At 65.3% G+C, this 55602-nt stretch carries 51 protein-coding genes and 1 tRNA gene (1 of these 52 only partly in view); 27 read left to right on the top strand and 25 right to left on the bottom strand.

The genetic code is table 11. The annotated features are described in order from the left end of the window. The 4 genes from HMPREF2924_RS03280 to gdhA form a co-directional block, all read left to right on the top strand. On the top strand, positions 1-962 hold the 3' portion of the coding sequence (locus tag HMPREF2924_RS03280) for an efflux RND transporter periplasmic adaptor subunit (protein WP_003134984.1). It extends 316 nt beyond the left edge of the window; 962 of the gene's 1278 nt are visible here — the last part of the coding sequence; its start codon lies beyond the left edge, outside the window; its stop codon occupies positions 960-962. Between the two features lie 596 nt (positions 963-1558). Further along, positions 1559-2047, top strand: a complete 489-nt coding sequence (gene praA, locus HMPREF2924_RS03275; protein ID WP_003094820.1) for an alkane oxidation protein activator PraA — start codon at positions 1559-1561, stop codon at positions 2045-2047. Positions 2048-2305: 258 nt separating this feature from the next. Next, the gene (locus tag HMPREF2924_RS03270; protein WP_004364348.1) at positions 2306-3697 is read left to right on the top strand and encodes an outer membrane protein transport protein; all 1392 of its coding nucleotides are present in this window, start codon (positions 2306-2308) and stop codon (positions 3695-3697) included. Positions 3698-3992: 295 nt separating this feature from the next. Then, positions 3993-5330, top strand: a complete 1338-nt coding sequence (gene gdhA, locus HMPREF2924_RS03265) for an NADP-specific glutamate dehydrogenase (RefSeq protein WP_003094817.1) — start codon at positions 3993-3995, stop codon at positions 5328-5330. 60 nt (positions 5331-5390) lie between these two features. Here gdhA and ccpA read toward each other — a convergent pair whose 3' ends face one another. The 7 genes from ccpA to HMPREF2924_RS03230 all read right to left on the bottom strand — a co-directional run bounded on the left by ccpA (position 5391) and on the right by HMPREF2924_RS03230 (position 11665). Further along, a complete protein-coding gene (ccpA, locus tag HMPREF2924_RS03260; protein ID WP_004364346.1) occupies positions 5391-6431 on the bottom strand; it encodes a cytochrome-c peroxidase CcpA in 1041 nt (346 codons plus the stop codon). Positions 6432-6554: 123 nt separating this feature from the next. Continuing rightward, positions 6555-6932: a hypothetical protein gene (locus HMPREF2924_RS03255; RefSeq protein WP_004364343.1), complete on the bottom strand. Its 378-nt coding sequence runs from the start codon at positions 6930-6932 to the stop codon at positions 6555-6557. A 101-nt stretch (positions 6933-7033) separates the two neighbouring features. After that, a complete protein-coding gene (gene rtcA, locus HMPREF2924_RS03250) occupies positions 7034-8059 on the bottom strand; it encodes an RNA 3'-terminal phosphate cyclase (protein WP_003111141.1) in 1026 nt (341 codons plus the stop codon). Next, a complete protein-coding gene (locus HMPREF2924_RS03245; protein WP_004364340.1) occupies positions 8056-8868 on the bottom strand; it encodes a nucleotidyltransferase domain-containing protein in 813 nt (270 codons plus the stop codon). The genes rtcA and HMPREF2924_RS03245 overlap by 4 nt, the downstream gene beginning before the upstream one ends. Before the next feature lie 36 nt (positions 8869-8904). Further along, positions 8905-10119 (bottom strand): RtcB family protein, encoded by a 1215-nt coding sequence (locus HMPREF2924_RS03240; RefSeq protein ID WP_003134974.1) that lies wholly within the window; start codon positions 10117-10119, stop codon positions 8905-8907. A 55-nt stretch (positions 10120-10174) separates the two neighbouring features. Next, entirely contained in the window at positions 10175-11320 is a 1146-nt protein-coding gene (locus tag HMPREF2924_RS03235; protein WP_003134972.1) for a slipin family protein, read from the bottom strand. A gap of 271 nt (positions 11321-11591) precedes the next feature. Next, positions 11592-11665 (bottom strand) — tRNA-Arg (locus HMPREF2924_RS03230). 314 nt (positions 11666-11979) lie between these two features. Between HMPREF2924_RS03230 and rtcR the strand changes: the two genes are divergently transcribed. Both rtcR and HMPREF2924_RS03220 read left to right on the top strand, forming a co-directional pair. Then, on the top strand, positions 11980-13575 hold the full coding sequence (gene rtcR, locus HMPREF2924_RS03225; RefSeq protein ID WP_003094789.1) for an RNA repair transcriptional activator RtcR: 1596 nt from the start codon (positions 11980-11982) through the stop codon (positions 13573-13575). Positions 13576-13630: 55 nt separating this feature from the next. After that, on the top strand, positions 13631-14185 hold the full coding sequence (locus HMPREF2924_RS03220) for an NADAR family protein (protein ID WP_003134970.1): 555 nt from the start codon (positions 13631-13633) through the stop codon (positions 14183-14185). Here the strand turns inward: HMPREF2924_RS03220 and HMPREF2924_RS03215 are convergent. Both HMPREF2924_RS03215 and HMPREF2924_RS03210 read right to left on the bottom strand, forming a co-directional pair. After that, complete coding sequence (locus HMPREF2924_RS03215) at positions 14179-16035, bottom strand: Lnb N-terminal periplasmic domain-containing protein (protein WP_003094784.1); 1857 nt, start codon at positions 16033-16035, stop codon at positions 14179-14181. The genes HMPREF2924_RS03220 and HMPREF2924_RS03215 overlap by 7 nt on opposite strands. A gap of 58 nt (positions 16036-16093) precedes the next feature. Further along, entirely contained in the window at positions 16094-16582 is a 489-nt protein-coding gene (locus HMPREF2924_RS03210; RefSeq protein WP_003094783.1) for a DUF3015 domain-containing protein, read from the bottom strand. Between the two features lie 234 nt (positions 16583-16816). On the opposite strand from HMPREF2924_RS03210, the gene HMPREF2924_RS03205 reads away from it, so the two are divergent. The 6 genes from HMPREF2924_RS03205 to HMPREF2924_RS03180 all read left to right on the top strand — a co-directional run bounded on the left by HMPREF2924_RS03205 (position 16817) and on the right by HMPREF2924_RS03180 (position 22112). After that, a complete protein-coding gene (locus HMPREF2924_RS03205; protein WP_003134965.1) occupies positions 16817-17143 on the top strand; it encodes a TraR/DksA family transcriptional regulator in 327 nt (108 codons plus the stop codon). Between the two features lie 98 nt (positions 17144-17241). Further along, a complete protein-coding gene (locus HMPREF2924_RS03200; protein ID WP_003094777.1) occupies positions 17242-19695 on the top strand; it encodes a Lon protease family protein in 2454 nt (817 codons plus the stop codon). Positions 19696-19845: 150 nt separating this feature from the next. After that, entirely contained in the window at positions 19846-20187 is a 342-nt protein-coding gene (locus HMPREF2924_RS03195) for a PA4575 family protein (RefSeq protein WP_003094775.1), read from the top strand. Between the two features lie 173 nt (positions 20188-20360). Then, on the top strand, positions 20361-20849 hold the full coding sequence (locus HMPREF2924_RS03190) for a TIGR00645 family protein (RefSeq protein WP_003111135.1): 489 nt from the start codon (positions 20361-20363) through the stop codon (positions 20847-20849). A 255-nt stretch (positions 20850-21104) separates the two neighbouring features. Next, positions 21105-21410, top strand: a complete 306-nt coding sequence (locus tag HMPREF2924_RS03185) for a DUF6482 family protein (RefSeq protein WP_003094771.1) — start codon at positions 21105-21107, stop codon at positions 21408-21410. 84 nt (positions 21411-21494) lie between these two features. Next, positions 21495-22112: a BamJ family beta-barrel-assembly machinery protein gene (locus tag HMPREF2924_RS03180; RefSeq protein ID WP_003134948.1), complete on the top strand. Its 618-nt coding sequence runs from the start codon at positions 21495-21497 to the stop codon at positions 22110-22112. Between the two features lie 69 nt (positions 22113-22181). Here the strand turns inward: HMPREF2924_RS03180 and HMPREF2924_RS03175 are convergent, their stop codons facing one another. The 3 genes from HMPREF2924_RS03175 to HMPREF2924_RS03165 form a co-directional block, all read right to left on the bottom strand. Further along, entirely contained in the window at positions 22182-24209 is a 2028-nt protein-coding gene (locus HMPREF2924_RS03175) for a c-type cytochrome (RefSeq protein WP_003134946.1), read from the bottom strand. 342 nt (positions 24210-24551) lie between these two features. Further along, positions 24552-24776 carry a PA4570 family protein gene (locus HMPREF2924_RS03170; protein WP_003094765.1) on the bottom strand — a complete coding sequence of 75 codons (225 nt, stop codon included), beginning with the start codon at positions 24774-24776 and terminating at the stop codon, positions 24552-24554. Positions 24777-24913: 137 nt separating this feature from the next. Further along, positions 24914-25882, bottom strand: coding sequence for a polyprenyl synthetase family protein (locus HMPREF2924_RS03165; protein ID WP_003094763.1), 969 nt, complete (start codon positions 25880-25882; stop codon positions 24914-24916). A gap of 240 nt (positions 25883-26122) precedes the next feature. Here HMPREF2924_RS03165 and rplU point away from each other — a divergent pair, with 240 nt between their 5' ends. The 5 genes from rplU (at position 26123) to HMPREF2924_RS03140 (ending at position 29741) form a co-directional block, all read left to right on the top strand. Beyond that, positions 26123-26434, top strand: a complete 312-nt coding sequence (rplU, locus tag HMPREF2924_RS03160) for a 50S ribosomal protein L21 (RefSeq protein ID WP_003094761.1) — start codon at positions 26123-26125, stop codon at positions 26432-26434. 23 nt (positions 26435-26457) lie between these two features. Next, positions 26458-26715: a 50S ribosomal protein L27 gene (gene rpmA / locus HMPREF2924_RS03155; protein ID WP_003094760.1), complete on the top strand. Its 258-nt coding sequence runs from the start codon at positions 26458-26460 to the stop codon at positions 26713-26715. A 140-nt stretch (positions 26716-26855) separates the two neighbouring features. Beyond that, positions 26856-28076 (top strand): Obg family GTPase CgtA, encoded by a 1221-nt coding sequence (gene cgtA, locus HMPREF2924_RS03150; RefSeq protein WP_003094758.1) that lies wholly within the window; start codon positions 26856-26858, stop codon positions 28074-28076. Positions 28077-28146: 70 nt separating this feature from the next. Next, positions 28147-29265, top strand: coding sequence for a glutamate 5-kinase (gene proB / locus HMPREF2924_RS03145; protein ID WP_003094756.1), 1119 nt, complete (start codon positions 28147-28149; stop codon positions 29263-29265). Between the two features lie 11 nt (positions 29266-29276). Continuing rightward, positions 29277-29741, top strand: a complete 465-nt coding sequence (locus tag HMPREF2924_RS03140; RefSeq protein ID WP_003094746.1) for a CreA family protein — start codon at positions 29277-29279, stop codon at positions 29739-29741. 66 nt (positions 29742-29807) lie between these two features. Here the strand turns inward: HMPREF2924_RS03140 and rpsT are convergent, their stop codons facing one another. Then, a complete protein-coding gene (gene rpsT, locus HMPREF2924_RS03135) occupies positions 29808-30083 on the bottom strand; it encodes a 30S ribosomal protein S20 (RefSeq protein WP_003094744.1) in 276 nt (91 codons plus the stop codon). Positions 30084-30366: 283 nt separating this feature from the next. Between rpsT and murJ the strand changes: the two genes are divergently transcribed. The 6 genes from murJ to ispH all read left to right on the top strand — a co-directional run bounded on the left by murJ (position 30367) and on the right by ispH (position 37760). After that, positions 30367-31905: a murein biosynthesis integral membrane protein MurJ gene (gene murJ / locus HMPREF2924_RS03130; protein ID WP_003102622.1), complete on the top strand. Its 1539-nt coding sequence runs from the start codon at positions 30367-30369 to the stop codon at positions 31903-31905. A 96-nt stretch (positions 31906-32001) separates the two neighbouring features. After that, positions 32002-32940 (top strand): bifunctional riboflavin kinase/FAD synthetase, encoded by a 939-nt coding sequence (gene ribF, locus HMPREF2924_RS03125; RefSeq protein ID WP_003110419.1) that lies wholly within the window; start codon positions 32002-32004, stop codon positions 32938-32940. Positions 32941-32963: 23 nt separating this feature from the next. Beyond that, positions 32964-35795, top strand: a complete 2832-nt coding sequence (gene ileS, locus HMPREF2924_RS03120; protein ID WP_003094730.1) for an isoleucine--tRNA ligase — start codon at positions 32964-32966, stop codon at positions 35793-35795. After that, positions 35788-36297, top strand: coding sequence for a signal peptidase II (gene lspA / locus HMPREF2924_RS03115; RefSeq protein WP_003094728.1), 510 nt, complete (start codon positions 35788-35790; stop codon positions 36295-36297). The genes ileS and lspA overlap by 8 nt, the downstream gene beginning before the upstream one ends. Continuing rightward, complete coding sequence (fkpB, locus tag HMPREF2924_RS03110) at positions 36290-36730, top strand: FKBP-type peptidyl-prolyl cis-trans isomerase (RefSeq protein ID WP_003102613.1); 441 nt, start codon at positions 36290-36292, stop codon at positions 36728-36730. Before lspA ends, fkpB begins: the two co-directional genes overlap by 8 nt. Positions 36731-36815: 85 nt before the next feature. Continuing rightward, positions 36816-37760 carry a 4-hydroxy-3-methylbut-2-enyl diphosphate reductase gene (gene ispH, locus HMPREF2924_RS03105; RefSeq protein ID WP_003134939.1) on the top strand — a complete coding sequence of 315 codons (945 nt, stop codon included), beginning with the start codon at positions 36816-36818 and terminating at the stop codon, positions 37758-37760. 46 nt (positions 37761-37806) lie between these two features. On the opposite strand, the gene pilE is transcribed toward ispH, so the two are convergent. From pilE to HMPREF2924_RS03065, 8 genes are all read right to left on the bottom strand, one after another. Continuing rightward, on the bottom strand, positions 37807-38232 hold the full coding sequence (gene pilE, locus HMPREF2924_RS03100) for a type 4a pilus minor pilin PilE (RefSeq protein ID WP_003094721.1): 426 nt from the start codon (positions 38230-38232) through the stop codon (positions 37807-37809). Next, positions 38229-38576, bottom strand: coding sequence for a type 4a fimbrial biogenesis protein PilY2 (pilY2, locus tag HMPREF2924_RS03095; RefSeq protein ID WP_003094713.1), 348 nt, complete (start codon positions 38574-38576; stop codon positions 38229-38231). The genes pilE and pilY2 overlap by 4 nt, the downstream gene beginning before the upstream one ends. Before the next feature lies 1 nt (position 38577). Beyond that, the gene (pilY1, locus tag HMPREF2924_RS03090; protein WP_003134937.1) at positions 38578-42063 is read right to left on the bottom strand and encodes a type 4a pilus biogenesis protein PilY1; all 3486 of its coding nucleotides are present in this window, start codon (positions 42061-42063) and stop codon (positions 38578-38580) included. 11 nt (positions 42064-42074) lie between these two features. Beyond that, positions 42075-42662, bottom strand: coding sequence for a type 4a pilus minor pilin PilX (gene pilX / locus HMPREF2924_RS03085; protein ID WP_003094700.1), 588 nt, complete (start codon positions 42660-42662; stop codon positions 42075-42077). Then, a complete protein-coding gene (gene pilW, locus HMPREF2924_RS03080) occupies positions 42659-43483 on the bottom strand; it encodes a type 4a pilus minor pilin PilW (protein ID WP_003119422.1) in 825 nt (274 codons plus the stop codon). Before pilW ends, pilX begins: the two co-directional genes overlap by 4 nt. After that, positions 43480-44037 carry a type 4a pilus minor pilin PilV gene (gene pilV, locus HMPREF2924_RS03075; protein WP_003110422.1) on the bottom strand — a complete coding sequence of 186 codons (558 nt, stop codon included), beginning with the start codon at positions 44035-44037 and terminating at the stop codon, positions 43480-43482. The genes pilW and pilV overlap by 4 nt, the downstream gene beginning before the upstream one ends. After that, on the bottom strand, positions 44028-44534 hold the full coding sequence (locus tag HMPREF2924_RS03070; RefSeq protein ID WP_003134935.1) for a GspH/FimT family pseudopilin: 507 nt from the start codon (positions 44532-44534) through the stop codon (positions 44028-44030). The genes pilV and HMPREF2924_RS03070 overlap by 10 nt, the downstream gene beginning before the upstream one ends. 105 nt (positions 44535-44639) lie before the next feature. Then, positions 44640-45149: a GspH/FimT family pseudopilin gene (locus tag HMPREF2924_RS03065; RefSeq protein WP_003134932.1), complete on the bottom strand. Its 510-nt coding sequence runs from the start codon at positions 45147-45149 to the stop codon at positions 44640-44642. Positions 45150-45283: 134 nt separating this feature from the next. Here HMPREF2924_RS03065 and thiO point away from each other — a divergent pair, with 134 nt between their 5' ends. Further along, entirely contained in the window at positions 45284-46378 is a 1095-nt protein-coding gene (thiO, locus tag HMPREF2924_RS03060) for a glycine oxidase ThiO (RefSeq protein ID WP_003134931.1), read from the top strand. A gap of 45 nt (positions 46379-46423) precedes the next feature. Here the strand turns inward: thiO and pilR are convergent, their stop codons facing one another. From pilR to HMPREF2924_RS03040, 4 genes are all read right to left on the bottom strand, one after another. Next, positions 46424-47761, bottom strand: a complete 1338-nt coding sequence (gene pilR, locus HMPREF2924_RS03055) for a two-component system response regulator PilR (protein ID WP_003110427.1) — start codon at positions 47759-47761, stop codon at positions 46424-46426. 14 nt (positions 47762-47775) lie between these two features. Next, the gene (gene pilS / locus HMPREF2924_RS03050; RefSeq protein ID WP_003110428.1) at positions 47776-49368 is read right to left on the bottom strand and encodes a two-component system sensor histidine kinase PilS; all 1593 of its coding nucleotides are present in this window, start codon (positions 49366-49368) and stop codon (positions 47776-47778) included. Then, a complete protein-coding gene (locus HMPREF2924_RS03045) occupies positions 49358-49603 on the bottom strand; it encodes a PP0621 family protein (protein ID WP_014603563.1) in 246 nt (81 codons plus the stop codon). Before HMPREF2924_RS03045 ends, pilS begins: the two co-directional genes overlap by 11 nt. 156 nt (positions 49604-49759) lie before the next feature. Beyond that, a complete protein-coding gene (locus HMPREF2924_RS03040; RefSeq protein ID WP_003102590.1) occupies positions 49760-50785 on the bottom strand; it encodes an outer membrane protein assembly factor BamD in 1026 nt (341 codons plus the stop codon). Positions 50786-50930: 145 nt separating this feature from the next. On the opposite strand from HMPREF2924_RS03040, the gene rluD reads away from it, so the two are divergent. From rluD to clpB, 3 genes are all read left to right on the top strand, one after another. Further along, positions 50931-51893: a 23S rRNA pseudouridine(1911/1915/1917) synthase RluD gene (gene rluD / locus HMPREF2924_RS03035; RefSeq protein ID WP_003094686.1), complete on the top strand. Its 963-nt coding sequence runs from the start codon at positions 50931-50933 to the stop codon at positions 51891-51893. Further along, the gene (pgeF, locus tag HMPREF2924_RS03030) at positions 51890-52618 is read left to right on the top strand and encodes a peptidoglycan editing factor PgeF (RefSeq protein ID WP_003134928.1); all 729 of its coding nucleotides are present in this window, start codon (positions 51890-51892) and stop codon (positions 52616-52618) included. The genes rluD and pgeF overlap by 4 nt, the downstream gene beginning before the upstream one ends. A gap of 155 nt (positions 52619-52773) precedes the next feature. Further along, positions 52774-55338: an ATP-dependent chaperone ClpB gene (gene clpB, locus HMPREF2924_RS03025; RefSeq protein WP_003094682.1), complete on the top strand. Its 2565-nt coding sequence runs from the start codon at positions 52774-52776 to the stop codon at positions 55336-55338. The last annotated feature ends 264 nt before the right edge of the window (positions 55339-55602 follow it).

Here is a 55602-nt window from a genome sequence, read left to right as displayed (position 1 = left end):
AGGTGCGCGAGGCACAGTCGGCGTTGCTCAAGGCCCGTCGCACCCTGCAGGACCTGCGCGACTGGGAGCGTGGCGAGGACATGGCGCGGGTCCGTCGTGCCCTGCGCAGCGCGCAGCTGGCGCAGAGCAGCACCGAGCGCAAGTTGCGCGAGACCCGCGAGCTGTTCCAGCGCGGGATCGTCCCGCGCAACGAACTCGACGATCTCGAACAACAGGCCAGCCAGCAGCGCATGGACCTGGAGGCGGCCCGGCGGGAAGTGGAGTCGACCCGCGCCAAGGGGCAGGGCGAGAATCGCCAGATCGCCGAAATGGACCTGGCCAACGCCAGCGTGAAATACGAGACGCTGCAGGCCCAGCTGGCTGGCCGTACGGTGCGCGCGCCCTTTGCCGGTATTGTCGTCGCGGCGCCCGGCCTGGCTGGCGAGCAGGGCAGCCGCGAACCGGTGCAGGCCGGTAGCAAGCTGGGGCAGGGCCAGGCGTTGTTCGGCCTGGCCAGCGTCGAGCGGCTGAAGGTATCTGCGAAGGTTTCCGAACTGGATATCAACCAGTTGCGCGAAGGGCAGGCGGTGGAAATCAGTGGCGACGGCTTCGAGGGCACCACGCTGGCGGGCGTCATCGCCGCCCTCGGTGGTCAGGCTCTGCCCGGCATGGCACAGGGAGGCAGCCCGCAGTTCGAGGTGACGGTATCGGTAGCGCCGCTCGATCCCCGCCAGTTGCAGAAGATTCGTCTGGGAATGAGCGCCAAGCTGACGGTCACCACCTATCGCAACGAACAGGCCATCGTCGTGCCGCCGGAGGCGATACGCCACGAGGGTGACCGGCTGTTCGTGGACTTTCGCCAGGCTCCCGACGCCAGCGTGATGGCGCAACAGGTCAAGATCGGACGCTCCACGCCGGAGGGCGTGGAGGTGTTCGAGTTGCAGCCGGGTCTCGTTCGCGTGCCGTCCTCGTCCGACCGATAGTTGGCAACCTAACTTTGGGTTGGCTGGGTCGCTTCGCGAGCTGCAAATTCTGGTAGGTATGCCCCGTCATGGTGCGTTTCTTCCCGACGCGGATGTTGACAGAGGTATCAGGATTCCTTCGCGACGACGCTTCGTTCGCCCTCCACGGTATTCACCGATCTTTCTTCGGAGGGGCAACCCCCTTCTTTCGCTAGGCTTTTCCAGAGCCGCGCTGACCGTACTCTGGCCCCCGTCGTTGACTGGTCCACTGCCCCCTCGCGGTGTTTGCCAGCCCTGTCAGGCCTGCGTTCGCGGAGGTCGGCCAGGCGGGCATTCCGAGGTGCGGCGAGTTGGCAAACCTATCGGATCTTTCTGATATCCGGTCTGTCCCGGCTCGTCGTCGGGACCGTCAGCGTCGGCACCGGATAGGACTCATGAGGTAAAGCTTCTCCCGAATCCCGGTACGCACGGTCAAGGCGGGTGGTGTGGTTCGCCTGGCAGGTGGAACGGACGGGAAGGCACAAGGTGGTCGTGGGGGCGGGTCGGCGACGATCCTGCCGCATGATCAAGGCTCGGCAACCGCGAGCGTTGCCAACTCACTGGAAGGATACAAAACAATGAAATCCATCAAGTCCCTGCCGTCCTTTGCTGCTCTTGCTCTCTGCCTGAGCGTTTCGTCCATGGCCAGCGCGGCCACCATCACCCCGGTCAACTCGGCCTTCACCGCACCTGGCACCATCAGCGTGAGCTCGCCGGCGTCGCTCAATCTGCCAGTGACCTGCAACATCACCTTCAAGGGCACGACAGCCGCCGATGGTTCCTATGCCTCGATCGACAGCGTCACCGTCAGCGGCAGCAACACCCTGTGCAGCGTGCCGCAGATGACCGGCCTGCCGTGGAAGCTGACCGTCTCCAGCACCACCGCCGGCAAGGTCGATGGCGTCGGCTTCAAGATTCTCTCCTCTACCTGTGGCCCGAGCACCGTCAACGGTTCCTGGAGCAACGCCACCAATACCCTCAGCGCCAGCAATCAGTCGCTGGCTGGGAACTGCAAGATCAACAGCCTGAGTGTGCAGCCGACCCCGGCCTTCGTAGTCAACCCGTAATCCGGGCTGCCGCTGGCGCCTTCGGCGCCAGCGGTTTCGCGCTCCCGCTGCCAGGCGTCCTTCGCGGGCCGGCAGGTCCGAGGGAGTTTCCGCCGGAAGCGGCGCAGAACCTCGTTCGCACATGGAAAACGGCCTGGGGGAGGGTGTCCGCCAGGACGCTCAAGCAGGCCGACCATCGTGCCCCGTGCACTAGCAGCCACCAGGGGTGAAACCTTGAACAACAAAAACGATATTTCCTGCCTGTTTGCCAGAAAACCATTGCCATTGCTCTGCGCCCTGATCGTCGGCGGACTGTTCGGCACGTCCCAGGCACAAGCCGGCGGCTTCATGGTACCGACCACCAACACGGCGGGCTGGGGCCGTGCGATGGCAGGCGGCTCGCTGTTTCCCAACGATCCGAGCGCCGCGTTCAACAACCCGGCGGCCATGGCTTTCATCGACAAGCGGATCGCCCAGTTGACGATCAACTACGCCGATATCGACATCAAGTACAACGGCGATGCCTACGACTACCAGGGCAATCCCATGACCGGCGGCTACCAGGATGGGCCGGGCACTCCCGAGCTGGCTACCAACGATGGCGGCCAGGCCGGATTCGGCGCGTGGCTGCCGACCGGCTTTCTGGTCGTACCGATCAACGACCGCTTCGCCTTCGGTCTGAGCCAGGTCGTTCCGATGGGAATGCGCAGCACCTGGGACCCGAACTGGAAAGGCCGCGATTTCGCGGTGGACACCAAGATCGAGACGATCGGCCTGACCGGCTCCCTGTCGTTCAAGGTCAACGACAACTTCTCCCTGGGCGCCGGGGTGATCATCCAGCGCACCTCCGGCTTCGTCAGTCAGAACCTCGATCTCTATGCCTCGGCCGCCAACTCCCCGGGCATGGGCGGGATTCCGTTCCCGGCCTCGAACTCGTCCGCGCTGATGCGGGTCAAGGTGGACAACACATCGCCCGGCTTCTTCGCCGGCGCGGTGTGGAAGCCGACCGACCGCGACACCCTGGGCTTCGCCTACCACGCGAAGATCCGCAACAAGCTGAAGGGTCACTACAACCTCTACGACCACGACGGTGGGCTGACCGAGGGCGCCATCGAGGGCGGCACGCCAGGCCTGGCCTATCCCGGCCTGGACCTGCGCATGGGCGCTTCCGCCTCGGCGCGCCTGGATATCCCCGCCTACGCCTCGCTGGACTGGGTACACCAGTTCAACGACCGTCTGAGCCTGGGCGCCAGCGCCACCTGGACCGAGTGGTCGTCGTTCCAGGACCTGACCCTCAAGTCCCACGGCAACACGATCGTCTCCATCCCCTACACCTACCGGAACACCTGGACCCTGGCGGTGGGCGGCGACTACAAGGTGACCGACCAGTGGACCATGCGCGCCGGGGTCGCCTACGACCAGACGCCGACCCACAATGCCACCCGCGACCCGCGGATTCCCGACGGCGATCGCTACTTCGCCTCCCTGGGCGCCGGCTATCGCTTCCAGTCGATGCCGGAGTTGTCGATCGACGCGGCCTACTCGCGGCAGTTCGTCAAGGAGGTGCCGTTGAAGACGGTCAACCAGGATCGCCTCGGCGGCGGACGCCTGGATGGCAAGGCAACCAGCAAGGGACAGGTGTTCAGCCTGTCCGCGACCTACGACTTCTAGACCCGGCCGTAGGCAGAGAAAGGGCCTCCCCCGTCAGGGGGAGGCCCTTTCGCATCTGGCGCCGGGATGCACGCGAACGGTGCCCTCGTCGCCCTTCAACAGTGCGTGGCCACCCCGGGAGGCAGCCTGGTTCCGGGCGCGTGCTCTGGCCCGAGCCATTCTGGCGGACCCGGAAAGTTTCAGTTTTGCACCATAAAGATTCATCAATGCGTCATTTCGCACTTTCTAGGTGCCGCCTGGCTTGTTAGAGTCACGCGCAAAAAATTGTTCACAAAACTAGAAACCGGTGAGAAAAATGACGCAATCCGTCGACGCTTTCCTCGAGCGCCTGAAGCGGCGCGATCCCGATCAGCCCGAATTCCACCAGGCGGTGGAAGAGGTGCTGCGTTCCCTCTGGCCGTTCCTCGAGGCCAACCCGCACTACCTGGAAGCCGGCATCATCGAACGCATCGTCGAACCCGAGCGGGCGATCCTGTTCCGCGTACCCTGGGTCGACGACCAGGGCCGGGTACGGGTCAACCGTGGCTACCGGGTGCAGATGAGCAGCGCCATCGGCCCCTACAAGGGCGGCCTGCGCTTCCATCCCTCGGTCAACCTCGGGGTGCTGAAGTTCCTCGCCTTCGAGCAGGTCTTCAAGAACTCCCTGACCACTCTGCCCATGGGCGGCGGCAAGGGCGGCTCCGACTTCGATCCGAAGGGCAAGAGCGACGCCGAGGTGATGCGTTTCTGCCAGTCGTTCATGAGCGAGCTGTACCGCCACGTCGGCGCCGACCTGGACGTGCCGGCCGGCGACATCGGCGTCGGCGCGCGTGAGATCGGCTACCTGTTCGGCCAGTACAAGCGCCTGTCCAACCAGTTCACCTCGGTGCTGACCGGCAAGGGCCTGAGCTACGGCGGCAGCCTGATCCGCCCGGAGGCGACCGGCTTCGGCTGCGTCTACTTCGCCCAGGAAATGCTCAAGGACCGTGGCCGCGGCTTCGACGGCCAGCGGGTGGCGATCTCCGGCTCGGGCAACGTCGCCCAGTACGCGGCGCGCAAGGTCATGGAAATGGGCGGCAAGGTGATCTCGCTGTCCGATTCCGAAGGCACCCTGTATGCCGAGGCGGGGCTCTCCGACGAGCAGTGGGAATACCTGATGGAGCTGAAGAACGTGCGCCGCGGGCGCATCCGCGAGATGGCGGAGCAGTTTTCCCTGCAGTTCCTCGAAGGGCGCCGGCCCTGGGGCCTGGCCTGCGATATCGCGCTGCCCTGCGCGACCCAGAACGAACTGGATGCCGAGGATGCGCGGCGCCTGCTGGCCAACGGCTGCGTCTGTGTCGCCGAAGGCGCCAACATGCCCTCGACCCTGGAAGCCGTCGACCTGTTCCTCGAGGCCGGCATCCTCTACGCGCCGGGCAAGGCGTCGAACGCCGGCGGAGTGGCGGTGAGCGGCCTGGAAATGTCGCAGAACGCCATGCGCCTGCGCTGGAGCGAGGGCGAGGTGGATACCAAGCTGCACGGCATCATGCAGTCGATCCACCATGCCTGCCTGCTGTACGGCGAGGAGCAGGGGCGGGTCAACTACGTGAAGGGGGCGAACATCGCCGGCTTCGTCAAGGTCGCCGATGCGATGCTGGCGCAGGGCGTGGTCTGAGGTTGTCCCATCGAGGAAAAAAACGGGGCTCCAGGGGAGCCCCGTTTTTCCTTGTGCCGGTTATTCCGCGGGACGCGGCGTGGTCTCCGTGCTGGCCGGCAGCAGCGGATATTCGACGCGCGGCTGCTTGCCGCTCAGGCTGTGCAGGAAGGCGACGATGTTCTCCACGTCGTCCGGCGCCAACTGCTTGCCGAGCTGGGCGTTGCCCATGATCGCCACCGCGTCCTTGAGCTCCCAGACCTGGCCGCTGTGGAAGTACGGCGCGGTGAGGGCGACGTTGCGCAGGGGCGCGGCGCGGAATACGTACTCGTCGCTCTGGGTCTTGGTCACGGCGAAGCGGCCCTTGTCGCCGCTGGGCAGCACGCTGGCGTCGGGCTTCTTCACCAGGCCGAACGGGAAGTAGGCCTGGCCGCCCAGGTTGATGCCGTTGTGGCAGGCGCTGCAGCCACTGTCCATGAACGCCTTGAGGCCTTTCTTCTGCTGCGCGTCGAGGGCCTTGTCGTCGCCCTTGAGATACAGGTCGAAGGGCGAGTCCGGAGTCACCAGGGTCGCCTCGTAGGCCTCGATGGCCAGCGCCATGTTGTCGAAGCTGACCGGCTTGCCGGCCTTGGGGAAGGCCTTGCGGAAGGCGTCCACGTATTCCGGGATGCTGCCCAGGGTCTGTTCGACCAACTGCGGGGTACTGTGCATCTCGACGCTGTTCTGGATGGGGCCCTTGGCCTGCTCCCCCAGGTCCTTGGCGCGGCCATCCCAGAACTGCGCGGCATTGAACACGGCGTTGAAGACCGTCGGCGAATTGCGTGGCCCCTTCTGCCAGCCGTGACCGACCGACGTCGGTACGTTGTCGGCGCCGCCGGTGCCGACGTTGTGGCAGGTGTTGCAGCTGAGCACATGGCTGCGTGACAGGCGCGGGTCGAAGAACAGTTTCTTGCCGAGTTCGCGCTGTTGCTCGCTGATGGGCTGGCCGCGCAGCTCGGTGACCTGCTCGGGGATGGGTTTGAACAGCGCGCTGGCCTGGTCGTGCAGGGCATCGGCCAGGGCGAGGGGCGTGGCGAACGACAGCAACAGGCTGCCAAGCGGGAGCAGTTGCGAGGACTGCATCTTTTTTTCTCCTTATCAGGCGTTACAACCGGTCCTGTGAGGAGAGGCCAGCGGCGCTGCGCCCGGCTTGACGTGGATCAAGCGTACCGGGATCGGCACTGCGGATGGTTGTCGCAGCGTGCTTCAGCGCTCGCGCAAGGCCCGGGCCAGCACGCGGTCGCGGTCGCGCTGCCAATCGTCGTCGCGGTCGTTCCACTGGCGTTCCTCGAAGCGCCGCCGCTCTTCGCTCTGCGCCATCGACCGGCATTGCTCGAAGCCGTCGCCCCAGCCGCTGGCGTAGATCGCCTCGCGCAGGTAGCGGGGGACGTCCTTGCGGAATTCGCCGCTGATCGAGCCGGCCGCCTGGCGGCCGCTGCCGCAGCCGTCGTCGAAACCGTCGGCATAGGCGGGCGGGTAGCCCTGGGCGAGCAGGTGCTGGTGGGTGTTTTCGCAGCCGCCGAGCAGGGTGGCGGTGAGCAGGAGCAGGGCGAGGACAAGCACGCCGAGACGCGAAGAAGACATGGCTGGGACTCCTCGACCGCCGGGACGGGACTCCCGGAGGTTCGCGCCGGGCCCGCTGGCAGGTCCGGCGCGAGTCTAGGTCGGCATTGGTGAGGAATTCGTCAAGCCGATGTGATGACGATGCGATGACCGCCGCCGTCCAGCGCCTGGTCGCCGATCCTCACCGGCAGGAAGCGTTCGATAATCCGGCGGTTGCTTTGCAGATGGGCGCTCAGCCGTGGCGTGGTGAAGCTGCCGGCGCCGGCCAGGGCCATGGGCAGCAGCAATTGGTCGGCGAGGTGCTCGTCCGCCGCGCAGCCGCTTTCCATCCAGCCGATGGCTTGCGTCGCGACCTGTTCCGCCACCCGTTCGGCGCTGACGCCGGCCTGGCCGAAGGCGCAGAAGGTCGCGCAGATGTGCTCGCAGTCGATCCGCAGCAGCAGGGCGTTGCCCGGCCCCTGGTCCTCCGCGAGGAACTCCAACTGGCGTTCTTCGTCGCTCCAACCGAGGCGCTGGCGGACCCTCTCCAGCTCGCGCTCGCCGACGTGCCCGGGAATCCCGGCGAGCAGCGCCCGCGCCTGGCGCCGCAGCGCCGCGCCGGGATGCTCCAGTTGCAGCGGCCGCCAGCGCGCCGGGCGTACCCGCGCCAGCAGCTCGCCACCGCCGGCGGGTACGAAGCCGTGGCGCAGCAGTTCCAGGTCGACTTCCGCGCCCATCCGCCGCAGCAGCGGCAGCCAGCTGTCGCGGAGAAAGTCCGCCGGCGGCGCCAGTGGATTGTGGGTGCCGCCGCTGATCCTCACCCGGCTTTCGCCGTTGGCCGCGAGCAGCGCCGGCAGCAGGGTTTGCAGTACCAGCGAGCAACTGCCGGCGGAGCCGATGGCGAAGGCGTAGTCGCCGGCGCGGATCGCACCGGGCCGGAACGCCAGCTCGCGTGAGCCGAGTTCGGCACCCTCGACCTCGGCCGCGCAGATTTCCGCCGCCGCGCGCACCGCGGTGAGGTGCTGGCGCAGCAGCCCCGGACGGCTGCGCCGGCCACGGATGTTGCGGATGCGCAGCGGCTGGCCGCTGGTCATCGACAGGCTCAGGGCGCTACGCAGGATCTGCCCGCCGCCTTCGCTGCCGTCGAGTTCGATGAGGTCCTTTCTCATGAGGTTTCCCTTGTGTATTGCCATATCTTGTCGTGGAGGTAGCGATCCAGCAGTCGGCTGTCCTGGCGCGCGCCGGTTGGTTGGGCGGCCCCTCGTTCGGCCTGGAGCAACTCCGCTTCGATGAAGCGTTGCAGCGCCAGGCGCGGAGGGCCGTAGGCCGATTCGTCGCGCTGACGCTTGAGGCTCAGCAGGGCATCCAGTTCTTCGCGCAGCGACGGATCGTCCAGCGTGGCTTCCACTAGCCTCTCGAACGCCACCGGCGGCAAGCCCAGGCCTGCATCCAGCCAACGCACCGCGAACAACGGGCGCAGGACGTAGAGGTATTTCTTCAGCCGGACGCTGTCGCCCTTCAGGTAGCCGCGGTAGTTCTTGCGTGCCATCGACAGGTAGTGATGGCGACTGCCTGGTACGGAGTGAAAGGCGCTGCTCAGCCAAAGCAGTTCCTCGCGCACGCCAGGCTCTTCCCGATACACCAGTGGCGAGCCGAGCCACTCCAGCAGGGCCGGGTTGGATTTGCGCATCAGGCGCAACGCCTTGCGCAGCTCCCAGCCGCTGATGTCCAGCTCGTCGCTCAGCGGGCGTTCTATCACGTCGCGAGGTTCCTCGACGCGCTGATACCACTCGGGCTGATGCACATAGACGAAGCGTACGTCGTAGTCGCTGTCCGGCGAAGCGAAGCCCCAGGCCCGGCTACCCGACTCGCAGGCGTAGAGCACGACTACGTCGTGCTCGCGTTCGATCCGTTCCAGCTCATCCAGTACCCGCTCGCGCATGGCGGCGGGGAGCGGATGGCGTTCTTCCCTGTTCATTTCGATTCTTCCCCAGCGGGCGCCACAGGGCGCCCGTCATCCTTTCACGCACACCACCTGACGCAGGGTGTGCAGCACTTCCACCAGCTCGCGCTGGGCTTCCATGACCCGGTCGATGTCCTTGTAGGCCATCGGGATCTCGTCGATCACGTCGGCGTCCTTGCGGCATTCGACGTGGGCGGTGGCGCGCGCCTGGTCGGCGACGCTGAAGACCTTCTTCGCCTTGGTCCGGCTCATGGTCCGCCCGGCGCCGTGGCTGCACGAGCAGAACGCTTCCTGGTTGCCGAGGCCGCGGACGATGAAGCTCTTCGCCCCCATCGAGCCGGGAATGATGCCGAGCTGGCCCTTCTGCGCGGACACCGCGCCTTTGCGGGTGACCAGTACCTCCTGGCCGAAGTGGCGCTCCTTCTGCACGTAGTTGTGGTGGCAATCGACCGCCTCCAGGTTGGCTTCGAACGGCTTGCGGATCACCTGGCGCGCCGCCTCGATCACCGCGTGCATCATCAGCGCGCGGTTCTGCCGGGCGAAATCCTGGGCCCAGCCGACCGCTTCCACATAGTCGTCGAAGTGCCGGCTGCCTTCCTCGAAGTAGGCCAGGTCCTTGTCCGGCAGGTTGGCGATGTGCTGGCGCATGTCCGCCTTGGCCAGTTCGATGAACAGGTTGCCGATGGCGTTGCCGACCCCGCGCGAACCGCTGTGCAGCATGAACCAGACGCGGTCGGCCTCGTCCAGGCAGACCTCGATGAAGTGGTTGCCGGTGCCGAGGGTTCCCAGGTGCTGGCGGTTGTTGGTCTTCTCCAGCCTCGGGTGCTTGTCGGTGATCGCCTTGAAGCGATCGGCGAGCGCCTTCCAGGCCTGGTCGGCGGCCTCCGGTACCTCGTGCCAGGCGCCGCGGTCGCGGCGGCCGAAGGTCTTGCCGTGGGGTACCGCCTGCTCGATGGCGCTGCGCAGGCCGTGCAGGTTGTCCGGCAGGTCGGCGGCGACCAGCGAGGTGCGCGCGGCGATCATTCCGCAGCCGATATCCACGCCCACCGCGGCCGGGATGATCGCGCCGAGGGTAGGGATCACGCTACCGATGGTCGAGCCCTTGCCCAGGTGTACGTCAGGCATCACCGCCAGGTGCTTGAAGATGAAGGGCATCTTCGCCGTGTTCAGCAACTGCTGGCGCGCTTCCTCCTCCACCGGTACGCCCTGGGTCCAGAGCTTGATCGGCTTGCCGCCGGCCACTTCGAGGATATTCATGTCTTTCATCGTGCTTTCCTTGTGCTCCGCGTCGTCCCGTCGACGGCGCGGCTATCGTTCGTGATCAGGCCTGCTTCAGCGTGACCAGTCCGTTCAATACCTGGTCCAGGCCACCGAATACCGAAATCCGGTCGATGCGCTCGGCCACCCGCTCCAGGGTTTCCAGTTCTTTCAGACGCAGCGCGGTCGGGTTTTCCTCCATGACCTTCGCGGTATTCAGCAGCGAGCGGGTCGCCGAGGTTTCCTCGCGGCGGCGGATCACATTGGCCTGGGCCGCCTTCTCCGCCTCCACCACCTGCGCCAGCAGGGTCTTCATTTCGCCCGGGAGGATGATGTCGCGCACGCCCAGGCCGCTCACTTCCAGGCCGCTGTCTTCCAGCTTGGCGGCCAGGTGGGCACTGACCGCTTCGTCGATCGACTGCTTGTTCTCCAGCAGTTCGTCGAGGGTGCGGGTGCCCACTGCCGCTCGCAGGCCGAACTGCAGCTCGCGGTACAGGTACTCCAGCGGCTTGCTCAGCCGCGAGAAGGCGGTGAGTACGTCGTTGTAGCGCCAGTTGGCGGCGAGGTTCAGGCGCAGGCTGACCTTGTCGCGGGTGAGGATCTCCTGGCCGCTGACCTCCAGCGCCTGGATACGGGTGTCGACCAGTTCCACGCTGACTTGCCGGTTGTAGCGCCAGAAACCGTATTGTCCGGCTTGCAGCAGGCCGGCAAGGGCGCCGTCGACCTTGAGCACGCCGACCTGGAACGCCGGCACCTGGACCAGCAACACTGCGTCCAGGCCCGCCAGGGCCCGGCCGCGCAGGTTCGGCTGGTGCAACTGGGCGACCAGCGCGGCGGACAATCGATAATCCTGGGTCAGGTCGATGCGCTCCAGGCGCTGCTCGGTCTGGCCTTTCCAGTACAGTCGGCGGCTGCCCGGTGCGAGCAGATCCACCAGCACGCCGTCCTCGTAGCGCAGGCCGGCCTCGTTGTCGCCCAGGTCCATCCGGGTGAAATAGCGCTCCACCAGTTGCGGTTCGCTCTGCCGCAGGTAGCCGGCCAGGCGGTGTTCGAACTGCGGGGTGTTCAGGCTGAAGCTTTCCAGGCTCAGGCGGTCGTACGGATCGAAGCGGCGGTAGGTGCCCGGTTCGAGCACGGCGAGGAAGTCGCCTTCGGAGTACAGCAGGCCGCGTTCGTTCTTCTTCACGATAAAGCGCTTCAGCATTTTCATCTCTTCATTCCTTTCATTCTTCCGTGGTGCCGGTGTTGCCGGCCCGTCGAGCGTCGCGGGTGGAGCGCGGAGGAGGTTGGCCTGGCGGACGTCCTGTCCATGCGATCGATTCCCTCGATCCCCGGCCTGCCTTGCCCCGTGCCCGAACCGCGGGCCGGACGGGCCGGCGGCGGCTTCGGCTCCCTTGCGTTGTCCGGCCTTCCTGGCCGCTTGCGCAGTTCGCCTCGGCCACACCGGCGGGTGTTGCCATTGAGTGATTGCCGTTAAGGCAACGTTCGAGCGGGAGTCGAACCCGCGACAGACCATTTCGTGGATGGTTGCTCTACCAGGCTGAGCTATCGAACCGCGAAGCGGCATTGCCGTCATTCGCGAATGACCGTCGTTGTTGCGGGCGGCATGCACGACGCCGACACCAGGGGTGGGCTCGGGCACCGGCGGGACTGGAGTCCCGACCCGTCGGCCTGCATGGACGATGCGGTCGAAATGGATATAGCGAGCGGCGTGCCAGGTTTTTATCGATGAGACTGTTTCTTGATTAACTATTTGATTTTAAAGGTGAATAAATTTTTTATTGCGATTCGTCGGCGAATTCGATGGAGAGATGCCCGACTATTTCTATATATTTTCATATCGATCTTTATCTTGAAGGATAAGCAGTGATGAAACGCACGGTCGCCATCGGCTTCATCGGCGCCACCCTCGACCGTCTCGGCAAGGGCGCGGCGCGCTGGCAAAAGTGGCGGCCGAGCATCGGCCTGTGCCAGCAGCCGGACCTGCTGATCGACCGCCTCGAACTGATCCACGGCAACGACGCCCGCGACCTCGGCCTGGCCGAGCGGATTCGCGCCGACATCGCCGCGGTGTCGCCGCATACCGAGGTCCGCCTGCAGCAGATGGAACTGCGCAACCCCTGGGACTTCGAGGAGGTCTATGGCGCCCTGCACGATTTCGTCAGCGCCTACCCCTTCGACACCGAGCGCGAGGACTACCTGGTGCATATCACCACCGGGACCCATGTCGCGCAGATCTGCTGGTTCCTCCTTACCGAGGCGCGCTACCTGCCGGCCCGGCTGGTGCAGACCTCGCCGTCGCGGCGCAAGGACGAGGCGCGCCATCCCGAGGGCTCGGCGACGCTGATCGACCTCGACCTGTCCCGCTACGACCGCATCGCCTCGCGGTTCCGCCGCGAACAGGAGGAAAGCCTGGCTTTTCTCAAGTCGGGAATCGCCACGCGCAATGCCGCTTTCAACCGCTCCATCGAGCAGATCGAGCGGGTCGCCGTGCGTTCGCGGGCACCCATGCTGCTGGTGGGGCCGACCGGTGCCGGCAAATCGTTCCTCGCCCGGCGCATCTATGAACTCAAGCGCAGCCGGCACCAGCTCGACGGGCGTTTCGTCGAGGTCAACTGCGCCACCTTGCGCGGCGACGGCGCGATGTCGGCCCTGTTCGGCCACGTCAAGGGCGCCTTCACCGGCGCGCAGAATGCGCGCGAAGGCCTGCTGCGCGCAGCCGACGGTGGCATGCTGTTCCTCGACGAGATCGGCGAGCTGGGCGCCGACGAACAGGCGATGCTGCTCAAGGCGATCGAAGAGAAGCGCTTCTTCCCGCTGGGTTCGGACCGTGAGGTGGAGAGCGACTTCCAGCTTATCGCCGGGACCCACCGCGACTTGCGCGGACGAGTGGCCGAAGGCCTGTTCCGCGAGGACCTGTTCGCCCGCATCAACCTGTGGACCTTCGAGCTGCCGGGCCTGGCTGGACGCCGCGAGGACATCGAGCCGAACATCGACTTCGAACTGGAGCGGCACGCCCGCGAGCAAGGGCGGCAGGTGCGTTTCAACCTGGAGGCCAAGCGTCGCTACCTGGCCTTCGCCGGTTCCAGCGAAGCGCGCTGGGCCGGCAACTTCCGCGAGCTGTCGGCTTCCATTACACGGATGGCGACCTTGGCCGACAGCGGGCGGATCGACGAGGCGCTGGTCGAGGAGGAGATCCTTCGCCTGCGCCAGGCCTGGGGGCTCGATGCGGGCCGGGAGCCACTGGCTGATCTGCTGGGGCAGCGGGTGGAGGCCCTGGATCTGTTCGACCGCCTGCAACTGCAGTCGGTGCTGGAGGTGTGCCGCGGGGCTAAGACCCTTTCCGAGGCGGGACGCCGGCTGTTCGCCGTTTCGCGCCAGGACAAGCGCAACCCCAACGACGCCGACCGGCTGCGCAAGTACCTGGCGCGTTTCGGCCTGGACTGGGCGCAGATACGCGCCTGAACACCACTTCGGGATATCCTTGGCGTCTTTTCACGGGCTCCAGGGACGAATGCCGATGAGCGAGATAATGGACGTCGAGCGGCTGCGCCAGCGCTGCGCGGCCGGCGAAAGCTTCAAGTACCTGTATTTCTGGGGACATCGTCCGGCGACGGATGACAAGGTCGGCAAGAGCTGTTTCAGCCAGTGGTACGAGGCTTCGTTCAAGCTCGACGGGGTGCGCTACGCCAGCGCCGAGCATTACATGATGGCGGCCAAGGCACGCTTGTTCGACGACTCCAGGCTGCTCGAGCGCATCCTGGCGGCGCGCAGCCCAGGCGAGGCGAAGGCCCTCGGCCGCGAAGTCGCCGGCTTCGACGAGGCACGCTGGAACGCCGAGCGGGTGGGAATCGTGATCGAAGGCAACCTCGGCAAGTTCGGCCAGAACGCTTCGCTGAAGAAATACCTTCTGGGCACCGCCGACCGGGTGCTGGTCGAGGCCAGCCCGGTGGACGCGATCTGGGGCATCGGCCTGGCTGCGAGCGATCCCCTGGCGGCGGAGCCGGCGACCTGGCAAGGCCTCAACCTGCTCGGCTTCGCCCTGATGGAGGTGCGCCGGAGGCTGGCTCAGTAGTAGTACCAGCGCAGCTCCAGCTTGACCTCGTTGATCGGCTTGCCGACATGGCTGAACTCGCGTTCGGCGCTCAGGCGCAGGCCGAGGTCGCGGCCCAGCTCCACCTGCTGGACGAAGCCCAGGCTGCGGCGCACTTCGCCGTTGTGGAAGTAGTCGCCCTTGGCCTCCAGGGTCAGGTTGCCCAACGGGTTGCGCCACAGCAAGCCGCTGTCGAAGCCCACGGCCGGGGCGATGGCGGCGGCGAAGTCCCTGTTGTTCTCGATCCGCGCGGTGCCCATGGCGTAGAGCAGCAGGTCGTCGCCGAACATCCAGCTGCCGCCGGCGCCGCCGTTGAGGTGGCTGACCAGGTTTTCGTCGCCGTCCTCGCCCGGCACCCGCTCCAGGCCGCCGGCGACCTGCCAGGACAGCGGCTTGAGCAACTGGTTGCGCGGGGTCAGCGAGCGGATGGTGACCAGGTCGAGATTCTGCAACTGCCAGCGGTTGCCTTCGTACTGGCGCAGCTTGAGCTGGCCGATCTCGATCTGCGCGCCGAGGGGGAAGCCATAGGCGTTATCGGCGAGGTCATGGTAGGCCATGCGCAGGCCGTACTCGGCGAAGGCGCGGTCATCGCGGCTGCCGACGCCGAACTGCCAGGTCCGTGACTCGTGGCCGTCTTCCGGCTGGCCGGGGCGCTCGACCTGGAGGTCCGGCGGCGGGTTGCGGTTGATCGCACGCAACAGGTTGTAGCTGCGCGAGGCGATGCCGCTGTCACGCGCCTGACCGGTGGCGCGGTAGCGCACCAGGCGGAAGGCGGCGTCCTGGATCAGCGCCTGGCGCGGCATCGGCAGGGCCTTGAAGTCGGGAGCGTCGAGCAGGCTGTCGTCGTCCGCCAGGCGCTTGGCCCAGTCGCGCTCGGCATGGTCGAGCGGTTCGGCGCGGGCGAGCAGTTCCTTCTCGCGCGACGGCCGGTAGTCGATGCGCTCGATCAGCCCGGCGTTCTTCACCGCGCGGACGGTGTCGGTGGGGATCGCGGTAAGCGGGAACTGCTCGGTCAGCTCGATGCCCGGGCGGGCGATCTCCATCAGTTCGAGCAGGCGGAACGAACAGTTCTCGTCGAAGAAGTAGTAGTCGAAGCGGACCTGCTTGAGTTCCCAGACGTGTTCGACCATGCGCCCGGTCTCCTCGGGCGTGAGGTTCAGCTTGTATTCCCAGAGGTCGCGGTTCTCCAGGCGGCTGTACTCGGCCAGCTTCTCCCGGTACGGGACCAGCGCGAACAGGCCGGGATAGCCGCCCATCAGGCCTTTCCAGGCATAGAGGATGCTGTTGTCCATGCCTTCGATGTAGGCGCCGAAGTTCAGCGCGTAGCTGAGCAGGGCAGTGTTGTTGCTGGTGACGTCGGCCTGGTCGATGCGCAGCAGGGTGTGGCCGAACATCGACGACGGGCTGTTCAGGTAGGCCGCGGGGAACACCAGCACCGCGCTGTGCGGGTTGATGTCGCGGTACCAGTTGTCGTATTCGCCGCACTGCGGCTGCGGCAGGTCGTCGAGTTGCAGTTGCTGGCGCAGCCAGCGGGTGCGCGCCGGGTAGACGCACTGGGCATGCTTGTCGCCAAGGCTGGGCGAGGCATAGAGCGCCTTTAGCGTGGCCGCCAGTTCGGCGTCCGGGTGGCTCTCGCCGTTGTCGGCGAGGAAGAACCGCTCGTCGTCGACGTAGCTGCGCCAACCGCCGAGCTTGCCGCGTTCGTAGTGGCCGAGGGCGATCCAGTAGGGATCGGCGGCCAGTTGCTGGAGGCGGGCCTCGGGAACCGTGGGCGCAGCCAGAAGGGGGGAGCAGGCGCACAGCGCCATCCAGGGCAACAGGCGTTTCGGCATCGGCAAGGCTTAATGCTTGGGGAAAGGGGCCTGCCCGCGAACGGGCAGGCGGCGAGGCTCAGGCCTGCTCGGCGTACTTGGCCAGGCGGGCGTCCTGTTTCAGGATCGCCTGGGTGTTGGCATAGACGTCGGCGGCGGTGGCGTCGGACTTGTTGAAGATCTCGGAGAAATGCTCGTGGGTGACGGCGGCGAAGTGCTCGCGGTCCTGCGGTTGCACGCCCAGCACCACGGCATAGGTGGTCAGCGCTTCGCCATTGCCCTTGGCCATGTCTTCGGACAGCTCGTCCATCATGCTGCCGAGCACCAGCAGGGGCTTGCCGCCATAGGACAGCGCGCCGTTGGTATGGCAGCCGTTGGTGCCGGTGGTCATGCCGAAGGTGTTGTTGCCGGAAGTGCCGTTGGTGGTCGCCGCGACCACGTGGGTGGCCACGCCGCGCTGGCCTTTGAAGAGCATGTTGCCCCAGCCGCAGCCGGCGCCGCCGGGAGCGTCGGCGAAAGCGTTGAAGGAGGCGGCGGCGAACAGGGTACCGAGCAGAATCCGTTTCATCGTTTGTTCTCTCTTGAGGTGGATCGGAGCCATCTGGAGCGGGCCAGCGACGCCGTGAGCTTTTCGGAATGCCACCGGGGTGTCAAGGCACCGAATGGGTGGCAGCGCGCAATGCCGGGCGAAAATTGACCGGCGTCAGCGGCAATCCGCTTGGAACCGTCCAGACTTGGGAAAGTTCTGGTCGGTCTGAGCGAAACCGGCCTTGGTCAGCCGTTCCTCATGCAGGAGGTGGATATGAGCGCTTTCGACCCCGCTACCGCCCTGGAAACCCTGGCGACCGAGTACGCGGCACGCGCCGCGGCGATCCGCCGGGACCTGGGGCGCAGCCATTCGCCGGACTTTGCCGAGCAGGCGGTGCAGCGCCAGAACGACGAAGTGCTCGAAGGCCTACTCGCCGAGGCGGAGGCGGGGATGCGCCAGGTCGGCCTGGCCCGCCTGCGCCTGGCGGAAGGTCGCTACGGCCAGTGCGAGCGCTGTGGCGAGGCTATCGAACCGGCGCGCCTGGCCGCCCTGCCTGCGGCGGAATACTGCCTGCGCTGCGCCGACCTGGTACATCGGTGAGATAGCGCCATCCGCGCCTTGTCAGTGGCGCGAGGCTGGGGGGAGAATGCGGGCGACGACACCCCGCGGCGATCTGCCGCCCGATGCAAGGATTCCCGATGCCCGATTCCGTCGCTGCCGGCCTGCGCCTGGCGCCAGAAGAACTGACCCGCCCGTTCGCTCCCGAGCAATTCGCCTTCGATACCACCGATGACCTGGAGCCCTTCCGCGGCGTGCTGGGCCAGGAACGTGCGGTCGAGGCGCTGCAGTTCGGGGTGGCGATGCCGCGTCCGGGTTACAACGTATTCGTCATGGGCGAGCCGGGGACCGGACGCTTCTCCTTCGTCAAACGCTACCTGCAAGCCGAGGGCAAGCGCGTCGCCACGCCCTCCGACTGGGTCTACCTGAACAATTTCGACGAGCCGCGCGAACCTCGGGTGATCGAACTGCCGCCGGGCAGCGCGACCGAATTCAGCGCCGACATCGACCGCCTGATCGACAACCTGATGTCGACCTTCCCGGCGGTCTTCGAGCATCCGGCCTACCAGCAGAAGAAGAACGCCGTCGACCGCGCCTTCAACCAGCGCTACGACCGCGCCCTGGACTCGGTGGAACGGCGCGCCCTGGAGAAGGACGTGGCGCTGTACCGCGACAGCGCCAACGTCGCCTTCACCCCGATGAAGGACGGCAAGGCCCTCGACGAGGCCGAATTCGCCCAGTTGCCCGAAGCCGAGCGCGAGCGTTTCCACAAGGATATCGCCGCCCTCGAGGAGTACCTCAACGAGGAACTGGCGAGCCTGCCGCAGTGGAAGCGCGAGTCGAGCAACCAGTTGCGCGAGCTAAACGAGGAAACCATCACCCTGGCCCTGCAGCCCCTGCTGGCGCCCCTGGTGGAGAAGTACAACAACAACCCGGGCGTCTGCGCCTACCTGCAGGCGATGCAACTGAACCTGCTGAAGACCGTGGTCGACCAACTGGTCGACGACAGCCGCACCGACGCCCAGCGCAAGCAAGGGCTGATCGAGCAGTACGCGCCGAACCAGGCCATCGTCCACCACGCGACCAGCGGCGCGCCGGTGGTGTTCGAGTCGCACCCGACCTACGACAACCTGTTCGGCCGCATCGAGTACAGCTCCGACCAGGGGGCGCTCTACACCAGCTACCGGCAGTTGCGTCCGGGGGCGCTGCACCGGGCCAACGGCGGCTTCCTGATCCTGGAAGCGGAAAAGATGCTTGGCGAGCCGTTCGTCTGGGACGCGCTCAAGCGTGCCCTGCAGTCGCGCCAGTTGAAGATGGAGTCGCCGCTGGCCGAACTCGGCCGCCTGGCTGCGGTTTCCCTGACCCCCCAGGTGATCCCGCTGCAACTGAAGGTGATCATCATCGGCTCGCGGCAGATCTACTACACCCTGCAGGACCTCGACCCGGACTTCCAGGAGATGTTCCGGGTGCTGGTGGACTTCGACGAGGACATCCCGCTGGGCGAGGACAGCCTCGAACAGTTCGCACAGTTGCTCAAGACGCGCACCTCGGAAGAGGGCATGGCGCCCCTCAGCGGCGCGGCGGTGGCGCGACTGGCGACCTACAGCGCGCGCCTGGCCGAGCACCAGGGGCGGCTTTCGGCACGGATCGGCGACCTGTTCCAGTTGGTCAGCGAAGCCGATTTCATCCGTCAGCTGGCGAACGAGGAGGTGATCCAGCTCGGCCACATCGAGCGTGCCCTCAAGGCCAAGCAGACCCGCACCGGACGGGTGTCGGCGCGGATCCTCGACGACATGCTGGCGGGGATCATCCTGATCGACACCGCTGGCGCCGCGGTCGGCAAGTGCAACGGACTGACCGTGCTGGAGGTGGGCGACTCGGTGTTCGGCGTGCCGGCGCGGATTTCCGCGACCGTCTATCCGGGCAGCAGCGGCATCGTCGACATCGAGCGCGAGGTCAACCTCGGCCAGCCGATCCACTCCAAGGGCGTGATGATCCTCACCGGCTACCTGGGTAGCCGCTACGCCCAGGAGTTCCCCCTGGAAATCTCCGCCAGCATCGCCCTGGAACAATCCTACGGCTACGTGGACGGCGACAGCGCCTCGCTGGGCGAGGTCTGCACGCTGATCTCAGCACTGTCGCGGACGCCGTTGAAGCAGTGCTTCGCCATTACCGGCTCGATCAACCAGTTCGGCGAGGTGCAGGCGGTCGGCGGCGTCAACGAGAAGATCGAGGGCTTCTTCCGCCTCTGCGAAGCGCGCGGCCTGACCGGCGAGCAGGGCGTGATCATCCCGCGCGCCAACGTCACCACCCTGATGCTGGACGAGCGCGTATTGCAGGCGGTGCGCGCCGGGCAGTTCCACGTCTACGCGGTGCGCGAGGTGGACGAGGCGCTGGCGCTGCTGGTGGGCAAGCCGGTCGGCGCCCAGGACGAGAAGGGACGCTTCCCGAAAGGTAGCGTGAACGATCTAGTCGTGGCGCGCTTGCAGGAGATATCCGAACTCGGCATGGAAGAGGACGACAAGGAAAAGGACAAGCCGGCGGAGAAAGAGACCGTCGCGGCGAAGGACAAGGCCGCGGCGAAGAAGGACTGAGTCCGGCGCGTTGCCGGAACCTGCCGAGGGCGGGGCTGGAAAGCCCCGCCCTCGTGCGTTTCAGCCCTGTGGACAAGTTCCCGCCGGCGCTATGCGGAACCTGGCGGCAGGTGTAGGCTCAAAACTGGGAACCCCCGTGAGGATGCCGCCATGCCGCGTAACCTCTGCCTCATCCGCCCTTGTCTGGGGCTGACCACGCGAATCGAATGCGTGGTCAGGCCGCTGGCCGGAGAGAACGGACTCTGGACCCTGCTTTGCGCCGCCGGCATGTCCGGCTCCCAGCCTTCGGCGATCAAGGCCCAGGGCCCCTTCCACGGACCGCTGGTGGCCGAAGGGGTGTTGCAGGCGATTGCCGACTGCCTGGCCCAGCAAGGCTATATCGAAGCCGTCGACCCGCCGATCTGGCGCCTGCACCTGCAGGGCGAACTGCGCCGACTCAATGGCGAACGACGGCCGCATGTCGGCGACTACCTGTTTCGCCCGGAATCCTGAGCGGCGCCTGGGCAAAGCCTGAGCAATCCGGCCAAGGCCCCGTGCCATCATCGCTGGCGGGATCCATCCCGGCTCGGTGCACATATTTATCCACAGATTTTCTGGATAAAAACCGCCGGCCGCTGCGTTATACTCGCCGCCCCATTTCCCCCTGCACATACACACAAGAGACCATGGAACGCTTTTTCGAAAACGCCATGTACGCCTCGCGCTGGCTGCTGGCTCCCATCTACATGGGCCTGTCGCTGGCGCTGCTGGCGTTGACCATCAAGTTCTTCCAGGAAATATTCCACGTCATCCCGAACATCTTCGCGATGGCCGAGGCCGACCTGATCCTGGTCCTGCTCTCGCTGATCGACATGGCTCTGGTCGGCGGCCTGCTGGTCATGGTGATGATCTCCGGCTACGAGAACTTCGTTTCGCAGCTGGACATCGACGAAGGCAAGGAAAAGCTCAACTGGCTGGGCAAGATGGATTCCGGCTCGCTGAAGAACAAGGTGGCCGCCTCCATCGTTGCGATCTCTTCGATCCACCTGTTGCGCATCTTCATGGACGCGAAGAATGTGCCGGACAACAAGCTGATGTGGTACGTGATCATCCACATGACCTTCGTGCTCTCGGCGTTCGCCATGGGCTACCTGGATAAGCAGACCCGTCACTGACGACCCTCTCCAGTGTTTCGCTCGCGCCGCCCGGCCGTTGTAAAACGGACGGGCGGCGGCGTTTCCGGCTTGCGTTGCCTGTCGCCTGGGCAAGACTTTCCTGTGATATCGGGCGGACGCCGGGAGCGGGCGTCCTTCGCATCGTCGGGGCCTGGCGGCCGGACGATGCCGGGAATCGGGCCGGCGCTGTCGGGACCGAGGCGGTTGGCGGAAACCTGGAGGCTTCCGCTGCCTGCGCACCTCGAGAGGTTCGCGATGAACATGCAGGATCTCGCCGGCCGGGTCCAGGCCGGACATATCGACGCCTTGCACCTGGTGTCGCTGGAGGGTGGCATCTATGTCCTGGAGGCGCAGATGGGCGGCCGCGCCTATCCGGTGGAGGACGATCTCGGCCAGCCGGTCAGCCTGCGCTCCGTGGAGCATGCGCGCCAGGTACTGCGCGGGCTGGACAGGGTTCCGGTGGAGTTGGTGTGCGCCGATGTCGATGACGAGATGTGTGGCCTCCTGGCCGAGTCGGGTTCGTTTATCGGCGGGCTGCCGCTGTCGATCCGCCAGGGTTGAGCACAAGCGGCTGCGCTGGTAGGGGGGAAGGGCCTTCTGTGCTAGGCTGGCCGCCCTTTTTCGACCCCACAGCGGAGCAGCGCCATGAGCGAACTCAACCTGACCACTGACGAAGCCCGTGTCAGCTACGGCATCGGCCGTCAACTGGGCGACCAACTGCGCGAGAATCCGGTTCCGGGCATGACCCTGGACGCAGTCCTGGCCGGCCTGTCCGATGCGTTCGCAGGTATCGACAGCCGGGTTTCCGGCGAGGCGCTGTCGGCCAGCTTCCAGGTGATCCGCGAACGCATGCAGGCCGAAGCCCAGGCCAAGGCCGAAGTCGCCGCTGGCGAAGGCCGCGCCTACCTGGCCGAGAACGCCAAGCGCGAAGGCGTGACCGTGCTGCCGTCGGGCCTGCAGTTCGAGGTGCTGAGCACTGGCGAGGGCGCCAAGCCTTCCCGCGAGGATACCGTGCGCACCCACTACCACGGCACCCTGATCGACGGCACCGTATTCGATAGCTCCTACCAGCGCGGCCAGCCGGCCGAGTTCCCGGTGGGCGGCGTGATCGCCGGCTGGGTCGAAGCGCTGCAACTGATGAACGCCGGCTCCAAGTGGCGCCTGCACGTACCGAGCGAACTGGCCTATGGCGGCCAGGCGGTCGGCAGCATTCCCCCGCACAGCGTGCTGGTGTTCGACGTCGAACTGCTGGAAATCCTCTGAGGCGCATCGGCCCCAGGAAGGAGCGAAACGCCCCGTCGACGCATCGACGGGGCGTTTTTCATTGCGGCATCAGTAGCGGGCATCCAGCGGACGCTTGTCCTTCGGCCAGTCCTTGATCTTGTCCGGGAAGTCCGGGCGCGGTTGGTGCGAAAAGTACTCCGCGACGTCCACTGCGTCCTGGTCGCTGAGGCCGCCCTGGCCGAGCGGGAAGCGTTCCTGGAAGCCGATCGGCATGTTGTGCTTGACGAAGGCGGCAGCGGTGAAGGTCCGCGCCATGCCGGCGCCGATATTGAACGACTCGTCGCCCCACAGCGGTGGGAAGAGCATCTCGCCGGCGCTGTTCCTCAGCCCCTCGCCATTCTCGCCATGACACACCGCGCATTGTCGGGCGTAGACCTTGCGGCCGTTCTCCGGGTCGGGCTTCAGCGCCGGGTCGACCTTGCCGACGCCGCGGCCGGCGACCTTGTCCTGCGGCCGGGTGTTGTTCTTCATCCAGTCGAAGTAGGCCACCATCGCCTGCATGTCGGCAGAGTCCGGCGGCAGAGGCTTACCGTTCATCGAGCGCCGGAAGCAGCCGTTGATGCGCTCCTCCAGGCCGATGACCTTGCCCGCCCGGGGCGCGTAGCTGGGGAAGAACGCCGAGACGCCGACGAAGGGCGAGCCGTCGGCTACGGTTCCAGCGTTCAGGTGGCAACTGGTGCAGTTCAACTGGTTGCCGACGTTCGCCGGCAGCAGCTCGCGGGTCTCCAGGTGCAGGCGCATGCCGCGTACCACCTGTTCGGCGTTCGGCGCCGCGAGCATGTCCGCCAGGCGTGGAGAGACGAAGGTCGTGGCCGGGCCGTTGCCGGCCTCGATCTGCTGGCGCAGTTTCTTCACCTGGCCGGCATCGATCGACGAACCCTGGTTGCCCCAACTGCTGCGGACGAAGCTGAGGATTTCGGCGATTTCGCGGTCTTCCAGCTGGGCGAAGCCGGGCATGGTGTAGACCCGCGAGTGGGTTGCGGTCTCCGCGGTTGTCCAGCCGGTAAGGGTGATATGCAGTAGCGTGCTCGGGTTGGCCGAAGCGACCGTGGGGTTGCCGGCCAGCGGCGGGAACATACCCGGGACGCCGCTGCCGTCCTTGCGGTGGCAGTCGGAGCAGAACTGCGCGTAGCCGAGACCGCCCCGCGAGCTGTACAGGTCGACCGGTGCTGCCAGTGGGCGTTCGCTGTCGGGCATGGGCAGGTCGTCCTTGCCGGCCGGCAGGGACTTCAGGTAGCTGGCGATGGCCAGCAGATCGTCGTCGCTGAAGTGCTGGGTGCTGTGGTGGATGACATCGGTCATGCTGCCGGACACCGTGGCAAAGCGGTTCTGCCCGGTCTTCAGCAACTGCACGGTGTCCTCCACCGTCCACAGGTTGCGCAGGCTCAGGGCTTGCCATTGTTCGACGGTTTCGCCGGCGAGGTAGAGCTGCCCGGAACGACCGGCTTCGCTCATGGCTTTTTCCTGGAAGGCGATGCCGCGCGGAGTATGGCAGGCGCCGCAGTGGCCGAGTCCCTGTACCAGGTAGGCGCCGCGGTTGATCGCCGGGTCCGCGTCGCTGGAGGGGGTGAACGGCGCGTCGTCGAGAAACGCCCAGTTCCACAGCGATAGGCCCCAGCGCTGGTTGAACGGCCAGCTCATCGCGCTCGGCGTATTCGCCTGGGTGACGGGTTGCACGCCGTGCATCAGGTAGGCGTACAGTGCACGCATGTCTTCTTCGCTGATCTTGGCGTAGGACGGGTAGGGCATCGCCGGATAGAGATTCACTCCCTCGGCGGTCACCCCCTTGCGCATGGCGCGGTCGAACTCTTCGAAGCTGTAGCGGCCGATGCCGGTCTCCCGGTCGGGAGTGATGTTGGTCGAGTAGATGGTACCCATTGGCGTCTTCAGCTCCAGGCCGCCGGCCATCGGCGCGCCCTGCGGGCCGGTATGGCAGGCGATGCAGTCGCCGAGCTGGGCCACGTAGCGGCCTTTTTCGATGAGCGCAGCGTCCGTGGTCGGTTCGCTGGCATGGAGCAGGGGAACGATGGAGCACAGCGCGCCGAGCAAGCCGAGGCGCGGGAAAGAAGCAGGCATTTCCTCATCCTTAGGCGTAGGCCTGGGGCGGTCCCCTCGGCCACGGTCCATTCTTTTTTTCGTTATGCGGCCGTCGACAGGACGACGGTCACGCCGCTGTTGTAACGGCTTTCAGGCGAGGTCGGCTTGATGTGGATCAGGCAGGAATCCCTATCGCGGCGAGGGGCTGCCGGCGTGCTCGGGCGAGGCGTAGCGGAAAGACCGGGACATGAGGAAAGTGACTCCGGGAAGGTCGTCCGTGACCTTCCCGGAACCGGCCGGAGGCGCCTTTGCCTCCGTTCGTGCGATCCGCCTCCCGGGCAGCGGCGCACGGATGACGCGTCCTGGCGTCATCGCAAAGGCTCAGCGCAGGGCGCGGGCGTAGCAGAAGAGGAACAGGTTGCGTACCAGCTCCTTGAGGATCAGCGGTTCGCTCGAGTTCAACTCGTGCAGGTCCAGGCCGCCCTGGTCACGCAGTTCGTCCAGCGCGTCTTCTTCCAGGACTGCGCAGATTTCCCCGGTTTCCCGGTGCAGGATCCGCAGGTAGGGGTGTGGCCGATCAAGCCAGGCATCGATCAAATAAGTCATGGCGCTCATCTCCGTGACAAGACTGTGAGATGAGAATAATTCTTATTATCGTAATAGCAAGTCTTGATCGTGCCTTTCGTCGCAAAACGAAAACGCCGCCGTGAAAACGGCGGCGTTCGTCACAAGTCGAGCCCGGTTCAGTGGGTCCGGGCGACAGCGAATTCGCTGAGTTCGACCAGGGCGGAGCGGTATTCGTTGTCCGGCAGCGTATCCAGGCAGGCGATGGCGCGGGCGGCGTAGTCGCGGGCGAGGTTGGCGGTATAGTCCAGGGCGCCGGCAGCCTCGACGGCGGCACAGACGCTCTCCAGGTCCTGGCTGCCACCTTGCTGGATGGCCTTGCGTACCAGCGCGGCCTGCTCCTCGGTGCCGTCGCGCATGGTGACGATCAGCGGCAGGGTGGGCTTGCCTTCGGCGAGGTCGTCGCCGACGTTCTTGCCGAGGGTCGCGGCGTCGCCGCGGTAGTCGAGCAGGTCGTCCACCAGTTGGAAGGCGATTCCCAGGTAGTCGCCGAAGCGGCGCAGTGCCTCGGACTGTTCCTCGCCGGCCTGGCACAGCGCGGCGGCGCTGTGGGTCGAGGCCTCGAAAAGCATCGCGGTCTTGCCGCGGATCACTTCCATGTAGGTCTCTTCGGTAGTGCTGGCGTCGCGTACCTTGGACAATTGCAGCACTTCGCCCTCGGCGATCACCCGGGTGGCCTGGGATATGATGCGCATGACCGGCATGGAACCCAGCTCGACCATCATTTCGAAGGAGCGGGCATAAAGGAAGTCGCCTACCAGCACGCTCGGCGCGTTGCCCCACAGGGCATTGGCGGTGGAGCGGCCGCGGCGCAGGCCGGAGGCGTCGACGACGTCGTCGTGCAGCAGAGTGGAGGTGTGCAGGAATTCGATGGTGGCGGCCAGCAGGCAGAGGTCGTCGCCCTTGTAGCCCAGGGTCTTGCCGGCGAGCAGGACCAGCAGCGGGCGCAGGCGCTTGCCGCCGGCGGAGATGATGTAGTCGCCGATCTTTTCCACCAGGGGAACGCGGGAGGTGAGTTGGCGACGGATGATCCCGTCGACGGCGGTGAAATCTTCCGCCACCACGCGGTAGAAGGCCTGGGGTTGCATCAGTGACAATAGCTCCACAAAGATTGCGCGGCATGCTAGGTGGCAGGGGGGGGACTGTCAAGGAAAGGCCCGTGGCACTTGCCTCGGCCTGGACCTTTCCGTACAATCGCGGGCCCTGAACTTCCTTGGCATACCCTGCCTTACGCAATTGCACGGGCGTCCGATCCGACCCCATGCAGCCATGCCGGCCGATTCCTACTTCTATAAAGCGTCGGGTGAGCAGGTTTAACGGAGATACACATGTACGCAGTGATTGTTACCGGTGGCAAGCAGCACAAAGTCACCGAAGGCGAATTCCTCAAGGTCGAGAAACTCGACGTCGCTACCGGCGAAGCGATCGATTTCGACCGCGTCCTGCTGGTTGCCAATGGCGAAGACGTGAAAATCGGCCTGCCGGTCGTCGAAGGTGCGAAGGTTACCGCTGAAGTGGTTTCCCACGGCCGTCACGACAAGGTCCGCATCATCAAGTTCCGCCGTCGTAAGCACCACATGAAGCGTCAGGGCCACCGCCAGTGGTTCACTGAAATCAAGATCACCGGCATTCAGGCCTAATTCCTTTCTGGAGGATATGACTCATGGCACACAAAAAAGCTGGCGGTTCTACCCGCAACGGCCGCGACTCAGAAAGTAAACGCCTTGGCGTGAAACTGTTCGGCGGCCAGGCTGTAAAGGCTGGCAACATCCTGGTTCGTCAGCGCGGCACCAAATTCCACGCCGGTTACGGCGTTGGCCTGGGCAAGGACCACACCCTGTTCGCGAAAGTGGACGGCGTGGTCAAGTTTGAGACCAAAGGCGCCTTTGGTCGCAAATACGTGAGCATCGTTGCTGCCTAAGCAATAGCTCTCTGAAAAAGCCCTGTCTCGCGACGGGGCTTTTTTGTTTCTGCGCCGGCTTCCGGCCATGCCCTGCTTTCGGGGCATCCTGTATCCTATGTTTTTTCTGTTAACCCGCCCTCGTGGTGGGAGGCATATCCATGAAATTCGTCGATGAAGTATCAATCCACGTGAAAGCCGGTGACGGCGGCAATGGCCTCATGAGCTTTCGTCGCGAGAAGTTCATCGAAAAGGGCGGTCCCAACGGCGGCGACGGTGGCGACGGCGGTTCCATCTACCTGGAAGCCGACGTCAACCTGAACACCCTGGTCGACTATCGCTACACCCGCCGTTTCGATGCCCAGCGCGGCGAGAACGGCGGCAGCAAGGACTGCACCGGGGCCAAGGGCGACGACCTGATCCTGCCGGTGCCGGTCGGTACTACCGTGATCGACGCCAATACCCAGGAGATCATCGGCGACCTGACCGAGCCCGGTCAGCGGCTGATGGTCGCGCAGGGCGGCTGGCATGGCCTCGGTAACACCCGTTTCAAATCCAGTACCAATCGGGCGCCGCGCCAGACCACCCCGGGCAAGCCGGGCGAGGCGCGCGACCTCAAGCTGGAACTGAAGGTGCTGGCCGACGTCGGCCTGCTGGGACTGCCGAATGCCGGCAAGAGCACTTTCATCCGTGCAGTGTCCGCGGCCAAGCCGAAGGTGGCCGACTATCCGTTCACCACCCTGGTGCCGAACCTCGGCGTGGTCAGCGTCGGTCGCTACAAGAGCTTCGTGGTCGCCGACATTCCCGGCCTGATCGAAGGTGCCGCCGAAGGCGCCGGGCTGGGCATCCGCTTCCTCAAGCATCTGGCGCGGACCCGTATCCTCCTGCATCTGGTGGACATGGCGCCGCTGGACGAAAGCGATCCGGCCGATGCCGCCGAGGTCATCGTTCGCGAGCTGGGTCGCTTCAGTCCGGCGCTGACCGAGCGCGAGCGCTGGCTGGTGCTGAACAAGATGGACCAGATCCTCGATCCGGCCGAGCGCGAGGCGCGCAAGCAGGCGGTGATCGAGCGGTTGGGCTGGGAAGGCCCGGTCTATGTGATCTCCGCCCTGGAGCGCGATGGCACCGAGGCGCTCAGCCAGGACATCATGCGCTATCTCGACGAGCGTACCCTGCGCCTGGAAGAAGATCCGCAGTATGCCGAGGAGCTGGCCGAACTCGACCGGCGTATCGAGGACGAGGCGCGGGCCCGTCTGCAGGCCCTGGACGATGCGCGCGCGCTGCGGCGTTCGGGGCTGAAGAACGCTGGTGCGGTGGATGACGATGATTTCGATGATGAGGAAGACGACGGCGACGGTCCGGAGATCTTCTACGTTCCCTGATGGCGTGATACCCCGCCGGGCGGGCCGGCGGGGCTGAAGAGTCGAAGCCTGGGCTTCTAAGGTTGAGGGTATGCGGGACAAGGTGACTGGCGCGCGGCGCTGGGTGGTGAAGATCGGTAGCGCCCTGCTGACGGCCGATGGCCGTGGGCTGGATCGCAATGCCATGGCCGTTTGGGTCGAGCAGATGGTGGCGCTGCATTGCGCCGGCATCGAGCTGGTGCTGGTGTCGTCCGGCGCCGTCGCCGCCGGTATGAGCCGCCTGGGCTGGGTGTCCCGACCTAGCGCGATGCACGAACTCCAGGCCGCCGCCTCGGTGGGACAGATGGGGTTGGTGCAGGCCTGGGAGTCCAGCTTCGCCCTGCATGGCCTGCAGACCGCCCAGGTGTTGCTGACCCATGACGACCTCTCCGACCGCAAGCGCTACCTGAACGCCCGCAGCACCCTGCGGACCCTGGTCGAGCTGGGCGTGGTCCCGGTGATCAACGAGAACGACACGGTGGTCACCGACGAGATCCGCTTCGGCGACAACGACACCCTGGCGGCACTGGTGGCCAACCTGGTCGAGGCCGACCTGCTGGTGATCCTTACCGATCGCGACGGGATGTTCGACGCCGATCCGCGCAACAATCCCGATGCCCAACTGATCTACGAGGCGCGTGCCGACGATCCGCAGCTCGATGCGGTGGCCGGCGGCAGTGCCGGCGCCCTGGGGCGCGGCGGAATGCAGACCAAGCTGCGGGCGGCGCGCCTGGCGGCGCGTTCCGGCGGGCATACGGTGATCGTCGGCGGGCGTATCGAGCGTGTCCTCGACCGCCTGCGCGCCGGCGAACGCCTCGGCACCCTGTTGACCCCTGATCGCAGTCGCAAGGCGGCGCGCAAGCAATGGTTGGCCGGTCACTTGCAGATGCGCGGCACCCTGGTGCTGGATGATGGGGCGGTGAAGGCGGTGAGCCAGGATCACAAGAGCCTGTTGCCGGTTGGGGTCAAGGCGGTCCAGGGCAGCTTCCGTCGCGGCGAGATGGTGGTCTGTGTGGACCAGGGCGGGCGCGAAGTGGCGCGCGGCCTGGTCAACTACAGTGCGCTGGAGGCGCAGAAGATCCTCGGTCAGCCGACGGATGCCATCGAGGCCTTGCTCGGCTACGTGGATGGGCCGGAGCTGGTGCATCGCGACAATCTGGTTCTGGTCTGAGGAGAGGGCGAATGCGCAAGCTCGCGGGGTTGCTGGGTGGTCTGCTGCTGTTGCCGGCGCTTGCCGGGGCGGAGGAGATCGGCGAGGTTTCCACGGTGTTCAAGTGGGTCGGGCCGAACGACAAGATTGTCGTCGAGGCTTTCGACGATCCCAAGGTGCAGGGTGTGACCTGCTATCTGTCGCGCGCCAAGACCGGTGGGGTCAAGGGCGGCCTGGGGCTGGCGGAGGATCGCGCCGAGGCGTCGATCGCCTGTCGCCAGGTGGGGCCGATCCAGTTCAGTGGCGAACTCAAGGATGGCGAAGAGGTGTTCAAGCAGCGCACTTCGCTGGTGTTCAAAAGCATGCAGGTGGTGCGCTTCTTCGATCGCAAGCGCAATGCCTTGGTCTATCTGGTCTACAGCGACCGGGTGATCGAAGGTAGTCCGCAGAACGCGGTGACGGCGATTCCCCTCATGCCCTGGCCGACCGCTCGCTGAGGCGAGCGAGTCGCGGGCAATAAAAAACCGGCCATTGGCCGGTTTTTTATTCGAGCAAGGCGTGCCTTAGGCGGCAGCGGTGCTGAGGGCCTTGATGTGGCCGCTCAGACGGCTCTTGTGACGAGCAGCCTTGTTCTTGTGGATGATGCCTTTGTCAGCCATGCGGTCGATCACCGGTACAGCGGCGGTGAAGGCGGCCTGGGCTTTTTCCAGGTCCTTGGCGTCGATGGCTTTCACGACGTTCTTGATGTAGGTGCGCACCATGGAGCGCAGGCTGGCGTTGTGGCTGCGACGCTTCTCAGCCTGTTTGGCGCGTTTTTTGGCGGAAGGTGTGTTGGCCACCGTCGAGCTCCTCGAAAAAAACTGGGTAAATAGCGAACAAATTAAGGCCGCGAATAATGCCGTCGCCTCCAGGGGTTGTCAAGGGGCTGCGCATGCGGCCGGAAAGATCGGCGACGGATGTCGCCTGCTTTCTTGCGGGTGATTTATTCCGGCGCGCATTCTACACTCGGCGCGCCCTTGCGGACCGCCGTTCGGCGGCGAGGGCGCACTCGCGCGATGAACCGGCCCGGCCGGTCGCGGTCTTGGACAGGATCAATTTCGACATGCCGGCAGCCCGACATCCATGAATCTTCTCAAATCATTGGCGGCGGTGAGTTCCATCACCATGCTGTCGCGGGTCCTCGGCTTCGTCCGCGATACCATCCTGGCGCGGATCTTCGGTGCCGGCCTCGCCACCGACGCCTTTTTCGTCGCCTTCAAGCTGCCCAACCTGTTGCGGCGGATCTTCGCCGAGGGGGCGTTTTCCCAGGCTTTCGTGCCGATCCTGGCAGAGTACAAGAACCAGCAGGGCGAGGAAGCGACGCGGACCTTCATCGCCTACGTTTCCGGCTTGCTCACGCTGGTGCTGGCGCTGGTCACGGCGCTCGGCATCCTCGCCGCGCCCTGGGTTATCTGGGTCACCGCGCCGGGCTTCGCCGATACCCCGGAAAAGTTCGCCCTGACCACCGACCTGCTGCGGGTGACCTTTCCTTATATATTGCTGATCTCGCTGTCGTCCCTGGCCGGCGCGATCCTCAACACCTGGAACCGCTTCTCGGTGCCGGCCTTCGTGCCGACCCTGCTGAACGTCGCAATGATCGGCTTCGCGCTGTTCCTCACGCCTTATTTCGATCCGCCGGTCATGGTGCTGGGCTGGGCGGTGCTGGCCGGCGGCCTGTTGCAGCTCCTCTATCAGCTGCCGCACCTGAGGAAGATCGGCATGCTCGTGCTGCCGCGCCTGAACCTCAGGGACAGCGGTGTCTGGCGGGTGATGAAGCTGATGCTGCCGGCGATCCTGGGGGTCTCGGTGAGCCAGATCTCGCTGATCATCAACACCATCTTCGCCTCGTTCCTGGCAGCCGGTTCGGTGTCCTGGATGTACTACGCCGACCGCCTGATGGAGCTGCCTTCCGGCGTATTGGGCGTGGCGCTGGGGACGATCCTCCTGCCGATGCTGGCGAAGACCTATTCGAACAAGGATCGCCATGAGTACTCGCGCCTGCTCGACTGGGGCCTGCGCCTGTGCTTCCTGCTGGTGCTGCCCTGTTCGCTGGCCCTGGCGATCCTCGCCGAACCTCTGACCGTCTCGCTGTTCCAGTACGGCAAGTTCACCACGGTGGACGCGGCGATGACCCAGCGCGCGCTGGTCGCCTACTCCGTCGGCCTGCTCGGCATCATCCTGGTCAAGGTTCTTGCGCCGGGCTTCTATGCCCAGCAGAACATCCGTACGCCAGTGAAGATCGCGCTCTTCACCCTGGTTTCCACCCAACTGATGAACCTGGCCTTCATCGGCCCGCTTCAGCATGCCGGCCTGGCCCTGTCCATCGGCCTGGCGGCCTGCCTGAATGCCGGGCTGCTCTACTGGCAACTGCGCAAGCAGCGTCTGTACCTGCCGCAACCGGGCTGGGCGAAGTTCCTGGTCAAGCTGGTGGTCGCGGTGCTGGCGATGTCGGCGGTGCTGCTGGCCACGATGCACTGGCTGCCGGCCTGGGAGCAGGGCGCCATGCTGGAGCGATTCCTGCGCCTCGGCCTGCTGGTGGTTGCCGGTCTCCTGGCCTATTTCGGTATGCTCGCGCTGCTGGGTTTCCGCCTGCGCGACTTTTCCCGTCGGGCGGTGCTGTGAAGCGCGTCCGGGCTGGCGGCGGGATCATGCCGTTTTGCCTGTTGTCCGGCGCCCGGTACGCGTATAATCGACCACTTTCTGAGCAATAAGCGTGCTATGCAGCTGCTTCGCGGACTACACAACCTGCAGCCCCTGGCCGGGGGCTGCGTCGCCACCATCGGTAACTTCGACGGCGTCCACCTCGGGCACCAGGCTATCCTGGCGCGTCTGCGCGAGCGCTCGCTGGAGCTGGGCGTACCCAGCTGCGTGGTGATTTTCGAGCCGCAGCCGCGCGAGTTCTTCTCCCCCGATTCGGCGCCGGTGCGTCTGACCCGCCTGCGCGAGAAACTCGAGTTGCTGCGTGGGCAGGGCGTCGACGTGGTGCTCTGCCTGGCCTTCAACCGCCGCTTGCGCGAGCTGTCGGCAGCCGAGTTCGTCCGCCAGGTCCTGGTCGATGGACTGGCGGTGCGGCACCTTGAAGTGGGCGACGATTTCCGTTTCGGCTGCGACCGCTCCGGTGACTTCGCCTTCCTGGTGAACGCCAGTCGCGAGCAGGGGTTCACCGTCGAGGCGGCCGCCACCGTCGAACTGGACGGCGTGCGGGTGAGCAGCACGCGGGTCCGCCAGGCCCTGGCCGAGGGCGACCTGCATCTCGCCGAGCGCCTTCTGGGGCGTCCCTTCAGCCTGAGCGGACGGGTCCTGCATGGACAGAAACTCGGCCGGCAACTGGGCTCGCCCACGGCCAACATTCAACTGAAACGGCGCAAGGCGCCGTTGAACGGGGTCTACCTGGTCAGTACGCTGGTCGATGGCCAGCGTTGCCAGGGGGTGGCGAACATCGGCACCCGCCCTTCGGTGAACGGCGACGGCCGTCCCCATCTGGAAGTGCACCTGCTCGATTTCGCCGGCGATCTATACGGCCGGCATCTGCAGGTGACCTTCCACCAGAAGCTGCGCGACGAGCAGCGTTTTGCCTCCCTGGAGGCACTCAAGGCGGCGATTCTCGCGGATATCGCCGCCGCCCGGGCCTACTGGCTGGGCCAACCGCTTGATTGAAGAGATCCTGAACAGGCCCTGAGATGACCGACTACAAAGCGACGCTAAACCTTCCGGAAACCGCCTTCCCAATGAAAGCCGGCCTGCCCCAGCGCGAGCCGGAAACCCTCAAGTTCTGGAACGACATCGGTCTGTACCAGAAGCTGCGGGCCATTGGCGGCGACCGTCCGAAGTTCGTCCTGCACGATGGCCCTCCGTACGCCAACGGCAGCATTCACATCGGTCACGCGGTCAACAAGATTCTCAAGGACATCATTGTCCGCTCCAAGACCCTGGCGGGCTACGACGCGCCCTATGTGCCGGGCTGGGATTGCCACGGCCTGCCCATCGAGCACAAGGTCGAGACCACCCACGGCAAGAATCTTCCGGCGGACAAGACCCGCGAACTGTGCCGCGAATACGCAGCCGAGCAGATCGAAGGGCAGAAGGCCGACTTCATCCGCCTGGGCGTGCTCGGCGAGTGGGACAACCCCTACAAGACCATGAATTTCGCCAACGAGGCGAACGAAATCCGCGCCCTCGCGGAAATGGTCAAGCAGGACTTCGTGTTCAAGGGCCTGAAGCCGGTCAACTGGTGCTTCGACTGTGGTTCGGCGCTGGCCGAGGCCGAGGTCGAGTACGCCGACAAGAAGTCGCCGACCATCGACGTCGGCTTCCCGGTGGCGGATGCCGACAAGCTGGCCGCGGCCTTCGGCCTGGCGGCCCTGGACAAGCCGGCGCAGATCGTCATCTGGACCACCACGCCCTGGACCATCCCGGCCAACCAGGCGCTGAACGTGCATCCGGAGATCGACTACGCGCTGGTCGATGCCGGCGATCGTTACCTGGTGCTGGCCGAGGCCCTGGTCGAGTCCTGCCTGGCGCGCTACCAGCGCGAGGGCAAGGTGGTCGCCACCGCCAAGGGCGAGGCGCTGGAACTGATCAACTTCCGCCATCCGTTCTACGAGCGCCTGTCGCCGGTCTACCTGGCCGACTACGTGGCCCTCGATGCCGGCACCGGTATCGTCCACTCGTCGCCGGCCTACGGCGAAGACGACTTCTATACCTGCAAGCGCTACGGGATGAGCAACGACGACATCCTCAGCCCGGTGCAGAGCAACGGCGTCTACGTCGACTCGTTGCCGTTCTTCGGCGGCCAGTTCATCTGGAAGGCCAACCCCAACGTGGTGGCCAAGCTGGAAGAGGTCGGCAGCCTGCTGGCCCACGAAACCATCAATCACAGCTACATGCACTGCTGGCGGCACAAGACGCCGCTGATCTATCGCGCCACCGCGCAGTGGTTCGTCGGCATGGACAAGCAGCCCAGGCAGGGTGCTTCCCTGCGCGAGCGAGCGCTGGAAGCCATCACCCAGACCGAATTCGTCCCGGGCTGGGGCCAGGCGCGCCTGCACGGAATGATCGCCGGGCGTCCCGACTGGTGCATCTCGCGCCAGCGCAACTGGGGCGTACCGATCCCGTTCTTCCTGCACAAGGCCAGTGGCGAACTGCATCCACGCACCGTCGAGCTGATGGAAGAGGTCGCGCAGCGAGTCGAGAAGGAAGGCATCGAAGCCTGGTTCAAGCTCGACGCCGCCGAGTTGCTCGGCGAGGAGGCCGCGCAGTACGACAAGATCAACGACACCCTGGACGTCTGGTTCGACTCCGGCACCACCCACTGGCACGTGCTGCGTGGCTCCCACCGGATCGGCCATGCCAGCGGCCCGGTCGCCGATCTCTACCTGGAAGGTTCCGACCAGCACCGCGGCTGGTTCCACTCCTCGCTGCTGACCGGCTGCGCGATCGACAACCATGCGCCGTACCGCCAGTTGCTGACCCACGGTTTCACCGTCGACGAGTCCGGCCGCAAGATGTCCAAGTCGCTGGGCAATACCGTGGTGCCGCAGACCGTCATCGATACCCTGGGCGCCGACATCCTGCGCCTGTGGGTAGCCTCGACCGATTACTCGGGCGAGATCGCGGTATCCCAGCAGATTCTCCAGCGCAGCGCCGATGCCTACCGGCGGATCCGCAATACCACGCGCTTCCTGCTGTCCAACCTGAACGGTTTCGATCCGGCCACGGATCTGCTGCCGCCCCAGGAAATGCTGGCCCTGGATCGCTGGGCGGTCGATCGTGCCCTGCTCTTGCAGCGCGAGATCGAAGAGGCGTACCGCGAGTACCGCTTCTGGAACGTCTATTCCAAGGTGCACAACTTCTGCGTACAGGAGCTGGGCGGGTTCTACCTGGACATCATCAAGGACCGCCAGTACACCACCGGCGCCAACAGCGTCGCCCGGCGCTCCTGCCAGACCGCACTGTTCCACATCGCCGAGGCCCTCGTACGCTGGATCGCCCCGATCCTGGCGTTCACCGCCGAGGAAGTCTGGAAGTTCCTGCCCGGCGAGCGCGCCGAGTCGGTAATGCTCGCCACCTGGTACGACGGCCTCAGCGAACTGCCGGCCGACGTGACGCTGAATCGCCAGTACTGGGAACAGGTCATGGCAGTGAAGGCCGCGGTCAACAAGGAGCTGGAGAACCAGCGCGCGGCCAAGGCCGTGGGCGGCAACCTGCAGGCCGAAGTCACCCTGTATGCGGAAGACGCGCTGCAGGCCCAATTGGCCAAGCTGGGCAACGAGCTACGCTTCGTCCTGATCACCTCGACCGCGACCCTGGCGCCGCTGTCGGCGGCTCCAGCCGACGCGGTGGACAGCGAAGTCGCCGGCCTCAAGCTGAAAGTGGTCAAGTCGACCCACGCCAAGTGCGGTCGTTGCTGGCACCATCGCGAGGACGTCGGTCAGCATGCTGCGCATCCTGACCTGTGTGGTCGCTGCATCGAGAACATCGAAGGCAGCGGCGAGGTTCGCCACTATGCCTGAGGTCGATCGTTTCGGGCGCTTGCCCTGGCTGTGGATCACCGTGCTGGTGTTCGTCCTCGACCAGCTCAGCAAGGCGTTCTTCCAGGCCGAACTGAGCATGTACCAGCAGATCGTGGTGATCCCCGATCTGTTCAGTTGGACCCTGGCCTACAACACCGGTGCCGCCTTCAGCTTCCTGGCCGACAGCTCGGGCTGGCAGCGCTGGCTGTTCGCCCTGATCGCCATCGTCGTCAGCGCGATCCTGGTGGTCTGGCTGAAACGCCTGAAGAAAGGCGAGACCTGGTTGGCCATCGCCCTGGCGCTGGTGCTCGGTGGCGCCCTGGGCAACCTCTACGACCGCATGGTTCTTGGCCACGTGGTGGACTTCATCCTGGTGCACTGGCAGAACCGCTGGTACTTCCCGGCGTTCAACCTGGCCGATAGCGCCATCACCGTCGGCGCCGTCATGCTGGCGCTCGACATGTTCAGATCGAAGAAATCCGGAGAAGCCGCCCATGGCTGAGTCGACCCGCATTGGCCAGGAGAGCCGCGTCACCCTGCATTTCGCCCTCAAGCTGGAGGACGGCAACGTCGTCGACAGCACCTTCGACAAGCAGCCGGCCTCGTTCAAGGTCGGCGACGGCAACCTGCTGCCGGGCTTCGAACAGGCGCTGTTCGGCTTGAAGGCTGGCGACAAGCGCACCCTGAGCATTCTTCCCGAACAGGGCTTCGGCCAGCCGAATCCGCAGAACGTGCAGATCATGCCGCGCGACCAGTTCCAGGACATGGAGCTGGCCGAGGGCCTGCTGGTGATCTTCAACGACGCGGCCAAGACCGAACTGCCGGGCGTGGTCAAGGCGTTCGATGAGCAGCAGGTGACCGTCGACTTCAATCATCCGCTGGCCGGCAAGACCCTGGCCTTCGAAGTCGAGATCATCGACGTCCAGCCGGCCTGAACCGTCGGTCGCTGCGCCCTTCCCAAGCGGGGAGGGCGGTAGCAAGGTTCATTCGTCCAATCACCGCGTCGCCCACGAGACCGCCATGCAAATCAAACTCGCCAATCCCCGCGGCTTCTGCGCCGGCGTGGATCGCGCCATCGAGATCGTCAACCGTGCCCTCGATGTCTTCGGCCCGCCGATCTACGTGCGTCACGAGGTGGTGCACAACAAGTTCGTCGTGGACAACCTGCGCCAGCGCGGCGCCATCTTCGTCGAGGAACTCGATCAGGTGCCGGACAACGTCATCGTCATCTTCAGCGCCCACGGCGTTTCCCAGGCGGTCCGCAAGGAAGCCGAGGGGCGCGGCCTGAAGGTTTTCGACGCGACCTGCCCGCTGGTGACCAAGGTGCACATGGAAGTGGTGCGCTACAGCCGCGACGGCCACGAATGCGTGCTGATCGGGCATGAAGGCCACCCCGAGGTGGAAGGCACCATGGGCCAGTACGATGCCAGCAACGGCGGTGCCATCTACCTGGTGGAGGACGAGGCCGACGTCGCCGCGCTGGAGGTGCGCAAGCCCGAAGCCCTGCACTACGTGACCCAGACCACCCTGTCGATGGACGACACCTCGAAGGTCATCGATGCCCTGCGCGCCAAGTTCCCGCAGATCCAGGGGCCGCGCAAGAACGACATCTGCTATGCCACCCAGAACCGCCAGGATGCCGTGAAGGAACTGGCCGACCAGTGCGACATGGTCCTGGTGGTGGGCAGCCCCAACAGTTCCAACTCCAACCGCCTGCGCGAACTCGCCGAGCGGATGGGCACGCCGGCCTACCTGATCGACGGTGCCGAGGACATGCAACGCGGCTGGTTCGACGGTGTGCGTCGCATCGGAATCACCGCAGGCGCTTCCGCGCCGGAAGTGCTGGTGCGCGGCGTTATCGCCCAGCTACGTGAGTGGGGGGCGTCGGAGGAACAGGAACTGGACGGGCGGGAGGAGAACATTACCTTCTCGATGCCCAAGGAACTGCGGGTCAAGGCTTTGTGAACCGTGCGCAATGAAAGAGCCCCTCTCGTAGAGGGGCTCTTTCGTTTCAGCGCCAGCAGTCGTTGACGGTGCTGTTGTTGCCGGTCTTGCCGGCTGCGCCGCGTTCGCCGAGCTGATTGAGGGTCAGCTTGCCGCAGGTCTTGTCGCGGGTCTGCGAGTTGATCGGCGTGGCGGTCAGGGTATAGGTGGTGCTGGTGGGCGTCGCTATGGTGAGGTTGTACAGGTTGTTCGGCGAGTTGGCCGAACTCATGCCCAGCTTGGCTACGTCCTTGGTGTAGCCGACCCCGGGGTTCTGCGAGTAGTAGCGTTCCTGGCGCGCGGCTGCGTCCGAGAGCAGGGCCTGGCCCTCGGTGCGGTTGGAGCGGATCACGTAGTTCTGGTAACTGGGAATGGCGATGCCGAGGAGGATGCCGATCACCGCCACTACCACCACCATTTCCAGCAACGTGAAGCCCTTCTGTCTTGTCCTCATCGGGGCTGCTCCTCCCCGTCCTGGCGGGGCTGTTCTTTCTCGATCATCTCGGCCAGCTCCTGTTCGCTCATCTGTTTGTGAATGTAGATATCGGTGATGGTGGACCACGGCTGGCTGACGGTGCCAGAGTAGGACACCACGGAGCCCGGCTTGACCTGGAACAGGCTGGGCATGCCGTTCCTGACGGTGCTGTTGGGAAGGCGGTAGAGCCGGTGGTCGATGTCCACCAGGTTCTTCTCGACCTGGACTTCGAAGACCACGCCAGCGCCTTCGAAGGTCTGGGGCTCTTCGGCCCAGCAGAGGCCGGGAACGGCCAGGGCCAGCAGCATAGGCAGCACTTTCATATCAGTTCTTTCCTTCGATGGGGCGCCAGTTCTGGCGGCCACGGGTGTTCGGACCGGGGTTCACGGTCAGGCATTCGCCCGAGGAGCAGACTTCCGGATTGCCCTGTTCGTTGGTGCTCAGCGTCAAGCCTCCCAGGCCTTTCTGCTCGGTACCGGATACCGCGACGTTCTGCTTGTTGTAGCTGTAGTCGGATTTCGAGTCCACGACGCCCTGGCGTGCCAGGTCGAACACGGTGAAGCTGGTGCGACCGCCGGTATAGGGATCGAGGCCATAGGTCCAGTTGCTGGCGCCGTCGGCACAGGGGTCATCGTTCGGGGTGATGGTTTGCAGCAGCACCACCTGGCCGATGGCGATCATGTCCTCGATCAGCATCTCGCCCTTCAGGGTGCCGTTGACCATGAAGTCCAGATACCAGCCGGACTGCTTGGTGCTGCCGTCATTGTTCAGCCAGTTGACCGGGTTCTGACTGGCGATGCGAATGGTGCGAGCGGTCGAGGCGAAGGTCGAGTCGGCCTGCAGGTCCAGGGTCTGCTGCTGCAGGTTGCCGCGCGTCAGTCGGGGTGTGCTGCCCGCGGCTTCGCCCTTGGTCTGCTGGTCCCAGATGCCGTAGAGCGTCTGGGCGCGGCTGGTATCGGCCCGGGCGTCGGCGTTCTCGAAATACTTGCCGGTGCCGAAGATCACGATGTAGCCCTTGCGTGTCGGATGGCGAACCAGCGAGGGCGCGGCGGTGATCGCCTGCGCCGCGCCGGCGGAGTCGACCGCCGAATAGAGCGGTTGGCCACCGAAAGACACCCTGAAGCTCGAGGCCACCGCCGGGCCGTCGTTGGCTCGGCTGAACGGATCGTCCTGGTTGACCTTGCCGGCGATCAGGTCGAAGCGCCAGAGGTTGCCTTGCAGGTCGCCGGCGTAGGCGTAGTCGGCTACGCCGTCGCTGTTGTTGTCTGCCAGGCGAGGGCTGGATAGACCGTTAGGTACGCCGGTCCTGCCGGTGACTTCCAGTTTGCGGGTGATGGCCCCGGTTTCCAGGTCGATGATCAGCAGCGCGGCCTTGTCGTTCAGGCTGGAATAACCGTTTCCGGTAACCACGGCCCACTTGCCGTTGTGCAGCCGGGCGACCGTGGGTTTGGGGAAGCTGTAGCCCAGGTCGGGCTCCTGGTCCACGCCGATTTCCCAGAGGAGCTTGATGTTGGCGGGGTCGGTCACGTCGAGGGCGAACAGGCCCTTGCCGCCGGCACGCAGGCTGCCGATCAGCACGGTATGCCAGGCGCCGCCGAAGAAGGCGTCGGCGACCACCGGCGAGCCGTCGACGTAGAACTGGTGGGCGCCGCCCTGGTAGCCGCGGGCGGTCAACTTGTGGAGCTTCTCGAAGACCGCGCTTGGGATGAAGGCGAAGGTCTCGTTACCGTCGGTATCGAAACCGTGCAGCATGCCGTCGTTGGCGCCGACGTATACCCGCGGGGCACGGGTTTTCTGTGCTTCTGCGAACGTGGAGTAGTTGCCGCTGGGCTCGATCGGCTGGGCCAGGTAGGTCAGGTACTGGGCCTTGCCGACCGTCGCCGGCGAGGAGTTGATGATATCGCCGAGGATCGAGTTGCGGGTGCGGAAGTTGTCGCTGTTCTCCTTGCTGCGATCGCCGCGCAGGAAGGCCACGCGGTCCTGGCCCTTGGTGTCGGCGACATCGTTGCGGTCCGGATCGCGGTTCAACTGCCGCTTCTGGTCGGCGCTGAGGCTGCCCCAGGTGAACTCCTTGAGGCCCGAGGTACCGGATCCGGCCATCATGATCTTGCGGCCAGCTCCACCGTTGGGCATCGCGTCGAGGATGCTCTGCGCGCTCCACAGCTTGGTCTGCACGGTGGCCTTGTCCTGGGTGGTCAGGCTGTAGCGGGTCAGGTCGCCAGCCCAGTTCTTGTCGCTGGCGAAGCTGGTCTGGTAGGCGAAGCGGGTCAGCTTGTCGCCAGTGTCGTCTTCCTGCAGGGACGAGCTGATGGCGGGGCGGGATGCCGGCAGGTCCTTGCCCGAAATTCGGTTGAGGATGTCCTGGAAGGCCGCGACCAGTTGGTCCGGCGAGTCGGCGCTGAAGAACTCGCCCCGGGAGTTCACTGCGGCGTGCCACAGATCGTAGACGTTGTTGGGGTCGTTGTTCGACGCGCGGGGCCAGCTCAGGTTGCCAGCCACGATATCGTTGTAGCCACCGGAAAAGGTGGAGCCTTCCCATCTCGGACTGGTGAGGCTGGTGGTCAGGCCCAGGCCCAGGGTGTAGGTCACCATGTGTTGCCAGGTCGCCGGATCGTTGCGCGGATTCCAGTACTCCGCCGAGGGATTGGCCTGGTCCGGGTAGGGAATGTACGGCTTGATGTTGTCGTCGATATCCGGCCGGGCATCGGTGGCCCAGTAATGGAAGGCCTGGTCGGCCAGGGTATTGGACGTACCGTCCCTGTAGGGTGTCTGGCTGCTATAGCTCTTCCCATCGGGGAGGTTACGAGCGGTGCTGTCGGCATTGCCTACGCTGGCCGAGTCGTTGTTCCAGAGACCGTCGGTCATCAGGATATGATAGCTGCCCCGGCAGCTGTACTCGGGCGCGGTCTGAGTCCCTGGGCGATAAGCATAGGGACCGTTGACGCCAGTCTTCTTGAGAAACTCGCCTGCCCGGGTCATCGCCTGGCGCAGTGGCGTACCACCATTGACCGAAAGATTTTCCAGCCAGTTGAAGAAGTTCACCCGATGTTGACCAGTGAAGTCTCTCAGGTAGTTGTTGTAGCAGTTGCTGGAACCGCTGCCGATCTGGCAGTAGGAGTTGTTCAGCAACTGCCAACTGATCCGCGCATTTTCCGGCAGACTATAAAAGGCTAGGTTGGCGGCGGTCTGGGTAGCCAGGGCGCGGGTACGGTAGAAGGAATACCAGTTGGCAAAGTTCTGTTGCTGGTCTGCTCCGACAATATCTACACGCTTGTAACAGGATTCGTTGGTCGAGGAGCAACCGGAGCCCGAGTATTGGTAGTAGAACGCGAGTCGAGAGCTGTGCATGCTGGACTCGCTGCCCGCACTCGAGCCACCACTGTAGGAAATAGTTGGCCGGTAGTAGCGGGACAGATCCACTTGGCCCTGTTGGGTGAATCCATTGCGCCACGCTGCGGTGAAACTCGGCTTCGGATAGTCTTGGACCTGAATCTGGCCGTTGGAGAGGGTTACTTTCTTCGGCAGTTTGTACCGCGTATTCGGGTCGTAGTACATCGGGTTGAAGCTGTTCGACGCGAAGAACGTATCGTTCCCATATCTGGAAATGCTGTCTGGCGCATAGGCGAACGCCATACTGCCCGAGTCGTCGAGAGTCACCAGCATGTTCGGGGCGACGCCCTGAATCAGCATCAGCGGCTGCTGGCTGACCGACAGGGCGGCGGCGTGGGTGGTCTGGGCGGAGAGCAGGACGGCGCCGCTGAGCGCGGCTGCCAGCGAGGTCTTGCCGATCTGGTGGAGTGCCGATTTCATGCGAGGCTCGATCAGTTGGTATAGAGACGGGCGAGAACGGTCTGCAGGACGGTTTCGCTGTTGGTCTGGTTGCGCGCGACGCTATTGGTCTCGTAGTAGAAGGTGCCGATGCCGCGCATCAGGTTGCCGTATTCGGGGCTTTCCGCTTCGTTGACCTGGCCGCCCGAGGGAATGGGCAGGTTGTTCCACTGCACGCTGTAGAGCGTGCCCGCGGTGGTCGCGCTGGTGATGTCGCTGCCGCGGTAACTCATCCAGGTATTGGCGATGCCCTTCAGCACGCCGACCGGATTCTGGTGGGTGTCCGCCAGCTTCAGGTTCAGCGCGGCGAGGTCCAGCAGGCAGGGACGGGCCACGTTGTCGGCCCTACAACCGGTGCCGGGCTCCGGCGGACGCAGGGTGTTGACGAAGCGCCGCTCGCCTTCGCGGAGTCCGGACTCGGCGGCATTCTGCAAGCGAGTCTGTTCGATGACGTTGCCGGTGATGCGGCTTTCCAGTACCACTTCGCGCATGCTCGAGACCGCCAGCAAGGTGACGATCACCAGGATCGCCAGGGCGATGACCAGCGTGGCGCCGCGCTGTTGTGCAGGGAAGTTGTTCATGGCACGAGATTCCTGAGTGTCTGGCTGCCCTTGGCGATCTGGTAGAGGCGGTCCTTGTCGTTGCCTTGCAGGCTGGTCTTGGACGAGGGGTAGAGCGTGATCCAGTCGTCCAGGGTCTTGCTGTCACCCTGGCGCAGGTTCTTGTCGCTGGCCATCAGCGCGGAGTAGCGCAGGGCACGCACCGGACGGTCGGCGATGTTGGCCTGTTCGACGAAGCTTTCCACTTCGCGTTTGCCGGCCATGGTCGGGCCGACGCCGTACTCAAGCTTGAAGTCGACCAGGCCGCTGACGATCTCCTGGCCTTTTTCCTTGATTGTCTGCGCGGAGCAGGCGAGGCTGCCGGGGACATCGGCGGTCGCGGGAACGAACAGAACGCGTGCGGTGATGGCCTGGGCGGTAGCGAATGGATCGCTGGGGGTGGTGATCGAGTTGCCTTCGCAGTCGTAGGCTTCGCCTGGCGCCGGTTGATAGCGGTAGCAGAATCCGCTCTGGCCGGCCTTGACCACGGCGGGCACCAGGGTCGAGCCGGCTTTGAATGCCTCGCAATAGGCGGTTTTCTGCTGCGCCGGGAAGGCAAACTCGTTGGGGTCGTCCGCACGTCGACGGAAACCCACCTTGGCCAGTTGCTGGTCCAGGAACATCATGGCGAAGCGTCCGTTTTCCTGGTTGCCTGCCTGGCCTTGCTGGAACAGGTAGTTGCGCTTGTTGTCCAGGTAGATCTGGGTAATCCCGAGAATCAGGAAGCTGCTGATGGCGAGGGCCACCAGTAGTTCGATCATGGACAGACCCGATTGCCGTCGGGAGCGGTTGTTCATGCTCATGGCTCAACCCTGAGGGTGTAGTAGCAGAGGGAGGTGTCGGCGCTGCTGTCGGCGGCGTTGACGCAGGCGCCTTGCTTGCCGCGCCAGGCCAGGCGGATTTCCAGCATGGAGCCCTTGCCGTCGCAGTCGCCCGGCTTCGAGCTGCGGCAGATGTAGTAGTCGCTCATCAGCAGGTCGCCAGCGCCTGGCAGTTCGTTCTTCACCTGTTCCGCCCAGCATCCCAGGCGGTCCTTGATCGCGTCGGGCAATGGCGTGCAGGAGGACGGCGCGGTGGGGAACGCCGACCCCTTGGCCTTGAAGAAGTCGGATTGCGTGGCCATCTGGTCCTTGACGTCGTACAGCGCCTTCGGGCTCGCCCGCATGCTTTCCAGCAGGTTGCTGCCGAGCATGGCTGCCTTGTTGCGCTCGACCGAGTCGGCGGTGTACTGGATGGTCTTGCCCTGCATGGCGATCATGCCCAGCACGCCGATGCTGATCAGCAGCAGGGCGACCAGCACTTCGATCATGCTGAAGCCGGATTGGTACAGCGGCTTGTGCCGCGATTTCAATAGCATGACTGGGGCGCCTTGGAGGAAGGTTCGAGTTGGATCCGGCCGGCCTGGCTGATGCTCAGCACGCGGCCGCCGTCGGTCTTGCCGTTCTGGCAGATGGCGAAGGTTCGTTCCGTTGGCGGTACGAGGGTACCGTTGGCCGTGAAGGTCAGATGTTCCACGGCGCTCTTTTCCTTCGCTGTCAGCGTGGCGGCACGGAAGCCGTCGTGTTTGCGCAGGGGCGCGGCGATCGAGCCAGAGGCCAGGACACCTATGCTCAGGCCCTTGCCCCAGTCCTTGTCCTTCAGCGCCTGGATGGTGATCGCGCGCCTCTGGGACACGGCTTCGCTGCGAGCGTACTGCAGCATCGCATTGAGTTCCTCGGCGGCGCTCTGCAGTTCGTTGCGTTCTGTCAGCTGCTTGAAGTTCGGAATGGCGAAGCTCGCCATGATGGCCAGCAGGACGACGATGATCAGCAACTCGATCAGGGTGAAGCCGGTCGAGTTGGAACGATATGACATGCGGTTGCTCCAGGGGGTCTACGCCTGGAAAGCATGCCAAACGGGCCTGGGAGCGTCTTGCGGTCGTTGACGGTCGGCCCGTGGGGCAGGACAACTGGTCCATGATCATCCGGAAGTGCTGCATAGCTCACGTTTCTCTCGGTTCTCCCTGGCGCTCGCGGTACGGAGCCGGCCCTGCCGGTTGAGGATCAGTTGCCAGGCAACGGTATGCCTTCCGCAGAGCAGAAACCGCCCGTTGTGAATGTTGAGCTGGCCGCTGGGGAGGAACCTGAGGCGGTTCGAACGGTTCCAGCGGAGCCTTTCCTTCTTTGCAAGCGCGCGTCCCACGAGAAGCCGTTCCCCACCGTCTTCCGCAAGCAGCCAGCCCTCTCCCCAGTCGTTGCCGCAGTGACGGCCATCGGTCGACGGACAGAGCGTCACCGGGCGCTGGTAGGCGACGGCATGGGTTCTGCCCAGCTGGATGCTCGCGCTCAGCTCGTGCAACACACTTCGCTGGCGATTGCCGTCCAGCCAGGCTGCCATCCCGGGCAGCGCCAGGCTTCCCAGTATCCCCAGCAGAACCAGCGCAAACAGCAGCTCGGTGAGCGTCAACGCTCTCTGCGACCTTTCGACCATGGCAGGCGGCCCTTTTGCTCGTATCATTCCGCGACGGTCGTATCTCGCCGGATTTTCCCCGTTGCCTCAATCAGCAGCGGGATGAGGCGTATGACCGACTTTTCTGCAACCCCTGTGTGATCGTGGAGGCCCTGGTGTCGGAAAGAGTTGTGGTAGTGGGCGCTGGTGTCATCGGCCTGTTGACCGCCCGGGAGCTGGCGCTCGCCGGACTGCGGGTGACCCTGGTGGAGCGGGGCGAGAGTGGGCGTGAGGCATCCTGGGCGGGAGGCGGGATCGTCTCGCCGCTCTATCCGTGGCGCTACAGCCCGGCGGTGACCGCCCTGGCGCACTGGTCGCAGGATTTCTACCCGGCCCTGGGGCAGCGTTTGCTCGACGAGACCGGGCTCGATCCCGAGGTCCATACCGTTGGCCTGTATTGGCTGGACCTGGACGACCAGACCGAGGCACTGCAGTGGGCACGCAAGCACACCCGGCCGTTGAAGGAAGTGCCGATCGAGGAGGCCTACGCGGCGGTGCCCGGGCTGGGCGCCGGCTTCCAGCGGGCGGTCTACATGTCGGGCGTGGCCAATGTGCGCAATCCTCGCCTGGCGCGCTCATTGCGGGCATCCCTGCAACAATTCGCCAATCTCGAACTGCATGAGCAGACGGAGGTGCGCGGCTGGTTGCGCGACGGCGATCGAGTGGTCGGCGTGGCGACCTCGCGTGGCGAGATCCGTGGCGACAAGGTGCTGCTGGCGGCAGGCGCCTGGAGCGGCGAGTTGTTGAAGCCGCTTGGCCTGGAACTGCCCGTGGTACCGGTGAAAGGGCAGATGATCCTCTATAAGTGCGCGGCGGATTTCCTGCCGCGCATGGTGCTGGCCAAGGGGCGCTACGCGATTCCGCGGCGCGACGGCCACATCCTGATCGGCAGCACCTTGGAACATTCGGGCTTCGACAAGACGCCGACCGACGAGGCGCTGGAAAGCCTCAGGGCGTCTGCGGCAGAACTGTTGCCGGACCTGGCGGACATGCAGCCGGTGGCCCACTGGGCAGGGTTGCGCCCGGGCTCTCCCGAAGGCATCCCCTATATCGGTCCGGTGCCTGGCTTCGACGGGCTCTGGCTGAATACCGGGCACTACCGCAACGGGCTGGTCCTGGCGCCGGCGTCGTGCCGTCTGCTGGCGGATCTCATCAGCGGGCGGGAACCGATCATCGACCCGGCCCCCTACGCCCCGGCTGGTCGCCTCTGAGGAGCGAAAACCAAAAGGCCTGTCTTCGGACAGGCCTTTTCACTTTCAGTCGATGCCCAGCTTTTTCAGGCGGTAGCGCATCGAGCGGAACGTCAGGCCCAGGCGCTGGGCCGCGGCGGTGCGGTTCCAGCGGGTCTCCTCGAGTGCCTGCATGATCAGCTTGCGCTCGATGTCTTCCAGGTAGTCCTCGAGGTTGTCTATTTCGCTCAGGCTCGCGGCGCCTTCCTGGCTGGCACCCGGCGCATCGGCCAGGCGCAGGTCGTGAGGCTGGATCTGGTCGTCTTCGCACAGGGTATAGGCGCGCTCCAGCATGTTTTCCAGCTCGCGGACGTTGCCTGGGAAGCGGTAGTTCTTCAGCTTCTCCTGTGCGTCGCCGGTCAGCCTGGCGGCCGGCAGGCCGGTGTCGCCGGCCAGGCGCTTGAGGATGCGATCGGCGAGCAGCGGGATGTCCTCGCGGCGTTCGCGCAGCGGCGGTACGCGCAGCTCGATGACGTTGAGGCGGTAGTAGAGGTCCTGGCGGAAGCGCCCGGCGCCGACTTCGGCGGCGAGGTCCTTGTGGGTGGCGCAGAGGATGCGCACGTCGACGGCGACCTCCTGCTGGCCGCCGACCGCGCGCACGGCCTTTTCCTGGATCGCCCGGAGCAGTTTGACCTGCATGGCCATCGGCAGGTCGGCGACTTCGTCGAGGAACAGGGTGCCACCGCTGGCGGCCTGGAACAGGCCCTGCTTGTCTTCGATAGCGCCAGTGAAGCTGCCTTTCTTGTGGCCGAAGAACTCGCTTTCCATCAGCTCGGAGGGAATCGCGCCGCAGTTCACCGGCACGAACGGCCGCTCGATACGTGGCCCCTGCTCGTGGATCAGGCGCGCCACCAGTTCCTTGCCGCTGCCGGACTCGCCACTGATGTAGACCGGCGCCTGGCTGCGCGCCAGCTTGCCGATCTGGTTGCGCAGGGCGCGCATCGGCGGCGACTCGCCGAGCAGGCGGTTGTCCACCGGCGCTTCCTCGGCTTCCGGGTTGCGCAAGCGCAGGGCGGTTGCCACCAGCTCCCGCAAGCGACCGAGGTCGACCGGTTTGGTGAGGAAGTCGAAGGCACCGGCCTTGAGCGCCTGGATCGCGGTGTCCAGGCTGCCGTACGCGGTGATCATGGCCACCGGGGTCTGTGGATGGCGCTGCTGGATGTACTGGACCAGATCGAGGCCGCTGCCGTCCGGCAGGCGCATGTCGGTGAGGCACAGGTCGAACGGCTCGCGGGCCAGCAACTCGCGGGCTTCCTTGACGTTGCGGGCGCTGCGGGTGTCCAGCTTCATGCGGCCGAGAGTGATTTCCAGCAGTTCGCGGATATCCGGTTCATCGTCGACGATCAGGGCTTTTTGTCGGCTCATGCGTGCGGCTTCCGTCAGCTGAGTTTGCGCGGGTGGGCGAAGGTGATGCGGAAGCAGCCGCCGCCTTCCTCGCGATTGCGGTAGTCGATCCGTGCCTGGTTGCTCTCGCAGAGTTCGCGGGAGAGATAGAGGCCCAGGCCGGTGCCTTTGCTTTCTGTAGTAAAGAAGGGTTCGAACAGGTTGTTCAGTTTGTCCGCCGGTACGCCGGGACCGTCGTCGATGACTTCCAGCACCGGCAGGTCGCTCTCCGGGTCGCGCGCGAGGCTCAGCCAGACCTGGCCGCGCCCGTGCGCCTGGGCGCTGTAGCGAAGACCGTTCTGCACCAGGTTGCTCAGCACCTGGTTCAACTGGTGTGGGTCCATGCGGGTCTGGATGTCGCCGGCACCGAGCTGCAGGTGCAGTTCGCTGTCGTTGCGCAGCCTGCCGGGATATTCGTCGACGAACCGCTGAAGCCACTCCTTCAGGTCGAGCTGCTGCGGTTCGGCCTGGCGGCGACGGGAGAGCTGCAGGACGTTCTCGATGACCAGGTTCATCCGCTTCGACTGGTCCTGGATGATCTGCGTCAGCCGTCGGTCCGGGGCATCCAGTTCCTCTGACTCCTGCAGCAGTTGGGCGGCGTGGCTGATCGCGCCCAGCGGGTTGCGGATCTCATGGGCGATGCCGGCGGTCAGGCGGCCGAGACCGGCCAGCTTCATCTGCTGCGCCTGCTGGGCGATCTGCGAAATGTCTTCGAGGAAGATCAGCACGTGCTGGTCGTCTTCGCGGTTGAGGCTGATAAAGCTGGGTTGCACCGTCGGGCCGTCCGGCACCACCTTGAGCGTCGGCGGACGGAGGCTGGGATTCAGGCGCCATTGCTTCATGCAGTGCATCAGCATCGGGCTGTGGCGGCCGAGGCTGGCGCCCTGCACGTCGTCCTGCCTGAGCAGGCCGAGGGCGGCCTGGTTGGCGAGGAGGATGGCCTGACGGCTATCGACCACGAGGATGCCGGTGCGCATGCGCTGCAGGATCAATGCGTTGAGTTCCTCCAGGTTGGCGACCGTCTCGGCGCGTTCTTCGGCCAGCGTTTCGGTCTGCTCCTGGCGCCGCACCAGAGCCTGGATCACCAGCGCGGCGGCGAAGCACAGGGTGCCGAGGCCGCCGGCCTGGACGTAGTGGTTGGTGGCGTCCGGACTGCTCAGGCTGAGGAAGAAGGTCAGGTAGAGCAGGCCGAGGCTGGCCGCCGCCGCGATGACCAGGCCGATGCGCCCGCGCAGCAGGATGTTGGCAATGGCCACCGCCACCACCAGCAGGCTGCCGATGCCGCTGGGTACGCCGCCACCTGCGTAGAACAGGCCGCAAAGCATCAGCACGTCGGTGAGCGCGAGGATGAAGATCGGCAGCAATTGCCGTGACGGCGGCAGGAACAGCGCGACCAGGATGTTGAAGACCAGGTAGCACCAACTGCCGACATGGAACAGTTCAGGGTGGACGAGCTTGAGGACCTGATCTTCCAGTTCGCTGGAGATCAGCAGGACCAGTACCAGGCCGATGGTCAGGCGGTACAGGTGGTACAGACGGAGGATGCGTTGCCCCTGCTCCTCGCTCAGCCGTAGCCGTTCAGCGCGCACGGTCGCCCTGGTCCTGGCGCAGGTGCGCCTGGCTGCAATACCAGCGTTGTTCGTGGGCGAGGGCGTTGGCCTGCGGCACGTGGACGCCGCAATGGGCGCAGCGGACCATCGGCGATGCGCCCGGCTCGTCCTGCGGACGTTGCTGCTGGCGCGGAGTGGGACGGGTAAAGCGACGCCAGAGCCAGAACGCGATGGCGATCAGGGCGATCCAGAACAGGAGGCGGAAAAGGCCCATGGTGATCTCGGAGGCTGGAGAAAGCTGCAGTTTAGCCAAGCCGCCGGCTCGATCCCAGCCGGGAAGGTCCAGGCTGTGCGGCGTTTGGCGCTGGGAGAGGCATGGCGGCGGGCAAAAAGAAGGGAGGCCTGCGCCTCCCTTCGGTGTTTCGTGCGATCAGTCGAAGAGACCGAAGGTCATGTAGCTCCACCAGGAGCGGCCGGAGTCTTCGTCGTCATCGCTCTCCGGCTTCTCGTCGTCGGCGCTGTGATCCTGGTTTTCCGGCTTCAGTTCGGCGGGGATCTCCCGCTCGGCATCCTCGTACTGCTTGATCACGTCCTTGGCGGCCTGGGTTTCCATGTGCGGCGGCGGCTCGCCGCCCTCGATCAGGCCCAGGGTGGCCTTGGCCAGCCAGGAGCGGGTGTCGGCCTCGCTTTCGCGGGCGACGAACTCGCCATCCTTGAGGCTGGCGTTATCCGGATAGTTGAGCTTGAGGGTTTCCAGGCTGGTGCTGGCCAGGTCGTCGAGACCCAGGCGACGGTAGGCTTCGACCATGATCGCCAGGCCATCGCCGACGGCCGGGGTTTCCTGGAAGTTCTCCACCACGTAGCGACCGCGGTTGGCGGCGGCGACATAGGCCTGGCGCTTCAGGTAGTAGTGGCCGACGTGCACTTCGTAGGCCGCCAGCAGGTTGCGCAGGTACACCATGCGCGCCTTGGCGTCCGGGGCGTAGCGGCTGTTGGGGAAGCGGCTGGTGAGCTGGGCGAACTCGTTGAAGGAGTCGCGGGCGGCGCCCGGGTCGCGCTTGGTCATGTCCAGCGGCAGGAAGCGCGCCAGCAGGCCGCGGTCCTGGTCGAAGGAGGACAGGCCCTTGAGGTAGTAGGCGTAGTCGACGTTGGGGTGCTGCGGATGCAGGCGGATGAAGCGTTCGGCGGCGGCGCGGGCGGCTTCGGGCTCCATGTTCTTGTAGTTGGCGTAGATCAGCTCGAGCTGGGCCTGCTCGGCGTAGCGGCCGAAGGGATAGCGCGATTCGAGGGCTTTCAGCTTGGTGACGGCGCTGTTGTAGCTCTTGTTGTTGAGGTCGTCCTGCGCCTGCTGGTACAGCTGGCTCTCGCTCAGGTTCTCGTCGACAGTCTCCTTGTTCGAGGAGCAGGCTGCGGTGAGGGCGAGGATGGCGATCAGCAGCAGGTGTTTCACTTGCATGGCGGCTTGCGTCCCTGGGACGGTCGGCTTGGCCTCAACCGTCTGTTATGATTGGCGCCCCAGGCACCCCCTGGGACAAAGACCCCGTATTTAACCACAGCGCGTAGCCGATTCCAAAAGCCGCGCTGAGCATCGTCTCCTACTCATGTCCGATATGATTCAACGCGCGGCCGAGGTGCCGTTCGAGCTGGGTGGCCAGCGTCTCGACCAGATCGCCGCCCAGCTTTTTCCCGAACACTCCCGCTCCCGTCTGGCCGGCTGGATCAAGGACGGACGCCTGACCGTCGACGGCGCCGTGCTGCGCCCGCGCGACATCGTCCACAGCGGCGCGCAACTGGTCCTGGAGGCCGAGCAGGAAGCCCAGGGCGAGTGGCTCGCACAGGACATCGAGCTGGAAATCGTCTACGAGGACGAGCACATCCTGGTGATCGACAAGCCCGCCGGCCTGGTGGTCCATCCGGCTGCCGGCCATCAGGACGGCACCCTGCTGAATGCCTTGCTCTACCATGTCCCGGACATCGCCAATGTGCCGCGCGCCGGGATCGTCCACCGCCTGGACAAGGACACGACCGGCCTGATGGTGGTGGCCAAGACGCTGGAGGCCCACACCAAGCTGGTGGCGCAACTGCAGGCACGGTCGGTCAGCCGCATCTACGAGGCGATCGTGATCGGCGTGATCACCTCCGGCGGCACCATCGATGCGCCGATCGGACGGCATGGCGTGCAGCGGCAGAAGATGGCGGTGGTCGACGCCGGCAAGGTGGCGGTCAGCCATTACCGCGTGCTGGAACGCTTCCGTGCGCACACCCATACCCGGGTCAAGCTGGAGACCGGGCGTACCCACCAGATCCGCGTGCACATGAGCCATATCGGCTATCCCCTGGTCGGCGATCCGGTCTACGGTGGGCGCTTCAGGATTCCCCCGGTGGCCAGCCAGACCCTGGTCCAGACTCTTCGCGAGTTCCCCCGGCAGGCGCTGCACGCGCGCTTCCTCGAACTGGATCACCCGGCCACCGGCGTGCGCATGAAGTGGGAGTCGCCGCTGCCGGAAGACTTCCTCTGGCTGCTCAGCCTGTTGCGCCAGGATCGCGAGGCGTTCGTCGGATGAACGCCTGGCTGACCCCCGACTGGCCGGCGCCGGCCCGTGTGCGGGCCTGCGTGACCACGCGCAGTGGCGGGGTCAGCCAGGCACCCTTCGACAGTCTGAACCTTGGCGCCCACGTCGACGACGATCCGCGCGCCGTGGAAGAAAACCGCCGACGCCTGACCGAGCGTCTGGAATGCCGGCCGAGCTGGTTGGACCAGGTGCACGGAGTGACGGTGGTGGAGGCCGACCCGAGCCGGGTGCTCAGGGCCGACGCCAGCTGGAGCGCGATGCCGGGCGTCGCCTGTACGATCATGACCGCCGACTGCCTGCCGGCGTTGTTCTGCGACCGCTCGGGCACCCGCGTGGCCGCGGCCCATGCCGGCTGGCGCGGGCTGGCGGCGGGCGTGCTGGAGGCGACGGTGGACAGCCTGGGCGTGCCCGGCGACGAACTGCTGGTCTGGCTGGGGCCGGCGATCGGCCCGCAGGCCTTCGAGGTCGGCGGCGAGGTCCGCGATGCATTCGTCGCTGCGCACGCCGAGGCGCGCTCGGCTTTCGTACCTAGCGCCAATCCGGGCCGCTTCATGGCCGACATCTACCGACTCGCGCGGATCCGCCTGGGCGCCCATGGCGTCACCGCCGTGCATGGCGGCGGCTTGTGCACCTTCAGCGATACCGCGCGCTTCTATTCCTACCGCCGCTCGTCGCGTACCGGCCGTTTTGCCAGCCTGGTCTGGCTCCAGGACTAGGCCCGCGCAGGTTATCCGGCGGCAACTGACCGATGTCACGGTCCGGTCGCTTGAACCGCGGAAAATCGCCCTTATCTACTGAGTCATCTCGGCGGGCTTTTCTTCATCAGGGACACCCATCGTTCCGGCCCGCTCTATAGAAGGAAGGACGACCCATGCGAATAGACCGTTTGACCAGCAAGCTGCAACTGGCGCTCTCCGACGCCCAGTCCCTGGCCGTTGGCCATGACCATCCGGCCATCGAGCCGGTGCACCTGCTTTCCGCCCTGCTCGAGCAGCAAGGCGGTTCGATCAAGCCCCTGCTGATGCAGGTCGGCTTCGATATCGCCGCCCTGCGCAGCGGCCTCAACAAAGAACTCGACGCGCTGCCGAAGATCCAGAGCCCGACCGGCGACGTGAACCTGTCCCAGGATCTCGCACGCCTGCTCAACCAGGCTGACCGCCTGGCCCAGCAGAAGGGCGACCAGTTCATCTCCAGCGAGCTGGTATTGCTGGCCGCGATGGACGAGAACACCAGGCTCGGCAAGCTGCTGCTCGGCCAGGGCGTGTCGCGCAAGGCGCTGGAGAATGCCGTGGCCAACCTGCGTGGCGGCGAAGCGGTGAACGACCCGAACGTCGAGGAGTCGCGCCAGGCGCTGGACAAGTACACCGTCGACATGACCAAGCGCGCCGAGGAAGGCAAGCTCGACCCGGTGATCGGTCGCGACGACGAGATCCGCCGGACCATCCAGGTCCTGCAGCGGCGGACCAAGAACAACCCGGTGCTGATCGGCGAACCCGGCGTCGGCAAGACCGCCATCGTCGAGGGCCTGGCCCAGCGCATCATCAACGGCGAAGTGCCGGACGGCCTCAAGGACAAGCGCCTGCTGGCCCTGGACATGGGGGCGCTGATCGCCGGTGCCAAGTTCCGCGGCGAGTTCGAGGAACGCCTGAAGGCAGTCCTCAACGAACTGGGCAAGCAGGAAGGCCGGGTCATCCTGTTCATCGACGAACTGCACACCATGGTCGGCGCCGGCAAGGCGGAAGGCGCCATGGACGCCGGCAACATGCTCAAGCCGGCTCTGGCGCGCGGCGAGCTGCACTGCGTCGGTGCTACTACCCTCGACGAGTATCGCCAGTACATCGAGAAGGATGCCGCGCTGGAGCGCCGCTTCCAGAAGGTGCTGGTGGACGAGCCGAGCGAGGAAGACACCATCGCCATCCTCCGTGGCCTCAAGGAACGCTATGAAGTGCACCACGGGGTGAGCATCACCGACGGCGCGATCATCGCCGCGGCCAAGCTGTCGCACCGCTACATCACCGATCGGCAACTGCCGGACAAGGCCATCGACCTGATCGACGAGGCCGCCAGCCGCATCCGCATGGAGATCGACTCCAAGCCGGAGGAACTGGATCGTCTCGACCGTCGCCTGATCCAGCTGAAGATCGAGCGCGAGGCGCTGAAGAAGGAAGACGACGAAGCCACCAGGAAGCGCCTGGCCAAGCTGGAGGAGGATATCGTCAAGCTCGAGCGCGAATACGCCGACCTCGAGGAGATCTGGAAGTCCGAGAAGGCCGAGGTACAGGGCTCGGCGCAGATCCAGCAGAAGATCGAGCAGGCCAAGCAGGAGATGGAGGCGGCGCGGCGCAAGGGCGACCTCGAGAGCATGGCGCGCATCCAGTACCAGACCATCCCGGACCTGGAACGCAGCCTGCAGATGGTCGACCAGCACGGCAAGACCGAGAACCAGTTGCTGCGCAACAAGGTGACCGACGAGGAAATCGCCGAGGTGGTTTCCAAGTGGACCGGTATCCCGGTGTCGAAGATGCTCGAGGGCGAGCGCGAGAAGCTGCTGCGCATGGAGCAGGAGCTGCATCGGCGAGTGATCGGCCAGGACGAGGCGGTAGTCGCCGTGTCCAACGCCGTGCGCCGTTCGCGCGCCGGCCTCGCCGATCCGAACCGGCCGAGCGGCTCGTTCCTCTTCCTCGGCCCGACCGGGGTGGGCAAGACCGAGTTGTGCAAGGCGCTTGCCGAGTTCCTCTTCGATACCGAGGAGGCGCTGGTGCGGATAGATATGTCCGAGTTCATGGAGAAACACTCGGTGGCCCGCCTGATCGGCGCGCCTCCGGGCTACGTCGGCTTCGAGGAAGGCGGCTACCTGACCGAGGCGATCCGCCGCAAGCCCTACTCGGTGGTGCTGCTGGACGAGGTGGAGAAGGCCCATCCGGATGTATTCAACATTCTCCTCCAGGTGCTCGAGGACGGACGCCTGACCGACAGTCACGGGCGTACGGTGGACTTCCGCAACACCGTGGTGGTGATGACCTCCAACCTCGGTTCGGCGCAGATCCAGGAGCTGGCCGGCGACCGCGAGGCGCAACGTGCCGCAGTGATGGACGCGGTCAATGCGCACTTCCGTCCGGAATTCATCAACCGGATCGACGAAGTGGTGGTGTTCGAGCCGCTGGCTCGCGAGCAGATCGCCGGCATCGCCGAGATCCAGCTCGGTCGCCTGCGCAAGCGCCTGGCCGAGCGCGAGCTGAGCCTGGAACTGAGCCAGGAGGCGCTGGACAAGCTGATTGCCGTCGGCTTCGACCCGGTCTATGGCGCACGCCCGCTGAAGCGGGCCATCCAGCGCTGGATCGAGAACCCGCTGGCGCAACTGATCCTGGCCGGCAAATTCGCGCCGGGTGCCAGTATCTCGGCGAAGGTGGAAGGCGACGAGATCGTCTTCGCCTGACCTCTTCGGGGGCGGACAGGGAAAGCCCCGCTTCGGCGGGGCTTTTTCATGGGCGTCCGGTAGGCGCGAGAGCGCTGCCGCATGCAGTGGAAGGGCCGTTTTGTCGCTCGTGGAAAAAGAAGAAAAACTTTTTGGATCAGAGGGTTGACATGCCCGCGCGCATCCGTAAAATGGCGCGCCTCTGAGACGCGAATCCAGCAACACCGGAAGCGTCCAGGGTTGGAAGAAAGACGTTCCGCGATAGCTCAGTCGGTAGAGCAAATG

Source organism: Pseudomonas sp. HMSC063H08 (genome assembly GCF_001813645.1).
Classification (GTDB): domain Bacteria; phylum Pseudomonadota; class Gammaproteobacteria; order Pseudomonadales; family Pseudomonadaceae; genus Pseudomonas; species Pseudomonas aeruginosa.
The sequence above is the reverse complement of the archived record's forward strand: the minus strand, read 5'-3'. Positions and strand labels throughout refer to the sequence as shown.

What these genes read in the sequence shown, in the direction of transcription:
- praA (WP_003094820.1), top strand. Translation starts at nt 1,559, where the DNA reads ATGAAATCCATCAAGTCCCTGCCGTCCTTTGCTGCTCTTGCTCTCTGC.
- gdhA (WP_003094817.1), top strand. Translation starts at nt 3,993, where the DNA reads ATGACGCAATCCGTCGACGCTTTCCTCGAGCGCCTGAAGCGGCGCGAT.
- ccpA (WP_004364346.1), bottom strand. Translation starts at nt 6,431, where the DNA reads ATGCAGTCCTCGCAACTGCTCCCGCTTGGCAGCCTGTTGCTGTCGTTC.
- HMPREF2924_RS03255 (WP_004364343.1), bottom strand. Translation starts at nt 6,932, where the DNA reads ATGTCTTCTTCGCGTCTCGGCGTGCTTGTCCTCGCCCTGCTCCTGCTC.
- rtcA (WP_003111141.1), bottom strand. Translation starts at nt 8,059, where the DNA reads ATGAGAAAGGACCTCATCGAACTCGACGGCAGCGAAGGCGGCGGGCAG.
- HMPREF2924_RS03245 (WP_004364340.1), bottom strand. Translation starts at nt 8,868, where the DNA reads ATGAACAGGGAAGAACGCCATCCGCTCCCCGCCGCCATGCGCGAGCGG.
- HMPREF2924_RS03240 (WP_003134974.1), bottom strand. Translation starts at nt 10,119, where the DNA reads ATGAAAGACATGAATATCCTCGAAGTGGCCGGCGGCAAGCCGATCAAG.
- HMPREF2924_RS03235 (WP_003134972.1), bottom strand. Translation starts at nt 11,320, where the DNA reads ATGAAAATGCTGAAGCGCTTTATCGTGAAGAAGAACGAACGCGGCCTG.
- rtcR (WP_003094789.1), top strand. Translation starts at nt 11,980, where the DNA reads ATGAAACGCACGGTCGCCATCGGCTTCATCGGCGCCACCCTCGACCGT.
- HMPREF2924_RS03220 (WP_003134970.1), top strand. Translation starts at nt 13,631, where the DNA reads ATGAGCGAGATAATGGACGTCGAGCGGCTGCGCCAGCGCTGCGCGGCC.
- HMPREF2924_RS03215 (WP_003094784.1), bottom strand. Translation starts at nt 16,035, where the DNA reads ATGCCGAAACGCCTGTTGCCCTGGATGGCGCTGTGCGCCTGCTCCCCC.
- HMPREF2924_RS03210 (WP_003094783.1), bottom strand. Translation starts at nt 16,582, where the DNA reads ATGAAACGGATTCTGCTCGGTACCCTGTTCGCCGCCGCCTCCTTCAAC.
- HMPREF2924_RS03205 (WP_003134965.1), top strand. Translation starts at nt 16,817, where the DNA reads ATGAGCGCTTTCGACCCCGCTACCGCCCTGGAAACCCTGGCGACCGAG.
- HMPREF2924_RS03200 (WP_003094777.1), top strand. Translation starts at nt 17,242, where the DNA reads ATGCCCGATTCCGTCGCTGCCGGCCTGCGCCTGGCGCCAGAAGAACTG.
- HMPREF2924_RS03195 (WP_003094775.1), top strand. Translation starts at nt 19,846, where the DNA reads ATGCCGCGTAACCTCTGCCTCATCCGCCCTTGTCTGGGGCTGACCACG.
- HMPREF2924_RS03190 (WP_003111135.1), top strand. Translation starts at nt 20,361, where the DNA reads ATGGAACGCTTTTTCGAAAACGCCATGTACGCCTCGCGCTGGCTGCTG.
- HMPREF2924_RS03185 (WP_003094771.1), top strand. Translation starts at nt 21,105, where the DNA reads ATGAACATGCAGGATCTCGCCGGCCGGGTCCAGGCCGGACATATCGAC.
- HMPREF2924_RS03180 (WP_003134948.1), top strand. Translation starts at nt 21,495, where the DNA reads ATGAGCGAACTCAACCTGACCACTGACGAAGCCCGTGTCAGCTACGGC.
- HMPREF2924_RS03175 (WP_003134946.1), bottom strand. Translation starts at nt 24,209, where the DNA reads ATGCCTGCTTCTTTCCCGCGCCTCGGCTTGCTCGGCGCGCTGTGCTCC.
- HMPREF2924_RS03170 (WP_003094765.1), bottom strand. Translation starts at nt 24,776, where the DNA reads ATGACTTATTTGATCGATGCCTGGCTTGATCGGCCACACCCCTACCTG.
- HMPREF2924_RS03165 (WP_003094763.1), bottom strand. Translation starts at nt 25,882, where the DNA reads ATGCAACCCCAGGCCTTCTACCGCGTGGTGGCGGAAGATTTCACCGCC.
- rplU (WP_003094761.1), top strand. Translation starts at nt 26,123, where the DNA reads ATGTACGCAGTGATTGTTACCGGTGGCAAGCAGCACAAAGTCACCGAA.
- rpmA (WP_003094760.1), top strand. Translation starts at nt 26,458, where the DNA reads ATGGCACACAAAAAAGCTGGCGGTTCTACCCGCAACGGCCGCGACTCA.
- cgtA (WP_003094758.1), top strand. Translation starts at nt 26,856, where the DNA reads ATGAAATTCGTCGATGAAGTATCAATCCACGTGAAAGCCGGTGACGGC.
- proB (WP_003094756.1), top strand. Translation starts at nt 28,147, where the DNA reads ATGCGGGACAAGGTGACTGGCGCGCGGCGCTGGGTGGTGAAGATCGGT.
- HMPREF2924_RS03140 (WP_003094746.1), top strand. Translation starts at nt 29,277, where the DNA reads ATGCGCAAGCTCGCGGGGTTGCTGGGTGGTCTGCTGCTGTTGCCGGCG.
- murJ (WP_003102622.1), top strand. Translation starts at nt 30,367, where the DNA reads ATGAATCTTCTCAAATCATTGGCGGCGGTGAGTTCCATCACCATGCTG.
- ribF (WP_003110419.1), top strand. Translation starts at nt 32,002, where the DNA reads ATGCAGCTGCTTCGCGGACTACACAACCTGCAGCCCCTGGCCGGGGGC.
- ileS (WP_003094730.1), top strand. Translation starts at nt 32,964, where the DNA reads ATGACCGACTACAAAGCGACGCTAAACCTTCCGGAAACCGCCTTCCCA.
- lspA (WP_003094728.1), top strand. Translation starts at nt 35,788, where the DNA reads ATGCCTGAGGTCGATCGTTTCGGGCGCTTGCCCTGGCTGTGGATCACC.
- fkpB (WP_003102613.1), top strand. Translation starts at nt 36,290, where the DNA reads ATGGCTGAGTCGACCCGCATTGGCCAGGAGAGCCGCGTCACCCTGCAT.
- ispH (WP_003134939.1), top strand. Translation starts at nt 36,816, where the DNA reads ATGCAAATCAAACTCGCCAATCCCCGCGGCTTCTGCGCCGGCGTGGAT.
- pilE (WP_003094721.1), bottom strand. Translation starts at nt 38,232, where the DNA reads ATGAGGACAAGACAGAAGGGCTTCACGTTGCTGGAAATGGTGGTGGTA.
- pilY2 (WP_003094713.1), bottom strand. Translation starts at nt 38,576, where the DNA reads ATGAAAGTGCTGCCTATGCTGCTGGCCCTGGCCGTTCCCGGCCTCTGC.
- pilY1 (WP_003134937.1), bottom strand. Translation starts at nt 42,063, where the DNA reads ATGAAATCGGCACTCCACCAGATCGGCAAGACCTCGCTGGCAGCCGCG.
- pilX (WP_003094700.1), bottom strand. Translation starts at nt 42,662, where the DNA reads ATGAACAACTTCCCTGCACAACAGCGCGGCGCCACGCTGGTCATCGCC.
- pilW (WP_003119422.1), bottom strand. Translation starts at nt 43,483, where the DNA reads ATGAGCATGAACAACCGCTCCCGACGGCAATCGGGTCTGTCCATGATC.
- pilV (WP_003110422.1), bottom strand. Translation starts at nt 44,037, where the DNA reads ATGCTATTGAAATCGCGGCACAAGCCGCTGTACCAATCCGGCTTCAGC.
- HMPREF2924_RS03070 (WP_003134935.1), bottom strand. Translation starts at nt 44,534, where the DNA reads ATGTCATATCGTTCCAACTCGACCGGCTTCACCCTGATCGAGTTGCTG.
- HMPREF2924_RS03065 (WP_003134932.1), bottom strand. Translation starts at nt 45,149, where the DNA reads ATGGTCGAAAGGTCGCAGAGAGCGTTGACGCTCACCGAGCTGCTGTTT.
- pilR (WP_003110427.1), bottom strand. Translation starts at nt 47,761, where the DNA reads ATGAGCCGACAAAAAGCCCTGATCGTCGACGATGAACCGGATATCCGC.
- HMPREF2924_RS03045 (WP_014603563.1), bottom strand. Translation starts at nt 49,603, where the DNA reads ATGGGCCTTTTCCGCCTCCTGTTCTGGATCGCCCTGATCGCCATCGCG.
- HMPREF2924_RS03040 (WP_003102590.1), bottom strand. Translation starts at nt 50,785, where the DNA reads ATGCAAGTGAAACACCTGCTGCTGATCGCCATCCTCGCCCTCACCGCA.
- rluD (WP_003094686.1), top strand. Translation starts at nt 50,931, where the DNA reads ATGTCCGATATGATTCAACGCGCGGCCGAGGTGCCGTTCGAGCTGGGT.
- pgeF (WP_003134928.1), top strand. Translation starts at nt 51,890, where the DNA reads ATGAACGCCTGGCTGACCCCCGACTGGCCGGCGCCGGCCCGTGTGCGG.
- clpB (WP_003094682.1), top strand. Translation starts at nt 52,774, where the DNA reads ATGCGAATAGACCGTTTGACCAGCAAGCTGCAACTGGCGCTCTCCGAC.